The organism is Kribbella sp. NPDC104740, assembly GCF_055583505.1.
Window position 1 is genome coordinate 448,965 of the sequence record NZ_JBVJNV010000005.1, and the last position, 55,771, is coordinate 504,735.

At 70.1% G+C, this 55,771-nt stretch carries 54 protein-coding genes (2 of these 54 only partly in view); 31 read left to right on the top strand and 23 right to left on the bottom strand.

Annotated elements, in window-relative coordinates; genetic code table 11:
* The 6 genes in view from ACZ6Z4_RS27725 to ACZ6Z4_RS27750 are tightly spaced (at most 7 nt apart) and all read left to right on the top strand, a layout consistent with a single transcriptional unit that may run on beyond the window.
* Positions 1–738, top strand: partial view of an acyl-CoA dehydrogenase family protein gene (locus tag ACZ6Z4_RS27725; RefSeq protein WP_465570042.1) — the 3' portion only. The gene continues 492 nt to the left of window position 1, outside the view; the window shows 738 of its 1,230 coding nt (coding positions 493–1,230); its start codon lies off the left edge, out of view; it ends in the stop codon at positions 736–738.
* Positions 735–1,532 carry an SDR family NAD(P)-dependent oxidoreductase gene (locus ACZ6Z4_RS27730; RefSeq protein WP_465570044.1) on the top strand — a complete coding sequence of 266 codons (798 nt, stop codon included), beginning with the start codon at positions 735–737 and terminating at the stop codon, positions 1,530–1,532. Before ACZ6Z4_RS27725 ends, ACZ6Z4_RS27730 begins: the two co-directional genes overlap by 4 nt.
* On the top strand, positions 1,532–2,587 hold the full coding sequence (locus ACZ6Z4_RS27735) for a phosphotransferase family protein (protein WP_465570046.1): 1,056 nt from the start codon (positions 1,532–1,534) through the stop codon (positions 2,585–2,587). The genes ACZ6Z4_RS27730 and ACZ6Z4_RS27735 overlap by 1 nt, the downstream gene beginning before the upstream one ends.
* Before the next feature lie 3 nt (positions 2,588–2,590).
* A complete protein-coding gene (locus ACZ6Z4_RS27740; RefSeq protein ID WP_465570048.1) occupies positions 2,591–3,271 on the top strand; it encodes a histidine phosphatase family protein in 681 nt (226 codons plus the stop codon).
* Positions 3,272–3,278: 7 nt separating this feature from the next.
* Positions 3,279–4,025 carry an SDR family oxidoreductase gene (locus tag ACZ6Z4_RS27745; protein ID WP_465570051.1) on the top strand — a complete coding sequence of 249 codons (747 nt, stop codon included), beginning with the start codon at positions 3,279–3,281 and terminating at the stop codon, positions 4,023–4,025.
* A complete protein-coding gene (locus ACZ6Z4_RS27750; RefSeq protein WP_465570053.1) occupies positions 4,025–4,984 on the top strand; it encodes an LLM class F420-dependent oxidoreductase in 960 nt (319 codons plus the stop codon). Before ACZ6Z4_RS27745 ends, ACZ6Z4_RS27750 begins: the two co-directional genes overlap by 1 nt.
* Here ACZ6Z4_RS27750 and ACZ6Z4_RS27755 read toward each other — a convergent pair.
* From ACZ6Z4_RS27755 to ACZ6Z4_RS27765, 3 genes are read right to left on the bottom strand one after another with little or no spacing between them, the layout of a single operon-like run.
* Entirely contained in the window at positions 4,962–5,585 is a 624-nt protein-coding gene (locus tag ACZ6Z4_RS27755; RefSeq protein ID WP_465570055.1) for a hypothetical protein, read from the bottom strand. The two genes, ACZ6Z4_RS27750 and ACZ6Z4_RS27755, sit on opposite strands and share 23 nt — an antisense overlap.
* A gap of 41 nt (positions 5,586–5,626) precedes the next feature.
* Positions 5,627–7,483, bottom strand: coding sequence for a sensor histidine kinase (locus ACZ6Z4_RS27760; RefSeq protein WP_465570057.1), 1,857 nt, complete (start codon positions 7,481–7,483; stop codon positions 5,627–5,629).
* A complete protein-coding gene (locus ACZ6Z4_RS27765) occupies positions 7,473–8,186 on the bottom strand; it encodes a response regulator transcription factor (protein WP_465570059.1) in 714 nt (237 codons plus the stop codon). Before ACZ6Z4_RS27765 ends, ACZ6Z4_RS27760 begins: the two co-directional genes overlap by 11 nt.
* A gap of 112 nt (positions 8,187–8,298) precedes the next feature.
* Here ACZ6Z4_RS27765 and ACZ6Z4_RS27770 point away from each other — a divergent pair, with 112 nt between their 5' ends.
* From ACZ6Z4_RS27770 to ACZ6Z4_RS27785, 4 genes are read left to right on the top strand one after another with little or no spacing between them, the layout of a single operon-like run.
* Positions 8,299–9,354, top strand: a complete 1,056-nt coding sequence (locus ACZ6Z4_RS27770) for a hypothetical protein (protein WP_465570061.1) — start codon at positions 8,299–8,301, stop codon at positions 9,352–9,354.
* A complete protein-coding gene (locus tag ACZ6Z4_RS27775; RefSeq protein ID WP_465570063.1) occupies positions 9,351–10,649 on the top strand; it encodes a peptidoglycan-binding protein in 1,299 nt (432 codons plus the stop codon). Before ACZ6Z4_RS27770 ends, ACZ6Z4_RS27775 begins: the two co-directional genes overlap by 4 nt.
* Complete coding sequence (locus tag ACZ6Z4_RS27780) at positions 10,646–11,338, top strand: ABC transporter ATP-binding protein (protein WP_465570065.1); 693 nt, start codon at positions 10,646–10,648, stop codon at positions 11,336–11,338. The genes ACZ6Z4_RS27775 and ACZ6Z4_RS27780 overlap by 4 nt, the downstream gene beginning before the upstream one ends.
* The gene (locus ACZ6Z4_RS27785; RefSeq protein ID WP_465570068.1) at positions 11,335–12,660 is read left to right on the top strand and encodes an ABC transporter permease; all 1,326 of its coding nucleotides are present in this window, start codon (positions 11,335–11,337) and stop codon (positions 12,658–12,660) included. The genes ACZ6Z4_RS27780 and ACZ6Z4_RS27785 overlap by 4 nt, the downstream gene beginning before the upstream one ends.
* Here the strand turns inward: ACZ6Z4_RS27785 and ACZ6Z4_RS27790 are convergent.
* The 3 genes from ACZ6Z4_RS27790 to ACZ6Z4_RS27800 are packed head-to-tail and all read right to left on the bottom strand — an operon-like array spanning position 12,568 to position 15,587.
* Positions 12,568–13,905, bottom strand: coding sequence for an MFS transporter (locus ACZ6Z4_RS27790; RefSeq protein ID WP_465570069.1), 1,338 nt, complete (start codon positions 13,903–13,905; stop codon positions 12,568–12,570). The genes ACZ6Z4_RS27785 and ACZ6Z4_RS27790 overlap by 93 nt on opposite strands.
* A 15-nt stretch (positions 13,906–13,920) precedes the next feature.
* On the bottom strand, positions 13,921–14,610 hold the full coding sequence (locus ACZ6Z4_RS27795) for a DUF6348 family protein (protein WP_465570072.1): 690 nt from the start codon (positions 14,608–14,610) through the stop codon (positions 13,921–13,923).
* A 44-nt stretch (positions 14,611–14,654) separates the two neighbouring features.
* Entirely contained in the window at positions 14,655–15,587 is a 933-nt protein-coding gene (locus ACZ6Z4_RS27800; RefSeq protein WP_465570074.1) for an acyl-ACP desaturase, read from the bottom strand.
* A gap of 93 nt (positions 15,588–15,680) precedes the next feature.
* Here ACZ6Z4_RS27800 and ACZ6Z4_RS27805 point away from each other — a divergent pair, with 93 nt between their 5' ends.
* Positions 15,681–16,181, top strand: coding sequence for an acyl-CoA thioesterase (locus ACZ6Z4_RS27805; RefSeq protein ID WP_465570076.1), 501 nt, complete (start codon positions 15,681–15,683; stop codon positions 16,179–16,181).
* A complete protein-coding gene (locus ACZ6Z4_RS27810) occupies positions 16,178–17,284 on the top strand; it encodes a zinc-dependent alcohol dehydrogenase family protein (protein ID WP_465570078.1) in 1,107 nt (368 codons plus the stop codon). Before ACZ6Z4_RS27805 ends, ACZ6Z4_RS27810 begins: the two co-directional genes overlap by 4 nt.
* A 43-nt stretch (positions 17,285–17,327) precedes the next feature.
* On the opposite strand, the gene ACZ6Z4_RS27815 is transcribed toward ACZ6Z4_RS27810, so the two are convergent.
* A complete protein-coding gene (locus ACZ6Z4_RS27815) occupies positions 17,328–18,401 on the bottom strand; it encodes a glycoside hydrolase family 75 protein (RefSeq protein ID WP_465570080.1) in 1,074 nt (357 codons plus the stop codon).
* A gap of 269 nt (positions 18,402–18,670) precedes the next feature.
* Between ACZ6Z4_RS27815 and ACZ6Z4_RS27820 the strand changes: the two genes are divergently transcribed.
* The gene (locus ACZ6Z4_RS27820; RefSeq protein WP_465570083.1) at positions 18,671–20,125 is read left to right on the top strand and encodes a zinc-dependent metalloprotease family protein; all 1,455 of its coding nucleotides are present in this window, start codon (positions 18,671–18,673) and stop codon (positions 20,123–20,125) included.
* A 257-nt stretch (positions 20,126–20,382) separates the two neighbouring features.
* Here the strand turns inward: ACZ6Z4_RS27820 and ACZ6Z4_RS27825 are convergent, their stop codons facing one another.
* From ACZ6Z4_RS27825 to ACZ6Z4_RS27850, 6 genes are all read right to left on the bottom strand, one after another.
* The gene (locus ACZ6Z4_RS27825) at positions 20,383–21,306 is read right to left on the bottom strand and encodes a hypothetical protein (RefSeq protein ID WP_465570085.1); all 924 of its coding nucleotides are present in this window, start codon (positions 21,304–21,306) and stop codon (positions 20,383–20,385) included.
* Positions 21,303–21,473 (bottom strand): hypothetical protein, encoded by a 171-nt coding sequence (locus ACZ6Z4_RS27830; protein WP_363670387.1) that lies wholly within the window; start codon positions 21,471–21,473, stop codon positions 21,303–21,305. Before ACZ6Z4_RS27830 ends, ACZ6Z4_RS27825 begins: the two co-directional genes overlap by 4 nt.
* Before the next feature lie 90 nt (positions 21,474–21,563).
* Positions 21,564–22,001, bottom strand: coding sequence for a hypothetical protein (locus ACZ6Z4_RS27835; protein ID WP_363670385.1), 438 nt, complete (start codon positions 21,999–22,001; stop codon positions 21,564–21,566).
* Between the two features lie 82 nt (positions 22,002–22,083).
* Positions 22,084–22,914, bottom strand: a complete 831-nt coding sequence (locus ACZ6Z4_RS27840; protein WP_465570088.1) for a DUF72 domain-containing protein — start codon at positions 22,912–22,914, stop codon at positions 22,084–22,086.
* Between the two features lie 63 nt (positions 22,915–22,977).
* Positions 22,978–24,057, bottom strand: coding sequence for an inositol-3-phosphate synthase (locus ACZ6Z4_RS27845; protein ID WP_363670381.1), 1,080 nt, complete (start codon positions 24,055–24,057; stop codon positions 22,978–22,980).
* Between the two features lie 10 nt (positions 24,058–24,067).
* Positions 24,068–24,643, bottom strand: a complete 576-nt coding sequence (locus tag ACZ6Z4_RS27850; protein WP_363670379.1) for a PadR family transcriptional regulator — start codon at positions 24,641–24,643, stop codon at positions 24,068–24,070.
* A gap of 216 nt (positions 24,644–24,859) precedes the next feature.
* Here ACZ6Z4_RS27850 and ACZ6Z4_RS27855 point away from each other — a divergent pair, with 216 nt between their 5' ends.
* The 4 genes from ACZ6Z4_RS27855 (at position 24,860) to ACZ6Z4_RS27870 (ending at position 30,399) form a co-directional block, all read left to right on the top strand.
* The gene (locus tag ACZ6Z4_RS27855; protein WP_465570091.1) at positions 24,860–26,347 is read left to right on the top strand and encodes a short-chain fatty acid transporter; all 1,488 of its coding nucleotides are present in this window, start codon (positions 24,860–24,862) and stop codon (positions 26,345–26,347) included.
* Between the two features lie 88 nt (positions 26,348–26,435).
* On the top strand, positions 26,436–28,685 hold the full coding sequence (locus ACZ6Z4_RS27860; RefSeq protein ID WP_465570093.1) for a transglycosylase domain-containing protein: 2,250 nt from the start codon (positions 26,436–26,438) through the stop codon (positions 28,683–28,685).
* A 99-nt stretch (positions 28,686–28,784) separates the two neighbouring features.
* Positions 28,785–29,975: a mannosyltransferase family protein gene (locus ACZ6Z4_RS27865; protein WP_465570095.1), complete on the top strand. Its 1,191-nt coding sequence runs from the start codon at positions 28,785–28,787 to the stop codon at positions 29,973–29,975.
* Between the two features lie 25 nt (positions 29,976–30,000).
* Positions 30,001–30,399: a hypothetical protein gene (locus ACZ6Z4_RS27870; protein WP_465570097.1), complete on the top strand. Its 399-nt coding sequence runs from the start codon at positions 30,001–30,003 to the stop codon at positions 30,397–30,399.
* Here ACZ6Z4_RS27870 and ACZ6Z4_RS27875 read toward each other — a convergent pair.
* The 3 genes from ACZ6Z4_RS27875 to ACZ6Z4_RS27885 all read right to left on the bottom strand — a co-directional run bounded on the left by ACZ6Z4_RS27875 (position 30,369) and on the right by ACZ6Z4_RS27885 (position 37,132).
* The gene (locus ACZ6Z4_RS27875) at positions 30,369–31,742 is read right to left on the bottom strand and encodes a transglutaminase-like domain-containing protein (protein WP_465570099.1); all 1,374 of its coding nucleotides are present in this window, start codon (positions 31,740–31,742) and stop codon (positions 30,369–30,371) included. The genes ACZ6Z4_RS27870 and ACZ6Z4_RS27875 overlap by 31 nt on opposite strands.
* Before the next feature lie 220 nt (positions 31,743–31,962).
* On the bottom strand, positions 31,963–35,922 hold the full coding sequence (locus tag ACZ6Z4_RS27880) for a GH92 family glycosyl hydrolase (RefSeq protein ID WP_465570102.1): 3,960 nt from the start codon (positions 35,920–35,922) through the stop codon (positions 31,963–31,965).
* 322 nt (positions 35,923–36,244) lie between these two features.
* Entirely contained in the window at positions 36,245–37,132 is an 888-nt protein-coding gene (locus tag ACZ6Z4_RS27885; protein WP_465570105.1) for a LysR family transcriptional regulator, read from the bottom strand.
* A 118-nt stretch (positions 37,133–37,250) separates the two neighbouring features.
* Between ACZ6Z4_RS27885 and ACZ6Z4_RS27890 the strand changes: the two genes are divergently transcribed.
* On the top strand, positions 37,251–38,456 hold the full coding sequence (locus ACZ6Z4_RS27890) for an MFS transporter (protein ID WP_465570107.1): 1,206 nt from the start codon (positions 37,251–37,253) through the stop codon (positions 38,454–38,456).
* On the opposite strand, the gene ACZ6Z4_RS27895 is transcribed toward ACZ6Z4_RS27890, so the two are convergent.
* The 4 genes from ACZ6Z4_RS27895 to ACZ6Z4_RS27910 all read right to left on the bottom strand — a co-directional run bounded on the left by ACZ6Z4_RS27895 (position 38,446) and on the right by ACZ6Z4_RS27910 (position 42,765).
* The gene (locus ACZ6Z4_RS27895) at positions 38,446–39,177 is read right to left on the bottom strand and encodes a methyltransferase domain-containing protein (RefSeq protein WP_465570109.1); all 732 of its coding nucleotides are present in this window, start codon (positions 39,175–39,177) and stop codon (positions 38,446–38,448) included. The two genes, ACZ6Z4_RS27890 and ACZ6Z4_RS27895, sit on opposite strands and share 11 nt — an antisense overlap.
* Before the next feature lie 42 nt (positions 39,178–39,219).
* Positions 39,220–40,221 carry an alanine racemase gene (locus ACZ6Z4_RS27900; protein ID WP_363670359.1) on the bottom strand — a complete coding sequence of 334 codons (1,002 nt, stop codon included), beginning with the start codon at positions 40,219–40,221 and terminating at the stop codon, positions 39,220–39,222.
* 4 nt (positions 40,222–40,225) lie between these two features.
* Entirely contained in the window at positions 40,226–41,356 is a 1,131-nt protein-coding gene (locus ACZ6Z4_RS27905; RefSeq protein WP_465570111.1) for a lipid II:glycine glycyltransferase FemX, read from the bottom strand.
* An 86-nt stretch (positions 41,357–41,442) separates the two neighbouring features.
* A complete protein-coding gene (locus ACZ6Z4_RS27910) occupies positions 41,443–42,765 on the bottom strand; it encodes a glycoside hydrolase family 27 protein (protein WP_465570113.1) in 1,323 nt (440 codons plus the stop codon).
* Positions 42,766–42,841: 76 nt separating this feature from the next.
* Between ACZ6Z4_RS27910 and ACZ6Z4_RS27915 the strand changes: the two genes are divergently transcribed.
* Both ACZ6Z4_RS27915 and ACZ6Z4_RS27920 read left to right on the top strand, forming a co-directional pair.
* Positions 42,842–44,056 carry an MFS transporter gene (locus ACZ6Z4_RS27915; protein WP_465570117.1) on the top strand — a complete coding sequence of 405 codons (1,215 nt, stop codon included), beginning with the start codon at positions 42,842–42,844 and terminating at the stop codon, positions 44,054–44,056.
* Positions 44,057–44,078: 22 nt separating this feature from the next.
* Entirely contained in the window at positions 44,079–44,471 is a 393-nt protein-coding gene (locus tag ACZ6Z4_RS27920) for a hypothetical protein (protein WP_465570120.1), read from the top strand.
* On the opposite strand, the gene ACZ6Z4_RS27925 is transcribed toward ACZ6Z4_RS27920, so the two are convergent.
* A complete protein-coding gene (locus tag ACZ6Z4_RS27925; protein ID WP_363670349.1) occupies positions 44,468–45,271 on the bottom strand; it encodes a deoxyribonuclease IV in 804 nt (267 codons plus the stop codon). The two genes, ACZ6Z4_RS27920 and ACZ6Z4_RS27925, sit on opposite strands and share 4 nt — an antisense overlap.
* 257 nt (positions 45,272–45,528) lie before the next feature.
* Between ACZ6Z4_RS27925 and rpsF the strand changes: the two genes are divergently transcribed.
* From rpsF to rplI, 4 genes are all read left to right on the top strand, one after another.
* The gene (gene rpsF, locus ACZ6Z4_RS27930) at positions 45,529–45,819 is read left to right on the top strand and encodes a 30S ribosomal protein S6 (RefSeq protein WP_344177900.1); all 291 of its coding nucleotides are present in this window, start codon (positions 45,529–45,531) and stop codon (positions 45,817–45,819) included.
* Between the two features lie 92 nt (positions 45,820–45,911).
* A complete protein-coding gene (locus ACZ6Z4_RS27935; RefSeq protein ID WP_465570123.1) occupies positions 45,912–46,478 on the top strand; it encodes a single-stranded DNA-binding protein in 567 nt (188 codons plus the stop codon).
* Positions 46,479–46,553: 75 nt separating this feature from the next.
* Entirely contained in the window at positions 46,554–46,787 is a 234-nt protein-coding gene (gene rpsR, locus ACZ6Z4_RS27940; RefSeq protein ID WP_012924539.1) for a 30S ribosomal protein S18, read from the top strand.
* Between the two features lie 14 nt (positions 46,788–46,801).
* Positions 46,802–47,248 carry a 50S ribosomal protein L9 gene (gene rplI, locus ACZ6Z4_RS27945; RefSeq protein ID WP_465570126.1) on the top strand — a complete coding sequence of 149 codons (447 nt, stop codon included), beginning with the start codon at positions 46,802–46,804 and terminating at the stop codon, positions 47,246–47,248.
* Positions 47,249–47,309: 61 nt separating this feature from the next.
* Here rplI and ACZ6Z4_RS27950 read toward each other — a convergent pair whose 3' ends face one another.
* Together ACZ6Z4_RS27950 and ACZ6Z4_RS27955 are read right to left on the bottom strand one after the other, a co-directional pair.
* The gene (locus ACZ6Z4_RS27950; protein WP_465570128.1) at positions 47,310–47,555 is read right to left on the bottom strand and encodes a hypothetical protein; all 246 of its coding nucleotides are present in this window, start codon (positions 47,553–47,555) and stop codon (positions 47,310–47,312) included.
* Positions 47,552–48,952 (bottom strand): hypothetical protein, encoded by a 1,401-nt coding sequence (locus ACZ6Z4_RS27955; RefSeq protein ID WP_465570130.1) that lies wholly within the window; start codon positions 48,950–48,952, stop codon positions 47,552–47,554. Before ACZ6Z4_RS27955 ends, ACZ6Z4_RS27950 begins: the two co-directional genes overlap by 4 nt.
* 250 nt (positions 48,953–49,202) lie before the next feature.
* Between ACZ6Z4_RS27955 and ACZ6Z4_RS27960 the strand changes: the two genes are divergently transcribed.
* The 7 genes in view from ACZ6Z4_RS27960 to ACZ6Z4_RS27990 are tightly spaced (at most 50 nt apart) and all read left to right on the top strand, a layout consistent with a single transcriptional unit that may run on beyond the window.
* Positions 49,203–49,832, top strand: a complete 630-nt coding sequence (locus ACZ6Z4_RS27960) for a DUF6668 family protein (RefSeq protein ID WP_363670336.1) — start codon at positions 49,203–49,205, stop codon at positions 49,830–49,832.
* Between the two features lie 12 nt (positions 49,833–49,844).
* The gene (locus ACZ6Z4_RS27965) at positions 49,845–50,111 is read left to right on the top strand and encodes a TrbC/VirB2 family protein (RefSeq protein ID WP_363670333.1); all 267 of its coding nucleotides are present in this window, start codon (positions 49,845–49,847) and stop codon (positions 50,109–50,111) included.
* Positions 50,112–50,161: 50 nt separating this feature from the next.
* Positions 50,162–51,010, top strand: coding sequence for a DUF8175 domain-containg protein (locus ACZ6Z4_RS27970; RefSeq protein ID WP_465570134.1), 849 nt, complete (start codon positions 50,162–50,164; stop codon positions 51,008–51,010).
* Positions 51,010–51,930 (top strand): type IV secretion system protein, encoded by a 921-nt coding sequence (locus ACZ6Z4_RS27975; RefSeq protein WP_465570136.1) that lies wholly within the window; start codon positions 51,010–51,012, stop codon positions 51,928–51,930. The genes ACZ6Z4_RS27970 and ACZ6Z4_RS27975 overlap by 1 nt, the downstream gene beginning before the upstream one ends.
* Before the next feature lies 1 nt (position 51,931).
* Positions 51,932–53,473, top strand: a complete 1,542-nt coding sequence (locus ACZ6Z4_RS27980; RefSeq protein ID WP_465570138.1) for a hypothetical protein — start codon at positions 51,932–51,934, stop codon at positions 53,471–53,473.
* Positions 53,448–54,968 carry an SCO6880 family protein gene (locus ACZ6Z4_RS27985; RefSeq protein ID WP_465570140.1) on the top strand — a complete coding sequence of 507 codons (1,521 nt, stop codon included), beginning with the start codon at positions 53,448–53,450 and terminating at the stop codon, positions 54,966–54,968. The genes ACZ6Z4_RS27980 and ACZ6Z4_RS27985 overlap by 26 nt, the downstream gene beginning before the upstream one ends.
* Positions 54,969–54,984: 16 nt before the next feature.
* On the top strand, positions 54,985–55,771 hold the 5' end (the start) of the coding sequence (locus ACZ6Z4_RS27990) for an ATP/GTP-binding protein (RefSeq protein ID WP_363670322.1). Its footprint extends 827 nt past the window's final position; the window shows 787 of its 1,614 coding nt (coding positions 1–787); it begins with the start codon at positions 54,985–54,987; the stop codon falls past the right edge of the window.

Below are 55,771 nucleotides of genomic sequence, written 5' to 3' on the forward strand. Positions count from 1 at the left end.
GTGGTGATCAACGGCCGCAAGTGGTGGAGCACCGGCGTCGGTCACCCGAACTGCGAGCTGCTGATCTTCATGGGCCTGACCGACCCCGACGCGCACCGCTACGCCCGGCACACGATGGTCCTGGTCCCGCGCGACACCCCCGGCGTGAAGGTCGAGCGCCTGCTCCCCGCCATGCACCGGTACGACGAACCGCACGGCCACGGCGAGGTCTCGTTCAAGAACGTCCGGGTCCCGGCGGCGAACATCCTGGTCGGCACCGGCCGCGCGTTCGAGATCGCCCAGGGCCGGCTCGGCCCGGGGCGCGTGCACCACTGCATGCGCCTGATCGGTCTCGCCGAGCACTCGCTCGAGCTCGCCGTACGCCGGGGCCTGAGCCGGACCGCGTTCGGCAAGCCGCTGGTCAACCTCGGCGGCAACCGCGAGCGGATCGCCGACGCCCGGATCGCGATCAACCAGGCCCGGCTGCTGGTCCTGCAGACCGCTCACCTGCTCGACACCGAGGGCCTGGCCGGCGCGCTCAGCGAGGTCAGCCAGATCAAGGTGGCGGTGCCGCGGATGGCGCAGGACGTGATCGACATGGCGATCCAGCTGCACGGCGGCGGTGGCCTGTCCGACGACTTTCCGCTGGCCGCGGCCTGGACCGGGGCCCGCGCGCTGCGACTGGCGGACGGGCCCGACGAGGTGCACCGTGGTGTGGTCGCACGGATCGAGCTGGCGAAGTACAAGGAGTCCGAATGAGCAGGGTGCTGGTCACCGGTGGCGCGAGCGGGCTCGGGCTCGCCCTCGTCGAGCGGTTCGTTGCCGAGGGCCACCAGGTCCTGAGCACCGACGTAGCGGCCGGCCTGACGCCGCCGGCCGGTGCGACGTACCGGCAGCTGAACGTGCGCAGCGCGGAGGACTGGGACGCCGCGGTCGAGTGGGTCGAGCAGACCTGGGGCGGGCTGGACATCCTGGTGAACAACGCCGGGATCGCCACCGGCGGCCGGATCGACGTCGAGACGCTGGCCGAGTGGGACCGGGTCGTCGACATCAACCTGATGGGCGTGGTCCGCGGCTGCCGCGCGTTCACGCCGATGTTCAAGGCGCAGCGCTCCGGCCAGATCGTGAACACCGCGTCCGCGGCCGGCCTCGTGCACCCGCCGATGATGAGCTCGTACAACACCGTCAAGGCCGCCGTCGTCGCGCTGTCCGAGACGCTCTCGCACGAGCTGCACCCGTACGACGTGAACGTGTCGGTGGTCTGCCCGTCGTTCTTCAGGACCAACCTGGCCGACTCGATCCAGGGCGCCGACACCGCGATGGGCGAGTCCGCGCGCCGGCTGATCGAGAAGTCGCCGCGGACCGCGGACGACATCGCCGCGGTGGTGGTCGCGGGCGTGAAGAAGAAGCAGTTCCTGATCATCCCGGACCGGCCGGCGCTGCTGGCCTGGCGGACCAAGCGGTTCGCGCGCCCGCTGTACGACCGGCAGATGCGCAAGATCGCCGCCCGCGCCCGGCAGCGCGCGGAGGCGGCGACCGCAGGGGACAGGTGATGGAGACCGTCGAAGGCGCTCGCGCGGTGCGCGACGAGGACTCCTTCGACGTACCGGCCGTCGACCGCTGGCTGCGCACGCACACCGAGCTCCCCGACGGCCCGCCTGAGGTCCGCCAGTTCTCCGGCGGCGCGTCCAACCTCACCTACCTGCTCCGGTACGCCGGCCGCGACCTGATCCTGCGCCGCCCACCGGCCGGTACGAAGGCCAAGAGCGCGCACGACATGGGCCGCGAGTACCGGATCCAGGCCGGACTCGCGCCGGTCTTCCCGTACGTCCCGCGGATGGTTGCCCACTGCACCGACACCGGGTTGCTCGGCTCGGAGTTCTACGTGATGGAGCGGATCGCCGGGACGATCCCGCGCCGCTCCTCGTTGGGTGTCGACGTCACGCCCGAGCAGACCCGGCAGCTCGGGTTCACGCTGATCGACACGCTCGTCGCGCTGCACCAGGTCGACCCGGCGCAGGCCGGGCTCGCCGATCTCAGCCGTGGCGACGGGTACGTCGAGCGCCAGGTGCACGGCTGGTCCGAGCGCTACCGCAAGGCGAAGACCTGGAACGTCGGCGGCGCCGAGAAGGTGATGACCTGGCTGGAGGCGAACCGCCCGGCCGACGCCGGCTCCCGCGTGATCCACAACGACTTCCGGCTCGACAACGTCGTGCTCGACCCGGCCGACCCGCTGAAGGTGGTCGGCGTCCTGGACTGGGAGCTGGCCACGATCGGCGACCCGCTGATGGATCTCGGCAGCGGCCTGGCGTACTGGGTGCAGGCCGACGACGACTGGGCGTTCCGCCGGTTCCGGCTGCAGCCGTCGGACGCGCCGGGGATGATCACTCGCGACGAGATCGTGGACTACTACTGCGCGCAGACCGGTGTCGAGCGCGGGAACTGGGCCTTCTACGAGGTGTTCGGCCTGTTCCGGCTGGCCGTGATCGCGCAGCAGATCTACTACCGCTACCACCACAAGCAGACCCGGAACCCGCGCTTCAAGAACCTGTGGCTCCCGGTCAACCTGCTCGAACGCCGCTGCCGGCAGATCATCCGGCAGGCTTAGGGCATGGGCACCGTCTACCTGATCCGGCACGCGCAGGCGTCGTTCGGCAAGAGCGACTACGACCGGCTGTCTCCGCTCGGTGAGCGGCAGGCGGTCCGGCTCGGCGAGACGCTGGCCGAACGTGGGGTGAAACCCGATCTGGTCGTCACCGGTGCGATGCAGCGGCACGACCGGACGGCGTCGCTCGCGCTGACCGCGGCCGGGCTGCCGACCGAGGTCGAGGTCGACGAGGGGTTCAACGAGTTCGACCACGACCAGGTGATCGTCGCGCACAAGCCGGCGTACAAGCGACGGGCAGTGCTGCTCGCGGATCTGGCCCGGACCGGGCATCCGACGCGGGCGTTCCAGGAGATGTTCACCGCCGCGACCGAGCGCTGGACGCAGGGCGGCGACGGCTACACCGAGAGCTTCACCGACTTCTGCGACCGCTCCGAGTCCGCCGTACGACGGGTTGCCGCGCGCGCCGGCAAGGGGGAGACCGTGCTGGTCTTCACCTCGGGCGGGCCGATCGCGGCCGTGGTCGGCCGGCTCTGGTCCGGTGCCGACGACCTGTGGCTGCGGCTGAACCCGGTGACGATCAACACCGCGATCACGAAGGTGGTGTCCGGGCGCAGCGGGCTGACCGTGGTCAGCTACAACGAGCACGGGCACCTGGACGGTACCGACGAACTGACCTACAGATAGGGCCGCGATGCGACGCACGATCCTGATCACCGGTGCCAGCTCCGGCCTCGGCGCCGAGATGGCCCGGCAGTTCGCCGCGAAGGGCCGCGACCTGGCGCTGACCGCGCGCCGCGAGGATCGGCTGACCTCGCTGCGCGAGGAGCTGCTCGCCGCGCACCCCGGCATCACCGTGCTGATCCGCAAGCTCGACGTCACCGACCACGCCCAGGTCTTCGAGGGGTTCCGCGCGCTCGACGACGAGCTCGGCGGCCTCGACCGGATCATCGTGAACGCCGGCATCGGCAAGGGCACCCCGGTCGGCACCGGCCGGTTCGACGCGAACCTCGAGACCACGATGACCAACTACGTCGCCGCGCTGGCCCAGGCCGAGGCCGCGATGGAGCTGTTCCGGGCGCGGAACGCCGGCCATCTGGTCTTCATCACGTCGGTCGCCGGGGTGCGCGGGCTGCCGCGCTCGCTGACGGCGTACGGCGCGACCAAGGCGGCGATCAGCTCGCTGGCCGAGGGGCTGCGGATGGAGCTGCTCGGCAAGCCGATCAAGGTCAGCGCGATCTGCCCGGGCTACATCAAGTCCGAGCTGAACGACCACGTGGCGAAGACCCCGCTGATCGTCGAGACCGAGGTCGGGGTGCGGGCGATGGTGGCCGCGATCGAGGCCGAGAAGGGACGCGCGTACGTGCCGTCCTGGCCGTGGGAGCCGCTGGCCAGATTCATGAAGATCGCGCCGCTGCCGGTGCTGAGGAGACTGATCTGATGCGTTGGGGACTGACCGTTCCGCTCACCGGTGTGCCGCTGCGCGACCACAAGGCGCTGATCGGCGAGCTGGCCGACCTGGGCTACACCGACCTGTGGTCCGCGGAGGTGGCGGGCGCCGACGCGTTCACGCCGCTGGTGCTGGCGTCGGAGTGGGACGACCGGCTGCGGCTCGGGACGGCCGTCGTACCGGTGCACACGCGGGGTCCGGCGGCGCTGGCGATGAGCGCGGCCGCGCTGGCCGACCTCGCGCCCGGGCGGTTCGTGCTCGGGATCGGGGCGTCGTCGGAGACCATCGTGACCGGGTGGAACGGGATCGCGTACGACCCGCCGCTGGCCCGGACGCGCGACGTGCTGCGGTTCCTGCGGCAGGCGTTCGCCGGGGAGAAGGTGGACGGCGAGTTCGAGAGCTTCACGATCCAGCGGTTCCGGCTGGAGAAGGCGCCCGGTGTACCGCCCGCGATCATGCTGGCGGCGCTGCGGCCGCAGATGCTCAAGCTCGCCAAGCGTGAGGCCGACGGCGCGATCACGAACTGGCTGTCCGCGGCCGACGTGAAGCAGGTCCGCGCCGAGCTCGGCGACGACCAGGAGCTGGCGGCGAGGATCTTCGTCTGCGTCACCGAGGACGCCGAGATGGCCCGCAACATCGGGCGCTACCTGATCGCGACCTACCTGACCGTGCCCGGCTACTCGGCCTTCCACGACTGGCTCGGCCGGGCGGAGGCGCTCGGCCCGATGCGCGCGGCCTGGGCGGCCGGCGACCGGAACGCGGCGATGGCCGCCGTACCGGTGGACGTGATCGACGACCTGGTCGTGCACGGGTCGGCCGCCGACTGCCGGGCCAAGATCCAGGCGTACGTCGACAACGGGCTGGACACCCCGATCATCGCGACGCTCCCGACCGGGGACGACCTGCTGGAGACCGCGCGGGCGCTGGCTAGCCCGACGTCCCCACGTTGAGCACCTGGATGCACGGCGCCGCGGTCATGTTGACGATCACGACTCCGAACGCCGTCCTGCCCTTGGTCGTCCCACTGATCTGGTAGACGTACGACGGGTCGGAGCCGCTCAGCTCACCGACCACGAGCTTCGACGGCGGGCCGATCATCTGGCCGATCAGCTGCGGGACGAACTCCTTGGTCGCCCCGCAGGCCAGCGCGCCCGCGGCGTCGTTGCGGCCGGCGTTCAGGTGCGCGACGAAGGTCCGGGCCAGCAGCGCCGCGCGCTGCGGCTTGGAGAGCGGCGGCTTGGGGCTGACCACCGGAGGCTTCACCGTGGGCTTGGCGGTCGGCTTGGTGGCCGAGGGCTTCACCACGGAGGGCTTGGGCGGCGACGGCTTGACCGGTGTGGGCTGCTCAGGCGTCGCCCCGACCGGTGCGTCGGTTGCCTTCGGCTCGTTTCCGCGCCCGCTGGCCAGGTCGTACGCGATGTACCCGGCCGCTCCCACGCACACGACCACGACGCCGATCAGCAGCACGATGACCAGCCCGGCCCGGTTCTTCTTCGGCGGGCCGCCGTACGGTGCGTAGTTCAGCGGCGGCGGTGGCGGCGGATAGCTCACGGCTCAGTGTCGCAGTGCGTGACGGGTCAGCGGAAGATCCTTCAGCGGACGGGCAGGCGAATCGTGAACGTCGAGCCGTGGCCGGGGCGGCTGGTCGCGCTGATCGTGCCTTGGTGGGCTTCGACCAGGTGCTTGGTGATCGCCAGGCCGAGGCCGCTGCCGCCGGTGGCGCGGGAGCGGGAGTGCTCGACGCGGTAGAAGCGGTCGAAGAGGTGCGGGAGGTGCTCGGCGGCGATCCCGGTGCCGGTGTCGGTGACGGTGAGCAGGTAGTCGTCACCGGAGCGCCGTACGCCGACGACCACACGGCCGCCGTCGGGGGAGTAGCGGATCGCGTTGGACACCAGGTTGCCCAGCGCCTGCCGGACTCGGGCACTGTCGACGACCGCCGGGGCGGCGCCGTTGGTTGCCGCGGTCAACGTGATGCCCGCGGCCTCGGCGGCCGGGCGGTGCGCGGCGACGACCTGCCCGGCCAGCTCGGCGAGGTCGCGCGGCGCGGGGTGCATCCGGAGCATCCCGGCGTCGGCCAGGGCGAGGTCCTGCAGGTCGGCGACCAGGTGCTCGAGCAGGCTGGTCTCCTCCAGCAGCGAGGACACCAGCTCGCGGTCGAGCGGTACGACGCCGTCCTCGGAGGCGACCAGGTAGCCCTTGATGTTGGCCAGCGGGGTGCGCAGCTCGTGCGCGACGTCGCTGACCATCGCCTTGCGCTGGTGGTCGTGTTGCTGGATCGACGCGGCCATCGCGTTGAACGCGTGCCCGAGCCGGGCCACCTCGTCCTTACCGGAGACCGGGACGCGGGCGGCATGGTCGCCGTTCGTCATCCGCTGCGCGGCGCCGGTCAGCGCGAGGATCGGCCGGACCAGGCGGCGGCCGGTGAAGATCATCACCACGGCCGCGATCAGCAGCACACCGAGCGCGGTCGCGGCGGTCCGCAGCAGGCCCTCGGTGGAGAACACGTTGAACGTGCTCTTCGACCCGAGATACAGCTTCGCCTCCGGTGCGACGTACGGCGCGAGCGCCTCGGACCGCGCGGTGGTCGAGCAGTCGGCGAACTGCGTGGAGTACTCGCTGTCCGCGGGCGGGACGAGCGCGCCGAGGCCGTTCTGCGTGGTCAGTGTGTACGGCTCGCCGGTCGCCTGCAGGCAGCTCTCGGCGCGCTTGATCTCGTCGGCGTTGACCTGGACGGCCTTCGCGCTCGGTGCGTACAGCTCCGCCGGCAGGCAAGGGTCGGCCTCGCCGGACACGGTCGGGACGAACGTCGACATGCTGACGCCGTCCGGTGTCCGGCCGTTCTCGATCATCAGCTGCGGGGCCACCTCACCGCCACCGGTCACCGTCGCGTTCCGGCCCTGCGACCGGTAGCACTCGGCCGCCTGCTGGGCGAGCTGCTCGCGGTCACGCAGCTCCTGGTCGGTCAGCCCCCAGGACTTGTACGGTCCCACGCCGCCGCCGGCCGTCGCCATCACCGGTTTCGCGAAGGTGGTCCTGACCGAGACCCCGGCGACCGCCTGCGCGCGCAGCATCGCGACCCCGCCGCCCTGGTTCCGCGCGTCGATCGTTGCCGCCGGCACCGACGGGAGGTCCGGTGACGCTCCGAGCATCTTCGCCGAGTCGGCGATCGACGAGCCGTTGGCAGCGGTCAGCGCGACCCGGCGGCCGGTCTCGTCGGCGAGCTGGTGGACCAGCTTGTCCACGCCCTGCCAGGTCGCGTGGTCGGTCGCGTAGTCGCTGAGCTCGGCGTAGATCCGGGTGTCGACGTCCAGTTGCGAGATGTTGGTGTCGATCTCGCCCTGCAGCTGCTCGGACGTGCTGTACGTCGCGATCACCGCGGTCGCGATCACGGCGCCGAGCGCCACCGCCAGGGAGAGCCCGAGGAACCGGACCAGGACGCTACGACGCATCGGACGTCACCACCTTGTCGGCCAGCTTGTAGCCCACGCCGTACACGGTCTTCAGGTACTTCGGGGTGCCGGGCGCGGCCTCGATCTTCTTGCGCAGGTTCATCACGTGCACGTCGATGGTCCGGTCGAACACGTAGTGGTCGAAGCCGAACGCGTGCTCGAGCAGCTGCTGGCGGGAGAACGCGCGCCCGGGCGACGCCGCCAGGCAGGCCAGGATCTTGAACTCGGCCGGCGTCGCCTCGATCAGCTCGCCGGCCAGGCGCACCTCGTGCCGGACCGGGTCGATCTCCAGCTCGCCGACCCGGTAGACCTCGCCCTCGGACCGGATCCGGGTCCTGCGCAGGACGGTCCGGACCCGGGCCACCAGCTCGCGCGGGTTGTACGGCTTGGTCAGGTAGTCGTCGGCGCCGAGGTCGAGACCGAGCAGCAGGTCGTCCTCGGTCGAGCGCGCGGTGAGCATGATGATCGGTACGTCGGCACCGTCGCCGGTGTCGGCCCGGAGCACCCGGCAGACGTCGAGGCCGTCGACCTTCGGCATCATCACGTCGAGCACGAGCAGGTCGGGCCGCCGCCGGCGCGCCTCGTCGATGGCCGCCCGCCCGTCGTGCACCACGACCGTCAGGTGACCCTCGCGCTCGAGGTAGCGCCGGATCAGCTCCGCCTGCTTCCGGTCGTCCTCGGCGACAAGAATCCGGGCTGGCATGTCCTCGACGATGACTGATCTTCATGAGAATCCGATGAAGATCGGCTGAGAGCATCTCGTGCTGATCGGTCCTTCACAGGTTCTTCATCGCCGCCGGGCCACGCTCGCTGCCATGAAGAACTCACGCAAAGCACTCTCGCTGATCGCGGTCCTGGCGCTGGCCGGCTGCGGGGCCGTGAACAGCCCGGGCGCGGACAAGAAGCCGGTCGAGAGCGACGACAAGAGCCCGCTCGCGGAGTACATGGGCGAAGGGTTCAGCAGCATGGGCGGCGGCGCGGTCCGGGTCACCCGGGCCGGGGGCAACGAGTCGACCGAGGAGCAGAACGCCAAGCAGCGCAAGATGGAGGACCTGGTCGCGGCCTGTATGAAGACGGCCGGGTTCGAGTACGTCGCGGTGCCGCCGGAGGCGAACCCGAAGTCCAAGTTCAACGACGCCTTCAACCTGCCGCCGGACAAGTTCGCCGAGCAGTACGGCTACGGGATCAGCACCATCGACTGGGGCAAACCCGACGGCGACGCCGAGGACTCCGACCCGAACGCCAAGATCCGCAAGGCGCTCAGCCCGGCCGCGCAGAAGGCCTACGACAAGGCGCTGAACGGCGAGCTGGCGACCAGCGGCGGGACGATCCAGGCGCTGCCGGCCGACGGCAAGCGGCCCGACGCCAAGGACATGGGCTGCCGCGGCAAGGCCGGCGAGGAGGTCTTCGGCAGCGGCGAGGACAAGCTGGCCGACTTCAGCAAGTTCGACTCGCTGTTCAAGGACCTGGAGGCGCTGCGCAAACGGGTCGACAGCGACCAGCGCGTCGTCGACGCGACCGCCGCCTGGACCGACTGCATGGCCGACGCCGGCCACGCCGGCTTCAAGAAGATCGAGGACGCCCGCAACCAGGTCCAGACCAAGCTCAACGAGCTGACCGGGGCGAAGGACCAGCCCACCAAGGGCGGACCGGCGGTCGCGATCGCGATCCCGTCACTGGACAAGGTCGACGCGGCCAAGCTCGCGGACCTGCGCAAGTTCGAGATCGAGCTGGCCAAGGCCGACCAGGGCTGCAAGACCAAGGTGTACGACGCGGCGTACAAGGCGGCCTCGCAGGAGCACGAGAAGGAGTTCGTCGCGCAGCACAAGACCGAGCTCGAGCAGTACCGCGACACGATGGCCGAGCGGTGAGCGCGTCGCCCAAGTCGCGACGGCGGGTGCTGGTCGGGGTGTCCACGGTGGCGGCGATGTCGCTCGGGGTCGGCGTCGCCGCCGGGAGCCGGATCCAGTCGCCGGAGGACGCGGCCGCCAAGACCGCGCCGCCGAAGGCCTCCCAGATCACGGTGCCGGTGGAGAAGAAGGCGCTGTCGAGCAAGGTGGTCGGCCGCGGTGACACGTCGTTCGACGGCGCGGTGAACGTCCGCGTCGAGACCAGCGGGCTGAAGACGCCCGCCGTGGTGACCGGGAAGGTCCCGGCCGTCGGGTCGACGATCAAGGAGGGCAAGGTGCTGCTGGAGATCGCCGGGCGACCGGTGATCGGGCTGGCCGGCGTCCTGCCGATGTACCGGTCGCTGAGCCCGGGCAGCCGCGGTCCGGACGTGCTGCAGCTGGAGCAGACGCTGGACCGGCTCGGGTTCGACCCGGGGACCGTCGACTCGAAGTACGACCTGGGGACGGCGCACGCGATCGAGGAACTGTACGAGGCCGCCGGGTACGAGGCACCGGAGGCCGAGGAGCAGCTGACCCAGGCCGTCGACGGCGCCGACAAGGCGGTCGACCAGGCGAAGAACGCGCTCCGGCAGGCGAAGGCCGCGCTCAAGCAGGCCAAGGCGACACCGGGCAAGAAGGACTTCACCGTCGAGCAGGGCCAGGTCGACGACGCGACCGAGAACCTCGCCGACGCCCAGGACGACCTGGAGGAGGCGGAGTTCAAGGCCGGTACGCCGCTGCCGGTGTCCGAGATCGTGTTCGTGAAGTCGCTGCCGCGGCGCGTCGACGACGTGAAGGTCGAGCGCGGCGGCGTGGTGAACGGCGTGGTGATGTCGGTCAGCGGGGCCTCGCTGGTGGTGACGGTCAAGGTCGACGCGGCCACGAAGGAGCAGCTGAAAACCGGGATGGCCGCCAGCTTCGACCTCGGCGACGGCACGATCATCCAGGCGACGGTCCGGCGGATCAGCCGCAACGCCGACCAGCACGACGTGGTGGTGGCGCCGAAGTCGCTGACCGCCGCGCAGCTGGAACGGCTGCGGGAGGCGAACGTACGGGTGACGATCCCGGTGAAGAGCACGCAGGGCAAGGTGCTCGCCGTACCGGTCGCCGCACTGTCGGCGGGCTCGGACGGGTCGTCGCGGGTCGAGGTGCTGCGCGACGGGAAGATCGAGCTGGTACCGGTGAAGGTCGGGCTGTCGGCCGACGGGTTCGCCGAGGTCACCGCGACCGGCGACGCCAAGCTCGCCGAGGGCGACCAGGTGGTGGTGGGCAAATGACGGCCACCGCTGTTGCGTTGCCTGCTCCTGTGGTGGAGATGATCGGTGTCCGCCGCTTCTTTCCCGGACCACCGGAAGTCCGCGCCATCAAAGGCATCGACCTGACCGTCCGGGAGGGAGAGTACTTGTCGATCGTCGGCCCGTCCGGCTCCGGCAAGTCGACGCTGCTGCACCTGCTCGGTCTGCTCGACAACCCCAGCGACGGTGTCTACCGCCTCGACGGCGTCGACACCTCCAGCCTGCGCGAACGCCGTCGCGCCGTCCTGCGCGGCGAGCGGATCGGCTTCGTCTTCCAGTCCTTCCATCTCCTCGATCACCGCACGGTGCTGGAGAACGTCGCGCTCTCGATGGTGTACGTCGGCGTCCCGCGCCGCGAACGAATGGCCCGCGCCCGCGTCGCCCTCGAACGCGTCGGGCTCGCGCACCGGATGGAGTTCGGCCCGCGCACGCTGTCCGGTGGTGAACGCCAGCGCGTCGCGATCGCCCGCGCCCTGGTCGCCGAACCGAGCCTCCTGCTGGCCGACGAACCCACCGGCAACCTGGACACCGCGAACGCCGAAGCCATCCTCGAGGTCTTCGACGAGCTGCACGCCGAGGGGATGACACTCGCCGTCATCACCCACGACGACCACGTCAGCCGGCGCGCCCAGCGCCAGGTCCGCATCGTCGACGGGACCTTGCAGTGGTGACCCCCAGAACCGGCTCCCCGGATCCCGCCGGCGAGCCGTCCACGTCGCGGGCCTCCTCGCTCGCTCGCCGCCTCGCCCGTCTCCGCCCCGGCGCCTCGGCAGCTGCTCCAAGTCGGCGGAGGCGCCTCCCGCGCGGTCCCGCGCTGCGGGACCTCCTCGACGAGGCTCTCGCCGGTGTCTCCGCTCGCCCGACCCGACTCATCCTCACCACCCTGGGTACAGTCCTCGGTATCGCCGCACTCGTCGGCACCGTCGGCTTAGGACAAACTGCCGCCGGCCAGATCACCCAGCGCTTCGACCTGGCCGCAGCAACCCGCGTCGTCGTCCAGCCGGACGACAAAGCCGAAGGGGAAGCCGCCGCCCAGCTCCCCTGGGACGCCCCGCAGCGCATCAAACGCCTGAACGGCGTCGAAGCCGCCGGTACCTTCAGCATGCTGAACATCGGCGACGACCTCGTCCGCAGCGTCACCGGCATCGGCAAGGACGGCTACGCCCTCCAGGTCATGGCCGGCTCCGAAGGTCTCTTCGACGCCGTCCGCGCGCAGTTGCGCACCGGGCGCTTCTTCGACTCCGGGCACGACACCCGCGGCGACAAGGTCGTTGTCCTCGGCAAGCACGCCGCCGAGAAGCTCGGCATCAACCGGGTCGACTCCCAGCCCGCGGTGTTCATCGGCGACCAGGCCTACACCGTGATCGGCATCCTCGACGGCGTCTCCGGCCGCGCCGAGCTGCTCGACGGCATCGTGATGCCGAACGGCACCGCCAAGACGGCGTACGACCTGAAGGCGCCGGACGCGCTGGAGATCAAGACCCAGGTCGGCGCGGCTCAGCTGATCGCCGGTCAGGCGCCGGTCGCGATCGACCCGAACACGCCGAGCTCGCTCAAGGTCGACGCACCGCCGGTGCAGGGCGGCGTACGGAAGGGTGTCGAGTCCGATCTGAACGCGCTCTTCCTCCTGCTCGGCGCCGTCGCGCTGCTGGTCGGTGGCCTCGGGATCGCGAACGTCACGCTGCTCTCGGTCCTCGAACGCGTCTCCGAGATCGGCCTGCGCCGGGCCCTCGGCGCCGCCCGAAGACACGTGGCCGTGCAGTTCCTGGTCGAGAGCGTGATTGTCGGGTTCCTCGGCGGCCTGCTCGGTACGGCGGTCGGCGTACTGCTGACGATCGGCGTCTCGTGGTTCAAGGACTGGACGCCGATCCTCGACACCAGTCTGGCGTTCGGCTCGCCGCTACTCGGCGCGCTGATCGGCCTGCTCGCCGGCACTTACCCGGCCTGGAAGGCCTCCGCGATCGAGCCGATCACCGCGCTCCGCGGCGCTTGACCGGGCGTAGACCAGGGCCGTCACCAGGAACCCGAGCACGATGAAGGCGAGCACGGGGTAGGACTTCCCGTCGTCGGGCAGGATCAGCGCGCCGAGCGCGGCCGCGGACACCTGCCCGACGTTGAAGATCATGTCGTACAGCGAGAAGACGCGGCCGCGGTACACGTCGTCGACGTGGGTCTGGACGAGGGTGTCGACGCTGATCTTGACGCCCTGCGCGCAGAAGCCGGTGAGGAACCCGGCGACGACGATCGCGGGCTGCGTGTAGAGCCCGCCGGGGAACGCGGTCACCACCGCGGCCGCGACGAACAGCACCGTGATCCAGCGCCGCAGTGTCATCACGCGGGTCGCCCACGGCGTCACCAGCGCGGCCAGGAACAGCCCGGCGCCAACCGACCCGGTCGCGAGCGCGAGCGCGCCGAACGCCTCGTCGAGCTGGTCGGGGCCGTAGAACTCGTTGCGGTAGAGCAGGATCATCGCCACCGTGACGAGCCCGAAGAAGAAGCGCAGCGACCCGATCGCGGCCAGACCGAGCGCGGCCTGCCGGCGCTCGCGCAGGTGCCGGCCGCCGTCGACGAGCCCGTTGGCGATGCTCCGAACGGCTTCGAGTACGCCAGGTTCGTCGCCACTCAGCTCCGGCCCGAGCTGGCGGCGACCGAGGCGCAGCGCGAGCAGGGCCGCGACGAGGTAGACCGCGGACGTCGTACCGAGCACGGCCAGGTCGGAGTCGGCGAGCAGCTTCACGCCCGCTCCGGCGCCGCCGCCGATCAGGAAGAACGCCGTACCGGACGTCGGAGTGACCGCGTTGGCCATCACCAACTCGTCGGCGTCCACAACGTGCGGAAGACCGGCCGACAGCCCCGAGAGCAGGAACCGGTTGACCCCCAGCGTCAGCAGCACCGCCAGGTAGAACGGTGCACCCGCGTTGCCGATCGCGACGATCGCGCCCACGACCAGCACGAGCACAGCCCGCGTGACGTTCGCCCCGAACAGGATCTGCCGCCGCGACCAGCGGTCGAGCAGCACACCGGTGAACGGCCCGAGCACGGAGTACGGCAGCAGGGCCACCGCGAAAAGCCCCGCGATCGCCGCCGCGTCGGGCGCCCGCTCGGGCGAGAACAGCACGTACGACGCCAGCGCGACCTGGAACACCCCGTCGCCGAACTGCGAGCTGAGCCGAACGGCGAACAGCCGCCGGAAGTCACCCCGCCGCAACAACCTGCCCAGATCGCGGATGAACTGCACGCCTGCACTGTAGTTCTACTGCGTGTGCACCAGGAGAAGGTAGGTGCGGGCGTAGCTGAGGTCGTCCTGCGGCCGCGGCCAGTCCAGCTCGGCGATCGCGGCGCTCGCGGTCTCGTGGACCTCACCGTTGACCCGCACCTCGGCGGTCTCGGAGCCCGCGCGGCCGCCGAAGAAGACCTTGATGCCGATCAGCTGACCGCCGGTGAGCTCGAGGTCCTTGGCCAGCACCGGCGCGAGGGCCGGCGGGAGCAGGTGGTCGGCCGCCCACAGCTGGACGGCCTGGTGCTCGGCGCCGCTGCCCCAGCCGACGATGCCGCCGTGGATCAGGTGCCAGCCGGGGAAGCCGCGCGGGTCGTCGGCGGCGAAGTGACTCGCGAACGAGCCGTCCTGGACCAGGAGCTCGAAGACCGCGCTCCCCGTCGTCCCGAGCCAGGTGTCGATCGCCCGCTCGACGACCGCCTCGGGTGTATCGCCGTACCCGGTGACGCAGTCGGTGAGCGTGGTCGTGTCCGGCCGCTCCAGGTTGAGCACGAAGTTCAGGTCGAGGTGCGCCGGGTCGCCGGTGTGGTCCGCGCCGAGCGTGACGCCGACCGTGCCCGGCCCGCGCACGACGCCGCCCTCGACGCTCCACTCGCGCTTCGAGGCGGCCGCCAGCTTCCCGGCGAGCAGGTCGAGAATCACCGGGTCAGGCAGCCGCTCACTCATGCGGCGACCTTAGTACGTCGTACCCGAGCGTCAGTACGGCGTACTCAAGCGCCCGCGCGCGCCGACTGGCGGGCCCGCAGCCGGTCGCGCTGCTCGACGAACTTGGTCGCCTGCGCGTCCAGCCCGGCCATGAAGTCGCCGAGCTCGTCACGCGCCTTGGCGCCGTCGCCGCTCAGGTCGTCGCGGTCGAAGACCTTCCACATCCGCAGGATCGGCGCCACCACCTCGTCGTGGTGCAGGCGCAGGTCGTAGATGCCGGCCTTCGCGATCGTCACCGAGTTCCGCGCGAAGCCCTCCATGGTGGCGCCCGGCATCGAGAAGTCGGCCACCTCGTTGGTGACCGCGCGCATGGTCTCGTTCGGCGCGACCTCGAAGGCGGCGGCGACCAGGTTGCGGTAGAAGATCATGTGCAGGTTCTCGTCGGTCGCGATCCGGGCCAGCAACTGGTCCGCGATCGGGTCACCGGTCGCCTTGCCGGTGTTGCGGTGCGAGACGCGAGTGGCCAGCTCCTGGAAGCTGACGTACGCGATCGCCTCCAGCATGTTCTTGTCGACCTCGTGGCCCGCGGTCATGTGCGCCATCCGGGCCACCTCGAGCTCGACCGGGTCGACCCCGCGGGTCACCACCAGGTAGTCGCGCAACGCGATCCCGTGCCGGCCCTCCTCGGCGGTCCAGCGCCCGACCCACGTCCCCCAGGCCCCGTCCAGCCCGAACTGGGTCGCGATCTCGCGGTGGTACGACGGCAGGTTGTCCTCGGTGAGCAGGTTGGTGATCATCGCCACCTTCGCCACCGGGTCGAGGCGGGACTGCTCCGGATCCCAGTCCTCACCGCCGAGGAACGCGAAGTCGCGCCCCTCGCTCCACGGCACGTAGTCGTGCGGGTTCCAGTCCTTGGTGATCGCCAGGTGCCGCTCGAGGTTCTCCTCGACCACGGGTTCCAGCTCGTGCAGCAGGTTCGTCACCAGCTTGTCGGTCACCGAGGGCTTCCCTTCGTCGGCGGATCCCCCCACCCTACGGCACCGTAAGTTACGCCACCGTAGGTTGTGCGGTAGACCACTAGGGTGACTCCTGTGGACCGCAGCGCCTTCCCGCACTTCCACCAGATCACGACGCGGTGGAAGGACAACGACGTGTACGGGCACGTCAACAACGTCGAGTACTACAGCTTCTTCGACACCGTGATCAACGAGTTCCTGATCCGGGCCGGCGGGCTGGACATCCACGCCGGGCCGGTGATCGGCTTGTGCGTGGAGTCGCAGTGCACGTTCAAGGCGTCGCTGGCGTTTCCGGACACCGTCGACGCCGGTCTCCGGGTGGCGAAACTGGGGACGTCGAGCGTGACGTACGAGATCGGCCTGTTCCGCAGCAGCGGAGATCGTGCCGGCGGGAGCGGAGACCTTGCTGACGGCCGGCCCGCAGGGAGCGGAGACCGTGCTCGCGGCGAGTCCGCCGGGAGCGACGAGCCGGCCGCGGTCGGGCGGTTCGTACACGTGTTCGTCGACCGCAGCGACCGGCGGCCGACGCCGCTACCGGCCGAGCTGCGGAGTGCGTTGGAGGGGATCACCGGATGATCGTTCGCGGCGCCGTACTGCGCGAGATGGGCCTGCCCCAGCCGTACGCCGACTCGCGCCCACTGCAGGTCGAGGACGTCTCGCTGGCCGACCCCGGGCCGGGGGAGCTGCTCGTCCGGGTGCGCGCCGCGGGGTTGTGTCATTCGGACCTGTCGGTGATCGACGGCTCGCGCCCGCGGGTGATGCCGATGCTGCTCGGCCACGAGGCGACCGGCGAGGTGGTCCGGTCGGAGGCGGAGGGGTTCGCGCCGGGGGACACGGTCGGGTTCGCGTTCGTACCGGCGTGCGGGGTGTGTGGGCCGTGCGCCGAGGGGCGGGCGGCGCTGTGTGAACCGGGTGCCGTGGCGAACACCGCAGGGACTTTGCTCGGTGGGTCGCAGCGGCTGGACGGCGTCCATCATCATCTGGGGGTCTCGGGCTTCGCCGACCACGCGGTCGTCTCCGCGCGCTCGGCGGTGAAGATCGACCCTTCCCTCCCGCCCGAGATCGCGGCGCTGTTCGGCTGTGCGGTGATGACCGGGGTCGGTGCCGTCGTCAACACCGCGCGGGTGCAACCCGGCCAGAGCGCTGTCATCTTCGGGCTCGGCGGCGTCGGGCTCTCCGCGCTGCTCGGCGCAGTCCTGGCCGGAGCGCATCCGATCGTCGCGGTCGACGTCGTACCGGCGAAGCTCGAGCTCGCCCTGGAGCTGGGCGCCACCGCCGCGATCGATGCCCGAGGCAACGATGTGGTGGAGCAGGTGAAGGAGGCGACAGCCGGCGGCGCGCACTACGCCTTCGAGACCGTCGGCGGCGCCGCCGTCCTGACGCAGGCCTACAACGCGACCCGCCGCGGCGGCACCACGGTCACTGTCGGTCTCCCGCATCCTTCACAGCTGCTGAGCATCCCGGCCGTGTCGCTCGTCGCCGACGAGCGCACGCTCAAGGGCTCGTACCTCGGCTCGGCCGTACCCAGCCGGGACGTCCCGCGCTACATCGCGCTGTACCGAGCCGGTCGACTCCCGGTCGACCGGCTGCTCACCTCCACGGTGGGACTCGACCAGCTGAACGAAGCCTTCGATCAGCTGGCCGCCGGCACGTCGATCCGTCAGGTCCTGCTGCTCTAGGGGTCTCCCGATCCCGCCTGCTGCGCGAGACCGGGAAGCACCCCTAGTTGTTGTTGATGAACGTCCGCGCGAGCTCCTGGCCGCGGGTGACGGCGAGGTTGTGGTTCTCGATCGGGTTGATGGTGGAGTTCTTGAACACGATGTAGGTGACGCCGGAGTCGGTGCCGCCGTTGCTCGGGTCGGGGTTGATGCCGAGCTGCTGGGCGGCGGCGTACGAGGCTTCGCCGATGATCTCGGTCGGGCCGGTGTCGCCGACGACGGCGTAGCTGACCTGGTTGTTGTAGATCACCGCGACCACGCCGCCGCCGTCGATGCCGAAGTTGCGGTAGTCCCAGGTGCTGCTCGGGCTCGGGACCACGACGTACGGCAGCTGCGCCGCGTTCAGCGGCTGGTCGGTCGAGGTGTGGAAGGCGGTGTCGGGGAAGAAGCAGCAGTCGGTGTTCTCGTTGCACTGGGTGGTGCGGACGCCGTCGCAGTCGATGTCCATGTCGGCCTTCCAGAACACGGCGCCGTTCTTGCCGCAGACCGGGATGGTCGCGCCGAGCTCCTGGTCGGTCTTGTAGGTGCCGTTGGAGATCTGGCTGCAGCTGGTCACCTTGGCGAGCAGTTCGGCGGCGGTCGGTGCACCGCCGGTGCCGCCGCCGGCGTCGGTGACGGTCAGCGAGTCGAGGTTCGGGCCGCCGTTCGCGGTGGTGGCGGTGGTCTTGATCGTGTGCGTGCCGGCGGTGAGCGTGGTGTTGACGTTCGTGGTGGTCCAGTTCGTCCAGGCGCCGGTGCCGGGGAACTGCGGGGTGGCGACGGTGCGGCCGTCGACGGCGATCGTCATCGGCCGGTTCACCGCGGTGCCGTTGGCCGAGCGGAACGCCAGCGTGGCGTTGCCCGCCGTCCCGACGTTCACCGTGAGGGTGACCGACGAGCCGGTGACGTTGTCGTAGTTGACGAAGCCGGTGCCGGTGAACCCGGCGTGGTTGGACTCGACGACACCTTGGCTGCGGGTGCCGCTCTCGGCCTGGTACGTCGTGGTCGCGGCCGCGGCCGGCGACGACGTGGCCGCCGGCAGCCCGAGCCCGGCGGCCAGCAGTGCGAGGGCGAGCGCGAGGGGGCGGAATCTACGCATCATTCACCTCTCCAAATAGATAGGAAACCTTCCTAACCATCGAAGCGGGGTGCCTGGTCGTCAAGGGCCTGCCGGTTCCGGAACTTCCATCGGCGGCGAATGGAAGGCGGGGAAAGGGTTAAATCCGGGTCAGAACCGTGTACAGCGCGGCAACCGGTGCGGCAGGCTACCCACCGTGCGGAGACGCCCACCGCACGTGAGACAGGAACCGTCCGTGCGCCGCCCCCCTGCGCGCGACGGTCCCGAGGAGTCCCTGAGGAGGACCCCCCATGCAGAGCAGGATCCGTCGTACCGGCGCGCTCGTCGGCGCCGGAGCCGTCGTCTTCGGAGCACTGGCCGTCGTGGCCGGCAACCAGGCCGACGCCCAGCAGAAGGTCCCGGTCGTCCCCCTCGACCAGGTGATCGGTGAGCAGCTCCAGGGCAAGGCCGCGCTCGGTAAGCTCCAGCCGCGCCTGGCCGAGCTGGCCGAGCGGAACGGGATCGCCGAGCAGAAGCTCCAGCAGATCCTGGCCACCGACAAGACCAGCTGGCTGGACAAGACCGGCAAGCTCTTCTACCGCGAGCCCGCGGCGACCAAGGCCGAGCGGGTCGCGTCGGCCGTCTCGCCGCGCTGGGCCAAGAAGCCGGTCCGCTCCGCCGTCGCCGCCGGCCCGGCGTTCGAGCTGCACAGCAAGCCGGGCTCGAACCGCGTGGTGTACCTGGACTTCGACGGGCACACCATCACCGGCACCGCCTGGAACACCGGCGGGAAGCCGACCACGGTGAACGTCGCGGCGTACGACACCGACGGCAACACCAGCAACTGGAGCACCGCGGAGCAGGACGTCGTCCGTGACGTCTGGGCGCGGATCGCCGAGGACTACGCGCCGTTCGACGTCGACGTGACCACGCAGGCGCCGGCCGAGTCGGCGATCACGCGCTCCGGGACGTCCGACCAGCAGTACGGCACGCGCGTCGTGATCGACCCGGGCACCTGGTACCAGTCGGGTTGTGGCTGCGGCGGTGTCGCGTACGTCGGTGTGTACGACGAGGCGAGCCGGCACGCGTACTACCAGCCCGCGCTGGTCTTCACCAAGGGCGTCGGCACCGGCGCGAAGAACATCGCCGAAGCAGCGTCGCACGAGGCCGGCCACAACATCGGCCTGAGCCACGACGGGACCGCGTCGGTCGGTTACTACCAGGGCCACGGGGCCTGGGCCCCGATCATGGGCGTCGGCTACTCCAAGGCGATCAGCCAGTGGAGCAAGGGCGAGTACACCGGCGCGAACAACAAGGAAGACGACTTCGCCGTCGCCGGCCAGAACGGTCTCGCGCTGCGCGCCGACGACCACGGCAACGACACCGCCTCCGCGACCACGCTCGCGGTCGGCGCCACCGTCTCCGGCATCTACGCCAACGACAGCGACGTCGACGTCTTCCGCCTGAGCAACCTGGCGGCCGGCCGCTACACCTTCGCCGCGAACGCCGCCGCCAGCGGAGCCGACCTGGACATCAAGCTCCAGCTCCTCAACTCGACCGGCACCGTCGTCGCCACCGCCGACCCGGCCGCCGGCCAGACCAACGCCAGCACCCCCACCGGCCTGAGCGCCAGCCTCACCCAGCAGCTGGCCGCCGGCACCTACTACCTCCGCGTGGACAACACCGGCTACGCCAGCCCGCTCAACACCGGCTACTCGACCTACGGCAGCCGAGGCGCCTACACGGTCCGCGCCACCGCCGGCTGACCCGAGCAGGCTGTCCGGGTCGGGCCGGCCCGAGCAGGCCCGACCCGGTCGAGTTTGCCCGGCCCACCCCGGTCCAGCGGGCCTGGCCCATTCCTGTCGAGCTGGGCTGGACCTCCTCGGTCGAGCTGAGCCCAGCAGACTCACCCGGTCGGGCTGACCCGACCGGGGCACGCCCTGGCCGAGCCGTTCGACCGCCCAGCAGACCGACCCGGGGCGCCCCTCATCTGGTGAAGGGGCGCTCCGGGTTTCTCTGCGTCTCATCGCGTGCGCTCGAGGTCGGATGCGGAAGAGACCCGCTGCGGCGCAGGTCGAGCGAAGGCTGTCGCGAGACACTCCAACTCCTCGTCGAGTGCGGTGAGAGCCGCCTGAGCAGTGGCGAGCGAACGCTCGGCGGCGATCGCCTGCGGATGCACCTGCAGGATGTCGAGCGACTGGAACGCGGTCCGGAGCTGTGTCTCCAGCGCATCCCGGATCTCCGGCTCTTGTTGGTAGGGAACGAGTCTCGGCAGCGTTGTCGACCGGTAGAGCAGGTCAGTGACCAGCGGCCACTGCCCCTCCGTGGTGTTCCGGTTGAGCATGGCCAACGTGCTGCCGGGCGAGCTGTGGCGGCGTCGGTCCAGGTACGTCGTGAGCGCCAGCGTCGCCGGCACGTACGCCAGGTACGACGGCGACGTGCGCACCCGATCGATCCCCGGCGCATGATGCGGGATCGACAACGCATTCAGATACGCGTCCAGCTGCGCATGCGACCAAGCCTCCGCGACCCCCTCCTCCAGCGCCTTGGCGCCCGGGGTGACGAACGCCGCCCGCGCCGCCTCCTGCGTCGCGCCGTGCGGACCGAGGAAGTGCGACTGCTCGTGCAGCAGCGTGAGCAGCGCATCGCGATAGCGGGCGAGTGTGGTCGAAGGGCGCGCCGCACCGGCTCGCGCGTACAGGTCGTGCAGCGGCTCCAGGATGCACTCGCGGTCGAGGTGCAGCGTGCCGTCCCAGTGCGCCAGGCCGAGGATGCCGTCGGCGGCCTCGACGATCTGGCCGTTCCAGGCGGTGCGGTCGGCGCCGGACAGGTCGAGTGCCGCCTGCGCGTGCTGGGCCAGCAGCTCGGGCAGCGTGTGCGGCGTCGCGGTGCGCGTCGTCCGGCCGGTGTTGTGCCGGTACACGGCCGACGCGAGCGGGTCGGTCATGGGCGCAGCGCCGTCGCGACGCGGACCAGGGCGTCGGCCGAGCGGTGCAGGTTGCGGCGCTCGGCCGGGTCTTCGCAGCAGTCGGCGCGGCGCCGGAGCTCGGTGACCAGCCACTCGGTGCGGGCCAGGCGGTCGCCGTACGGTTCGGGGGTGAAGTCGGTCTCCATGGGGGTCCTTCCGGACGAGGTGAGGTCTCGTCAAGGAAGGTATGGAGAATCGCCCTCAGCTCAGGGGCGACTTCAGAACCTGTGGAGAAGTCAGCGCGAGTGCTCGAGCCCGTCGGCCAGCAGCGTCAGCGGCTCGGTCATCTTCAGCAGCGTGAACCGCTCGCCCGGGTCCTCGACCCGGTCCGCCAGGGTGCGGATCTTCTTGATCGCCCGCTGGGCCAGCCTGATCCGCTCGGTGACCGGGCCGTCGGCCGCGTTCGCCTCGGCGGTCAGCGCGGACGCCTCCTGGAACGCCTTCTCGTACGCCGGTGACGCGGGCGGTGTCGCGGTCCGCCGGGCGATCTCCACCAGGTCGGTCAGCGACGCCAGGTCGGACGCGGCGTCCTCGCGCTCGGACCGCAGCTCGACCTGCTCGGCCAGCACCGCGAGACGGCCGACCTCGGTGGCCAGGCCGTCCACGTCCAGCCGCGCGTCGAGGCACGCCTGCTGGACGGCGTCATACGCAGAGCGGAACTCGTCGTACCTCACAGTGAACAAACCTAGGGCACAACGGGCCTCCGCGGCGAGACACGAATGTCGCGCTGGTTGAACCTCTGGCGAAGAAAACCGGTCAGAACAGCGTCGGCGGCGCGGTCGGGACGGGTTCCGGCAGCGGTGCGAGCTCCGGGACCCGGGCCCGGACGTCGGCGTAGAAGCGTCGCGCGAGCTCCAGCGCGAGCACGTTGTCGGGGGTGTGGACGAAGATCGTCGGCGACCGCCCCTCGCGCAGCCACTCGGCGCTCAGGTCCGCCCAGCCCTGCCAGCCGGCCGCCGTCTCCTCGGGGGAGTCCCGCCCGATGTAGCGCACGATCGGCTGGTCGGTCAGCACCCTCGTACGCCGGGGCACACGCGGCTTGTTCATCCACGCCTCACGCTCGACCAGGCTGCCGGCCGGCTGCCCGAACAGCGTCATCGTGTCGAACGGCACCCACTCCGCGCCGCTGCGCCCGAGCACCTGCTCCAGCGACGCCGCGGCGCGCTCGTCGGTGAAGAAGTCGCGGTGCCGCACCTCCACGGCGTACCGGTGCTCGCGGGGCAGCTTGTGCATGAACATCGCCAGCGCGCCGAGATCGCCCGGGCCGAACGAGGCCGGGAGCTGGATCCAGAACGCGTGCGCCCGCGGGCCGAGCGGCTCCAGCGCGGACAGGAACGCGGTCAGCTCGGCGTCGGCGCCGCGCAGCCGGCGTTCGTGCGTGATGGTCTTGGGCAGCTTCACCACGAAGCGGAAGTCGGGCGGGGTCTGCGCCGCCCAGTTCTCCACGGAGCTGCGGGACGGCGTCGCGTAGAACGTCGTGTTGCCCTCGACGGCCGTGCACCAGGACGCGTACGTGCGCAGCCGGTCCTTGGAGCCGAGGTCCCAGGCCGCGTGCGTCCACATCGCGCAGCCCACATGAAGTCGCACGCCCCAAACCTAGCGGGCCCCCACGACAGTCGTGGGGGCCCAGCAAGAGTCAGTACGGCGTACTCAGCGCTCGACCTCGCCCTTGATGAACTTCTCCACCAGGTCACGGCAGACGTCGTCGGCGTACTGCTCCGGCGGCGACTTCATGAAGTACGACGACGCGGACAGGATCGGGCCGCCGATGCCGCGGTCCTTGGCGATCTTCACCGCGCGGATCGCGTCGATGATGATGCCGGCCGAGTTCGGCGAGTCCCAGACCTCGAGCTTGTACTCCAGCGACAGCGGGACGTCGCCGAAGTTGCGGCCCTCGAGCCGGATGAACGCCCACTTGCGGTCGTCCAGCCAGGCCACGTAGTCGGACGGGCCGATGTGCACGTTGCGCGGCTCGATGTCCTCGACCAGCTGCGAGGTGACGGACTGGGTCTTGCTGATCTTCTTGGACTCCAGCCGGTCGCGCTCCAGCATGTTCTTGAAGTCCATGTTGCCGCCGACGTTCAGCTGGTAGGTCCGGTCGACGGTGACGCCGCGGTCCTCGAACAGCTTGGCCAGCACCCGGTGGGTGATGGTGGCGCCGATCTGCGACTTGATGTCGTCGCCGACGATCGGGACACCGGCCGCGGTGAACTTGTCCGCCCACTCCTTGGTGCCGGCGATGAACACCGGGAGCGCGTTCACGAACGCGACCTTGGCGTCGATCGCGCACTGCGCGTAGAACTTGGCCGCCTGCTCGGAGCCGACCGGCAGGTAGCAGACCAGGACGTCGACCTGCGCGTCCTTCAGGGCCTGGACGACGTCGACCGGCGCCGCGTCGGACTCGGTGATCGTCTCGCGGTAGTACTTGCCGAGCCCGTCGAGGGTGTGGCCACGCTGCACGGTGACGCCGCTCGGCGGCACGTCGCAGATCTTGATCGTGTTGTTCTCGCTGGCGCCGATCGCGTCGGCGAGGTCGAGGCCGACCTTCTTGCCGTCCACGTCGAACGCGGCGACGAACTCGACGTCGCGGACGTGGTAGTCGCCGAACTGGACGTGCATCAGACCGGGGACGCGCTCGTCGGGCTTGGCGTCACGGTAGTAGTGCACGCCCTGGACGAGCGAGCTGGCGCAGTTGCCGACACCGACGATCGCTACGCGGATCGAAGTCATCTGGAACTCCTCAGGTAGGGGGTGTTGCAGGCGGTTGCTGGTCAGGGGGCCGCTGCTGGCGCCGTTCGCCGTCGATCAGCTCGTTCAGCCAGCGGACCTCGCGCTCGGCCGACTCCAGGCCGTGCCGTTGCAGCTCGAGGGTGTACGCGTCGACCCGCTCCGCGGTCCGGGTCATCGCGGCCCGGAAGTTGGCCAGCCGCTCCTCCATCCGGGCCCGGCGGCCCTCGAGGATGCGCAGCCGGGTGGCCGGGTCGGTCCGGCCGAAGAACGAGAACCGGACCCCGAACGTGTCGTCGTCCCAGGCCGACGGACCGGCGTCGTGCATGGCGTGCGCGAAGTGGTCCTTCCCGTCGGCGGTGATCGAGTAGACGATCTTGGGCCGGCGGCCGTCCGGCGTACCGGCTTCGGTCGCGATCAGGCCGGTGCGGAGCATCGCCTTCAGACACGGGTAGAGCGATCCGAACGAGAGCACCCGTCCCCACCCGAACTGGGCGTTGACGCGCTTGCGGAGCTCGTAGCCGTGCATCGGCGCTTCGTGCAGCAGACCGAGTACGGCGAGCTCCAGGACCCCACTGCGGTTTCCCATGACCCACCTCCCTCGGTCCAGTTTGTCATGACCTGATGTATCGGTTCGATACATCGCTCCGCCACTGTAAGCAGTTGGCTGACGGGACGACAACTCATGACAAAGTCGGCCTTTGTCACCTTCGTGCCGGACCCGCGCCGAGAAACCTGTTACGTCAGGCGGCGATCTGCGTTAATTCAGCTGACACACAGCGTCGTGGGTCGAGAGCGGAGGGTCATGACCGAGAGTCAGGGCAAGCACGCCAGGCACGAGACGGACGGTGAGGGGCCACTGGCCCGGATCGCCCTGCGGTTCACCGCGTTCACCGAGAAGTGGCTTCCGGACGCGTTCGGATTCGTCCTGGTCGGCACGTTCGTCGTGCTGCTGTTCGGCCTGGTCACCGGCGAGCCGCTGCTGAAACGGCCCGACGACCCGGCCGCGACGCACGGCTACGGCCTGGTTGACGCGTGGGGGCTGGGCTTCTGGAGCCTGATCACCTTCACGCTCCAGATGGCGATGATCATCATCGGCGGGTACGCCGTCGCGACCAGCGGGCCGGTGGCCCGGCTGATCACGCGGCTGGCCCGGATCCCGAAGACACCGCGCGGCGCGGTCGCGTTCGTCGCGGCGGTCGCGATGCTGGCGTCGTACCTGAACTGGGCGTTCAGCCTGATCTTCGCGGCGATCCTGGCCCGCGAGGTGGCCCGGAACGTGCCGAAGGCGGACTACCGCGCGCTCGGCGCGATGGCGTTCCTCGGGCTCGGCACGGTCTGGGCGCAGGGACTGTCCGGCTCGGCCGCGCTCCAGGTCGCCAGCCTGTCCAGCAGCCCGGCGCCGGTCCAGGAGGTGATCAAGGCGGCCGGCCACGCCAGCGGGGTGATCCCGCTGAGCGACACGATCTTCACCTGGCAGGCGATCGTGGCGACGATCTTCGTGTACGCCGTGGGCGTGACGATGGCGTGGTTCATCGCGCCCGGCGCGGACAACTCCAAGACCGCCGAGCACCTCGGGATCGAGCTCAAGCCGCTGATCGGGCGCGGTTCGGCGTACAACGGTCAGCGCGTGGAAGGCGAGACGCGCCGGCCGGGCGACTGGCTGGAGCACTCGCCGCTGTTCAGCCTGCTGGTGGTGCTGCTCGGCGCGGTCTACCTGGTCCGGTACTTCGACGGGAAGAGCTTCTTCAACGCGCTCGACCTGAACACGGTCAACCTGATCCTGTTCCTGCTCGCGATGCTGCTGCACTGGCGCCCGTGGCGAATGGCCCGCGCGGTCCGCGACGGCGCCCCGGCCGCCGCGGGCGTGCTGCTGCAGTTCCCGCTGTACGGCGGGATCTTCGGCATGATCGCGTACACGGGCATCTCCGCGCGGCTCGCCGGCTGGCTCGTGCAGGCGAGCACCCAGTTCTTCTTCCCGCCGCTGGTCGCGATCTACTCCTGCATCCTCGGCGTCTTCGTCCCCAGCGGCGGCAGCAAGTGGGTGATCGAGGCGCCGTACGTCCTCGAGGCCGCGAACCAGCTGAAGGTCGACGCCGGCTGGATGGTCGTGGTCTACGACCTCGGCGAGGCCAGCGCGAACCTGCTCCAGCCGTTCTGGATGCTGCCGACACTCGCCATCCTCGGGCTCAAAGCCCGCGACATCATGGGCTACACCTTCACGTTGTTCCTCGCCTGCTTCCCCGCGGCGTTGCTCGCTGTGACGCTACTGGCGCCACACGTCACCGGGTAGGTACTCTGCGTGCTCGTTTAGGGCGCGTTACCACATCCCCTCTAGTCTGGGGCCCAATGACTTCAGCGAGATCGTCGAGGACCGGACAGTGAGTGAAGCTCGTCGTAAGGCCGCCCCGTCCCGTGCACGCCGGAAGAAACACTGGGCGCTGCGGGTCCTCGGGTGGCTGCTGGCTCTGTTCTTCCTCGGCGTGATCGGGGCCGCGGCCACCTTTTTCATCGGGTACCAGACCACGGACATCCCGGATCCGAACAAGGCGTTCCAGACCAACACCACGACGGTGTACTACGCGGACAACAACACGGTCCTCGGCAGCTTCTTCGACCAGAACCGTAAGTCGGTACCGCTGAACCAGGTTCCGAAGACCGTCCAGGACGCCGTGATCGCGGCCGAGGACCGGACCTTCTGGACCAACCCTGGGGTCTCGCCGTCGGGCATGGCGCGCGCCGCGTTCAACATCGCGCGCGGCAAGCAGCTGCAGGGTGGTTCGACGATCACCCAGCAGTACGTGAAGATCATGTACCTGACGCAGGAGCGGACCTTCTCGCGGAAGTTCTCCGAGCTGTTCATCGCCACCAAGCTGAGCCGGCAGACGGACAAGAAGGAGATCCTCGAGGGGTACCTGAACACGATCTACTTCGGTGAGGGTGCCTACGGCATCAGCGCTGCGGGGGACGCGTACTTCAGCATCCCCGACCCGAAGAACCTCGGCCCGGAGCGAGCCGCGTTCCTGGCGACCGTGCTGAACAACCCGAGCTACTTCGACCCGGACAAGCCGGCGGCGCAGAAGCGGATCCTCGAGCGGTACCGGTACGTGCTGGACGGGATGCGGATCGGCGGCACGATCACCCAGGCGCAGTACGACCAGATGAGCAAGAAGGTCCCGCCGCTCAAGAAGAAGGAAAAGAGCACCCGCTTCGGGGGGACGAAGGGCTATCTGCTCGCGATGGCGCGTGAGGAGCTCGAGACCCTCGGCTACACGCCCGAGGAGATCAGCGGTGGTGGCCTGCGGGTGGTGACCACCTTCGAGATCGGCAAGCAGAACGAGGCGGTCCGCGCGGGGGTCAAGGAGCTCCCGAAGAAGAACGCGGGTCTGCACGTCGGGCTCGCGTCGGTGCGCCCGGGAACCGGCGAGCTGGTCGCCATGTACGGCGGTCCCGACTTCCTCAAGAGCGAGCTGAACTGGGCCCGGCTGCGCGCCCGCCCGGGCTCCTCGTTCAAGCCGTTCGCCGTCGCCGCCGCGCTGGAGGACGACCGCAGTCTGTACGACCGGTTCCAGGGGGACAGCCCGATCGAGGTCCAGGGCAAGGAACTGAACAACGAGTTCGACCGGGACTACGGCGACGTCGATCTGCTCAAGGCGACCAAGCTGTCGATCAACACCGCGTTCTACGACCTGGTCGACAAGCAGATGACCGACGGCCCGAACAAGGTGGTCGACGCTGCCGAGAAGGCCGGCATCCCGAAGACGGCCGCCCTCGAGCGCGGCCGGAACAACCCGTCGACGGTGCTCGGCCCGGACCCGTACGCCTCGCCGGTCGAGATGGCCAACGCGTACGCGACCTTCGCCGCCGGCGGCATGTACACGCCGGTGCACACGATCAAGACGGTGACCTCGCCGGGCAACGCGAAGAACTTCAACCAGAAGGACAAGTACAAGCCGGTCCGGCAGTTCGAGAAGCCGATCGCCGACTGGGTCAACTTCGCCCTGCAGAGCGTGACCGAGGACGGCGGCTCCGGCGAGCGCGCGCAGAAGCTCGACCGCCAGGTGGCCGGCAAGACCGGTACGGCGGGTGGTGTCGCGGTCGAGCACCGGGCCGAGAACGCCAAGTGCGACGGGTGCAAGGACGGCGACGACACGCTGACCTCCTGGTGGACGGGCTACACGCCCAACCTGTCGACCTCGGTGCTCTACCGCGCCGGCAAGACCGGTGAAGGCGACCTCGACCCGTTCAGCGACGACAAGGCGTTCTTCGGTGGCAACTGGCCGCTGCGGACCTGGCTCGCCTACATGGAGCCGGCCCTCGGCAGCTCCGACGAGCTGGAGTTCGACGAGCCGGACCCGGAGACGATGGAGAGCCCGACGCCGACGTTCACGCCGACGCCGACCGAGACGCCGACCAGTACGCCGACCTTCACGCCGTCCAAGCCGACGGAGACGCCGAAGCCGCCGACGGAGACGCCGGTCAGCCCGCCGACCGAGACGCCGGACGACCCGACGCCGACCAAACCGACCAAGCCGACCCGGCCGACGATCACCTTCCCGACCGGCCCGAACGATCCACCGGGTGGCGGGGAAGGCGGCGGCCAAGGCCCAGGCGGCGGGGACAAGGGCTGAACCAGGGACGGCACCTCTTCGGAGGTGCCGTCCCTGTTTTGTCCACAGGCCTGTGGACCGAGCTGAGCCGGTTCGGTGCCGATGGGGCACGATGGGGGTGTGTTCGAGCGGACAGCGGGGGAGCAGCCCAAGGGTGCGCGGAGGGCTCGGGAGACCGGGCTGGCCGGGCTGCGGCAGTGGTTGCCGGATCAGCTCGGACGGGAGGCGCTGGGTTGGTGGCTGATCACGCGGGCCGGGATCTTCCTGCTCGCGCTGTCCGCGCCGCTGCTGTTCAACCGCGGTGACAGCTACCCGAACGTCTGGCACGCCTGGTGGCAGTGGGACGTGTGGCACTTCAAGGCGATCGCGGAGTTCGGGTATGCGAACGGCGAGCCGTCCGGCGCGCCGCTCGCCGCGTTCTTCCCGGGCCTGCCGGTGCTGATGCGGGCGGCCAGCTGGCTCGGGATCGGGTACGTCGGGGGCGGCGTCCTGGTCTCGGCGATCGCCAGCGCGGTCGCCGGGGTCTGGCTGGCCAAGCTCGCGCGGTACGAGTTCCCCGAGCTGCGGGACTTCGGGCCGACGGCGGCGCTGGTCTGGTTCACGGCGCCGGTCGGCGTGTTCCTGGCAGCGCCGTACACGGAGGCCCTGTTCTGCGCGTTCGCGTTCCCGGCCTGGCTGGCGGCTCGGCAGGGGCGATGGGCCCGGGCGGCGATCCTGGTCGCGCTGGCCTCGACGGTGCGGGTCTCCGGGCTGTTCCTGATCTTCGCGCTGTGCGTCGAGTTCATCACCTCGAAGAAGCGGGACTGGCGGTCGCTGCCCTGGCTGGCGCTGCCCGCCGTACCGGTGCTCGGCTTCATGGCGTACCTGAAGCAGATCCACGGCTCCTGGTTCGCCTGGCAGGACGCGCAGGAGAAGGGCTGGGCACGCGAGTTCACCTGGCCGTGGACCTCGATCATCCACACGTTCGAGGCCGCGACGAAGGGCCACTTCCCGGCGGACCGGACCGACTGGACGTGGATGTTCCGCGCCGAGCTGGTGGCGCTGTTCGTCGGGCTGGTGCTGCTCGCCTGGTTGCTGTGGCGCCGGTCGTGGGGTGAGGCCGCATGGGTCGGGGCGACGGTGGCGGCGTTCGTCACGTCGTACTGGGTGTACTCGCTGACCCGGGCGACGCTGCTGTGGTGGCCGCTGTGGATCGGGCTCGCGGTGCTGCTGCATCGGAGACCCTGGTTGGGGCGGTTCTATCTCGGGATGGCGATACCACTGGCGGCGATCTGGGCCGCGGCGTTCTTCACCGGGCGCTGGTCCGGCTGACCGTGTGATGGCTTAGCGTGATCGGATGGGTACACGGCGGATTCTGCGGGTCTGGGCCGGGGCCGCGGCGGTCGCGGTGGTGGTCGGGCTCGTCGTCGGCATCGTCGTCGGGCGGCAGCCGACGGGCTGCCTGCCGGACGCGGACGACTGCCTGGCCGAGCTCAGGGGACTCTTCTTCGGGCTGATGACCGGCGTCGGTGTGCTGCCGGTCGTCGTGCTGATCTTCGCGTGGCGTGCGCGGCTCGCCTGGCCGCCGATGCTCGGCTCGGTCGGTGCCGTCGCGCTGCTCAACCTGGCCTGGATCAACCTCACGCGCGACGCGTGGGCCGCCGGGCTGGCGGTCGCCGCGGTGGTGCTGGCGCTGGTGACCTTGGCGGCGACGATTCGCCGGGGTCAGGAGGTCGAGCCTGATCTGACCAAGTAGGCGAAGCGCTGGCGGGCGGTCTCGCCGTACGACGTGCGGATGGTGACGGTCAGTTCGTGGTCGCCGGGGGTGAGGTCGAGGGGCCACTCGTCGGTGTCGATCGGGCCGGAGTCGAGGTGGAGGCGGATGCCGACGCCGTACGGGTGGTGGTGCTGGAAGCGGACGACCGGGCGCTGGGGTGTTCCGGTGAGGCCTGTGGTGAGGGCGGACAGACGCGGGTACGCCGGGCCGCTGTCGCGGACGAGGCGCGGGGTCTTGATCACGCGCGAGCCCTGGAAGACCGGCGCGAAGGTCGGGCCGGCCCAGGTGACGCCGGTGGTGCTCGCGGAGGCGAAGTAGCTGAACCAGGCGGCAGCCTGACCTGCGCTGGACGGCTCGACCGACCCGGCGCCGACCAGGCGGGGCTGGTCGGGCGTGTGTAGCTCCCGCGCCTGTGTGCCCAGTGCCTGGAGATCCCGCACGCCGAGTGGCGTTCCAGCGGCATCTGTCCAGAATGAGCCGTTCTGGCCGTCCAGCACCACCCAGCGGTCGAGGTCGTCGATCCAGGCCTCGCTGACGACGTGACCCCGGCCGACGCCCGTGTGGTGCGCGCCCTGCCTCAGGTCGACGCGCCGCGACGGGATCCGTACGGCGTTGAGCGCTTGGCTCAGCACGATCGAGTACTCGACACAGGCGAACCGCTCACCGGCCTCCACCCGCTCCAGCACGGTCAGCGCGTCCTCTGCGTCCACGTGGTCGTTCGCGTGCCGCCACAGCCCGTGCACCCACTCGAGCAGGCCCAGCGCCGTACCCCACGCTGAATCACCAGACGAAGGCAGCCGCTCCAGCAGCCCGGGCAGTCGCTCAGGAGCGATCGAATACGCCTCCAGCGGCAGTGCGGCCGCCGCCTCCGGCCAGTCGACCAGCTCCAGCTCCGGCGCCGGCAGGCTCAACTCAGCCCACCCGAGCACCCTCTCCAGCTCCCCGTCGAACAGCTCCGGCTGCCGGAACCCACCCGCCACAGCCTCCTCCAGCAGCTCCCGGGCACCCGCCGCTCCCACCCGAGCTGCAGCCAGCGCCGCCCCAGGAGCCCACAGATGAGTCCACCACTCAGCGTCAGCCCGCAGCTCAGGCACCAGCTCCAGCAGCCGCCGGTCGTCCCGGTCCCGCATCAGCTGCTCCGCCCTGAGCCGCAGCACAGCAAGCACCCGAGGCGCCGGCGTGGCCGGGGGATGGGGTGGTCGGTCGACGGAGGCCCGCGCAGCCCGCTCGGCGGGGGCCGGAGCCGCCTCCCGACCCCGCTCGGCGGCGGCCGGAGCCGCCTTCCGGCCCCGCCCGCGAGCGTCGCTCACCGGCTCAGCCACCCCGCCTCCCTCCGCCCGCGTCATCTCGGGATGTGGACTCAACAAGTCCTAGGCAACCTATCCGGCGCCTCGTTCGTCAGTACGGGTGGAAGGGGTGGCAGGCCGGGCGGGGTCGCCACCCCTCCCTTCTTCTCACGCAACGTCCGGCGGAACCTCTCAGGGGCAGGTTCCGCCGGGAAATCGGAAAGGGCGGGCCAGGTGGCCCGCCCTTCCGTCGTTCTCAGCCGAAGTTGCGCTCGATCGACGCGCTCGGCGTCGGGGTCGGCTTCGTCTCCGCGACCCGCTTCTCGCTCGGGTGCGTGCCGGCCTCGATGCCCTTCAGCGTGCCGAGCAGCTCCAGCTCCGACAGCGTCACCCCGGTGGCTCCCGCCGCCGGCGTCAGCACCAGCCGGTACTGCGTGTACGTCTTCGGCTGCGCCACGCTGAACGACCGCGTGTACGCCGGGAACGCCCAGCTCTGGCCCGACCGCTTGTCCACGGTCGTCCACTTGGTCCCGTCGTTGGAGCCCTCCAGCGTCCAGCCCGAAGGCGCGGCGCCGGTGGTCCCGCTGGTCAGCGTGTACATCGCCACCGGCCGGCCCTGCTGCAGCGTGACGGTCACCGTCGGGGTCGCCCCGGTCAGCGTGACCTGCTGCTTGGAGTCGTTGTCGGTCAGCGCGGACACGTCCACGCCGCCGGCCGCGGTGACCGCACCCTCGTCCTCGGTCGAGTCGCGCCAGGTCTTCGGGTCCTCACCGGGCTTGGTGATCGACGGCGGCGCGTCGTTGCGGCCGGTACCCCAGCTCGACGGCTTGTCGGTCATCTCGAACTCGATCTTGCCGCCGTGCGCGATCAGGTCGTGCGGCAGCGCGGTCGAGGACCACTTCTTGCCGTTCACCTTGACGCCCTTGACGTACACGTTCTTGGCGCTGTTCTTCGGCGCGCTGACCACCAGCTTCTTGCCGCCCGGCAGGTTCACGGTCGCCTTGGTGAACAACGGCGAGCCGATCGCGTACGACGGGGAGCCGACCTGCAGCGGGTAGAACCCGAGCATGCTGAACAGATACCAGGCCGACATCTCGCCGTTGTCCTCGTCACCCGGGTAGCCCTGGCCGATCTCCGAGCCGAGGTACAGCCGACTCAGCACCTCGCGGACCTTCTCCTGCGTCTTGGCCGGCTGCCCGGCGAAGTTGTACATGTACGCGATGTGGTGCGACGGCTGGTTCGAGTGCCCGTACTGGCCCATCCGGACGTCCCGCGCCTCGAGCATCTCGTGGATCGTGCCGCCGTAACCGCCGACGTGGGTGGCGTCCTCGGGCGTGGAGAAGAACTCGTCGAGCTTCTTCGCCAGGCCGTCGCGGCCGCCGTACAGGGCGGCCAGGCCGGCCCCGTCCTGCGGGGTCGAGAAGGCCATGTTCCAGGCGTTGGTCTCGGTGTAGTCGTGACCCCAGTCGCGCGGGTCGAACGTCGACGGCGAGTTGCCCCAGACACCGACCGCGTCCTTGCCCTGGAAGAAGCCCAGCGCCGGGTCGAACAGGGTCACGTAGTTGCGGGCCCGGTTCAGGTAGTAGTCGTAGTTGTCCTTGTACTCCTGCTTGCGCGGGTCGCTCTTCTTCGCCGCGTCGTACAGGGCCTTGGACATGTTCGCGATGCCGTAGTCGTTGATGTAGCCGTCCATCGACCAGCTGAAGCCCTCGGCCGTGGAGTTGGCCGTGTAGCCGTTGAAGGTCGAGCGGTCCAGGCCCTTGCGGCCGACGTTCTCCGTCGGCGGGCGGACCGCCGCGTTCTTCAGCGCCGCGTCGTACGCCGCCTGGACGTCGATTCCCTTGATGCCCTTCAGGTAGGCGTCGGCGAACGCGACGTCCGAGCTGGTGCCGACCATCAGGTTGGCGTAGCCCGGTGAGGACCAGCGCGAGATCCAGCCGCCGTCCTTGTACTGCTGGACGAACCCGTTCACCAGGTCGTCCGCGGTGTCCTGCGCGAACAGGCTGTACGCCGGCCAGACGGTCCGGTAGGTGTCCCAGAAGCCGTTGTTCACGTAGGTCTGCCCGGCGACCAGCTTGGAGCCGGTCGCGGTCGGGGTGTCGGCGCCGACCTTCGGCGAGACCGGCGACGCGTAGGTGATCACCGGCTTCTTCGCCGTACCGGTGTTCTCGGAGCCGTTGTTCGGGTAGAGGAACAGCCGGTACAGGTTCGAGTAGAGCGAGTGCAGCTGGTCGGCTGTCGCGCCCTCGACCTCGATGGTGTGCAGCTTGGCGTCCCAGAGCTTCTGCGCCGCCGACTTCACCTTGTCGAACTTGCTGTCCGCGCCGAGCTCGAGCTCCAGGTTCTTCTTCGCCTGCGCGGTGCCGATCAGCGAGGTGGCGATCCGGAGCTGGACGTGCTGGACGTCCTTGCCGAACGAGAAGTACCCGCCGACGTTCGCGCCGCCGCCGTCCGCGAGCTTGCCGGAGGCAACGACCTTCTGGTCGACGACGCCGTACACGAACAGCCGGCCGGCGCCGGTCGACAGCCCGCTCTTCACGTCGCTGAAACCGGTCACGATCCCGGTCTCCGGGTCCAGCGTCAGGCCGCCGTTGTTGTTGGCGTTGTCGAAGACCAGCGACGCGCTTCCCTTCGGGAAGCTGAACCGCAGCATCGCCGCGTGGTCGGTCGGGGCGACCTCGAGCGCGTTGCCGTTGTCGAAGGTGACGCCGTAGTAGTACGGGCGGGCGACCTCGTTGTCGTGGCTGAACGCCCAGGCCCGGGCCTCGCGGTCCGCGGTCGGGGTGGCCGCCGTCGACGGCATCACCTGGAAGGTCTGCCGGTCACCCATCCACGGGCTCGGCTCGTGGCTGATCGACAGCGCCTGGATCTCCGGCTTGTTCTCTTCGTTGTTGCCCTTGGCGTAGTCGTACAGCCAGGACGTCGAGCCGGCGTTCGTGACCGGCGTCCAGAAGTTGAAGCCGTGCGGTACGGCGGTCGCCGGGATGTTGTTGCCGCGCGAGAAACCACCGGTCGCGTTCGTGCCGCGGGTCGTGATCGCGAGCTCCGACGGGTGCTTCGCGGCCGTCTTCTGCGCGGCGCTGTCCGGGTTCTCCGCCTTGGCGATCCGGACGTCGTCGATCCAGCCGCGGAAGTCGGCCGGGCCCTCGGGCTTGTCGTAGCCGACCAGGATCCGCTTCACGGTCTTGCCGGCGGCGTACTTGCCGAGGTCGGCCTCGATGTTGTTCCACTGGTTGGTCGACAGGCCCTTGCCGTCGCCCTGGCCGCGCGGGCTGAGCCCGAAGCCGTGGTGGTCCTTGGCCTTCAGGTCGCTCAGGTAGGTGCCGTCGGAGAACGCCAGGTCGAGCGCGGCGTACGTGCTCGGGTAGCTGAGGTCGCCCTCGACGTGCTCGGGGAAGATCTTGTACGACAGCCGGGTGTCCTTGCCGACCTTCAGGTCGACGTCGGCGACCTTGTTCCAGGTGTAGCCGCGGCCCTCGGCGGTCTGGTGGCCGGCGTACCGGAAGGACTTGACGCCGGTGAAGCCGGTCCGGGCGCGGGCGTTGTAGGCGCTGGTCGGGCCGGAGTCGAGACGCGACTCGGCGACCTCGCCGGGCGGCGGCAGCGGGGCTCCGTTGGACAGGTACCAGTCGGCGAGCTGGACGATGTTCTCGCCGTGGTTGAGCGTGATGTCGAGCTTGAAGTACGTGTACGCCGTCTCGTTCGCGACGGTGTACTCCTTGGTCTGGAACCGGTTCTCGAACGACTCGCCGGTGCGGGTGTCGAGCGTGGTCCAGGTCTGGCCGTCGTTCGAGCCGGAGACGGTCCAGTTCTGCGGGTCGCGGCCGTCGGCGTCGTTGGCCGACGTCAGGGCGTACTTGCGCAGCGTCACCGGGGCGGAGGTCTGGTAGACCAGCCAGCCGGTCGGTTCGAAGACCAGCCACTTGGTGAACTTGTCCCCGTCGGCCACGTTGCTGGCGATCTCACCACCGCCGGTGTTCTCACCGTTGGCGGTCACCTGGGTGACCTTGTCCATCTCGCTGCCGCCGATCCCGGTCGGCGTCGGGCCCTCGACCCCGCCGGTGCGGGGTTTCCCGTCCGGACCGGTCTCGACCGTGTCGGTGTAGCCGGGCTGCGGCTGCCCCGGCTCGAAGGAGGTGAAGTAGGAAGCCCCACTCACAACCGGCTGCTGGTGCGCCTGGGAGGAGGTGGGAACGGAGGCGCTCGCTGACGTCATGGCAGACATTGTCACAACAAGCCCCAGAGACGTGACGAGCCCCAGTGGGCGGCGGAGTTTCATCTCGGCTCCTAGCACGGCAGAAAGTGCCCGCCGGACAGCGAGCACCCTGGTGGTCACGCGGCCCCGATGACAAGGTTGTCAGCCCGCGTCCGCAGTGATCCTCCCTACCGGCATCACCCCGGGTCAAGACTTCGTCGCACTCAGTCCTGCAAGTTACCCGTCAACAGCAGGCTTTCGCCGTACGACGGGCTGGCGTTTCACGGGCGCAGAGTGCATGCCTCGGGGGCGGGCGGGCACCCCACGTGGGGGGAACCGAGCGTCAGCGGCTGGCGAGGACGAGCTCGCGGAAGCGGCGGGCGGCGGGTGTCGCGGCGTGGCCCTGGGGGAGGACCAGGTCCAGGCGTCGGTGGGCCGTCAGGTCGGTGATGGGGATCTGCCGCGTGCGCGCGGCGACGTGGGGCGCCAGGTCGAAGCCCGTGGGCGTGAGGGTGACGCCGACGCCGGCGGCGACCAGGTCGAGGACCATCGTCCACTCGTTCACCTCGCACGCGACGCGGCGGGTCAGCCCCGCCTCGCGGAAGAGCCCGTCGACCATCGCGCGGATCGCCCACTGGGCGGGCGGTTCGACGAAGCGTTCGCCGTCGAGGTCGGCGAGGGTGATCGACTCGCGCTCGGCGAGTGGGTGCGTGAGCGGCGCGGTCAGCACGATCGGTTCGGAGTCGAGTGGGGTGACGTCCAGGCCGGGGATGTGGTCGGTGGTCGGGGAGACCAGGGCGCAGTCGAGGCGGCCGTCGGCGACCAGGTCGATCATCTGCATCCCGGGCAGCTGCTGCACCGAGATGTCGACCCCAGGATGCGCCAGCGCGAACTCAGCCAGCCACGAGGAGAACGGCAACCGGTGCCCGCTCGTCTGCAGCGCGCCGATCCTCAGCTGCCCAGCCAGTACGCCGTGTGCATCCTGCACCGCCTGCTGTGCCGCGGCCGCCGAGTCGAGCGTGTGCCGAGCCGCCGGCAGCAGCGCCAGCCCTTCAGCCGTCAGCCGCACCGGCCGCGTCCCGCGGACGAACAGCAGCGCCCCGACCTCCTTCTCCAGCGCCCGGATCGACGTCGACAGCCCGGACTGCACGATGTGCTCGCGCTGGGCGGCCCGCGTGAAGCTCCGCTCCTCGCCGAGCGCCACGAAGTGCCGCAGGTGCCGCAGCTCCACTGATATCTCCCACGCAGATGGAATTGATCTCTTCCAGTCCCAGTAAAGCTGAGATCACCCGGGAAACCCGAGCCGTTGGACCTCTGTGGACAACAACCAGCCACTCGAGAGGTTCCGCATGAGCACCACCACCGCGACCACGACCCGGCACCTGACCGGCTTCTGGTTCGTCGCCGCTGCCTTCTCCACCCTGATGGCGTTCGGCACCGCGCCGACGCCGCTCTGGCCGATCTACCAGGTCCGCGACCACTTCGGCGCGACCACCGTGACGGTCGCGTTCGCCGCGATGGTCGTCGGCGCGGCCACCAGCTTCCGGCTGCTCGGCCACCTGTCCGACCGGCTCGGCCGGCGCCGGATCATCGTGCCCGCCCTGCTCACCGGCATCGCGTCAGCGATCGTCCTCGCGGTCTGGCCGGCGCTTCCCGGCCTGATCATCGGCCGCGTCCTGACCGGTGTCGCCGTCGGCCTGATGGCCTCGACCGCCACCGCGTACCTGACCGACCTGTACCACGAGGCCCGCCCCGGCGACCCGTCCTCGCCGGTCCCGGCGCTGGTCGCCACCGCCGCCAACCTCGGCGGCCTCGCGCTCGGCCCGCTCGTCGCGGGCGCGCTGGCGCAGTGGGCGCCGGCACCCGTGCACACGGCGTACGTCGTGTTCGGTGTGCTGATGGTCGTGCTGCTCGGTCTGGTGCTGACCAACCCGGAGACCGTCGACACCGACCTGACCGAGCAGGACCGCCCGGTGCGGTTCGCGGTCCGGCCGGGACGGCGGACGGAGTTCGTCGCGGCCGCGGCGGTCGGGTTCTTCGCGTTCGCGCTGATGGGCCTGTTCTCGTCGCTCGGCGCGATCATCGTCCGCGGCCAGCTCGGCATCACGTCGTACTTCGTGGCGGGCCTGGCGCCGTTCACCGCGTTCGCGGCCTCGGCGATCGCGCAGCTCGCGCTCGGCAAGCAGTCGCAGCGGGCGGTGCTGGTCACCGGGACGCTGCTGTTCCCGATCGGCCTCGCGCTGACCGCGCTCTCGCTCTACCAGCCGTCCCTCGGGCTCATCCTCACCGCCGCTGCCCTGGCCGGTGCCGGCGCGGGCCTGCTGTTCAAGAGCGCCGTCACGCAGACCGCGATCGCGGCCCAGCCGGCGTCCCGGGCCGGCGTGCTCGCCGCGTTCTTCGTGATCGCGTACTTCGGGATGGGCCTCCCGTCGATCGCGTTCAGCCTGGTCATCCAGCACGTCGCGCTGCGCCCGTCGATGATCGGGTTCGCGGCGGTGCTGTCGGTCGGCACGGTGCTCGCGGTCGCGAGCTCCCGGCGTACGGTCAGCGCGTAGCGGAGACCAGCAGCGTCGGCAGTACGGCGAGGAACCGGTCGCGCCGGGCCCGGTCGGTCTGCTCGGCCAGCCAGCCGTCGGCGTCCTCGCGGGTGATCAGCGCCCGCTCGACCGCCGCGTCGGCGGCCAGCTCCAGCTGCCTGACCATCACGTCGTGGCCGGTCACGACCTGGTTGTGGACGACCACCTCCGGGTCGTGGAACCCGGTGTCGAGCAGCCAGTCCCGGAAGCTCCGGGCGGCGCGCGGCGCGACCGACCGGGACTCCAGCCCGAGCAGTACGACGTCAGTCAGGTCCTGATCGCTGCTGTCGACCAGCAGGAACCCGTAGTCCTGCCCGGCGAGCACAGCCCGCCCGCCGGGCCGCAGGACCCGGTACGCCTCGGCGAGCGTAGGCATCGGGTCCTCGAGCAGGTGGAACAGCCGGGCCGCCCGGTACCCGTCGACGGAGCCGTCGGCCAGCGGCAGCTCGTCGGAGCGTGCCACGTGAAACATCGCGCCCGGGATCCGGGCCTGCGCCACCGCGACGCAGGACGGGTCGCTGTCGATCCCGACCACCTTGACGCCGTCGGCGATCAGCTCGCCGGCCGCGTGCCCGCACCCGCACCCGACGTCGACCACCGTCTCGCCCGGCGCCACCCCGAGCAGCCGGTACGACGCCGCCCGCAGCTCCCCGGCCCCGGGCATCTGCTCGAGCCGGTCCAGAAACGTCTCGTCTGTCATGCGACCACGCTGCAACTTCAGGTGCACCTGAAGTCAAGCGGGTCAGTCCATCGACACCTTGTCGAAGATCGTCGTGGTGTACCGGACGTCGACGCCGACCTCGTCCCCGACCGCGGGCGGCGCGACCGACGACGGCAGGAACAGCATGCTGGCCTGCATGTGCGGCGGCTCGGCGAACCAGCGCTGCTTGCCCTCGATCGTGAACGGCGACAGCGCCATCCCGGCCGCGTCCAGGCTGCCCTTGGCGACGGCGATCGCCCGCTGGCGAACACTCGCCGCCGCGGTCGGTGCCTCCAGGCCGACGCCGTGCGCCGTACCGCCAGAGACGACCAGGATGTGGCCGTCACCGGTCACCCGGCGCTGCCGGTACCCGACGCGCTCGCCGCGGCGTACGGAGTGCACGTCGAGCACGGTCGCGCGGACCGTGAACGCGCCGCGGTCACCCAGCCACAGGCCGGTGCCCATCCGGAGCTTCACGTTGTCGCCGATGTCGGCGAGCTTCTGCGCCGGGACGTGCGACACCCACAACGGCCCGTTCCGGACGGCGCGCGCCTGCTTGCCGAGCTCGGCGGCCTCGCGGATGTTGGCCGACGTACCGCCGGCGCCCATCGGGAAGTGCAGCGACCAGCCCTCGAACTTGATCCGGTCGAGCGCGTTCAGCAGCATCGTGTGCCGCAGCTCGCGGGCGCCGATCCCGTGCCGGCGCATCGAGGTCTGCACCTCGATCAGCACCCGGCTGCCGGCCGGGATCGAGACCAGGTCGGCCAGCCGGCTGACCGTGTGGATCACGTTCTTGCCCTGCGGGACCTCCAGGAACGAACGCCACGGCGAGAGCACCACGACGTCGTCCTTGTAGTCCGGCGGGACCTCGGTGTAGGTGCCGACGGCGACCGTCTTCGCGCCGAGCGCCCGCGCCTCGGCCAGCAGCCGCGGGTTGCCCACGCCGTACCCGTTGCCCTTGGCCACCGGGATGATGTCGGCGTTCCACGTGGAACGGAGATGGTCGCGCCATCGATCGGAGTCGATGTGCAGGATCAGGGGCATGGTGTCAACGCCGTCTCATGTAGAGGTCGAATGCGGTGTAGAGCGCCTTGTTCAACGGCAGATCCCACTCACCGACGTACTCGACGGCCTCGCCGCCGGTGCCGACCTTGAACTGGATCAACCCGACGTGCGGGTCGTTCGGGTCCAAGGTGTCGGTGATGCCCCGTAGGTCGTACACGGTCGCGCCCGAGCTGAGCGCGTCCGACATCATCCGCCACTGGATCGCGTTCGATCCACGGACGTCCCGCTTGGCGGTCGAGCTGGCCCCGTAGGAGTACCAGGAGTGACCGCCGACCCGGACCCAGATCGTCGAGGCGACCAGGTCCCCCTCGTGGTAGGCGTTGTAGAGCCGGAAGTCGCAGACGTCGGCGGGCTGGTTGGCCATCGCCGCCTGCATCTTGACGAAGTACGGCAGCGGCCGCGGCGTGAAGTGGTCCCGCTCGGCGGTCTCGACGTACAGCTGGTGGAAGGCCTTCAGGTCCTCCGGCGTCCCGAGGGTGACCTCGACGCCGAGCTTGTCGGCCTTCTTGATGTTGCGCCGCCAGAGCTGGTTCATGCCCTTCAGCAGGTCCTCCTGGCTGCGGCCGCCGAGCGGCACCTGGAAGACGTACTGCGGCTGGCCGGCCGCGAAGCCCTCGCCGACCCGCGGCGCCTTCCAGCCGAGCGCGCGCAGCTGCGCGGCGACGGTCGCGCCGGACGGCTCGATCACGTCCGGGCGGACGTCGCCGAGCTTCGGCTGCTGACCGCCGGCGATCGCGTCCTTGATCGTCTTCGCGGTCCACCGCCGGGTCGGCACCGGCGGGCCCATCCGGAGCCCGAACGCGCCCATCTCCTGCGCGTGCGCGGCCAGCGGCTGCAGGTAGCGGCCGAGGTCGATCGCGTCCCAGTCGATCACCGGGCCCTCGGGCAGGTAGGCCAGGTAGCGCTTCACCTTCGGCATCTGGCGGTAGAGCACCAGTGCGGCGCCGACCAGCTCACCCGGGTTCGCCGGGTCGAACCAGCCGAGCGACTCGGCCTTCCACTCGCTCTTCACCGCCGCCCAGCCCGGGGTCTGCAGGAAGCTCGCCGACGGCTGGGCCGCCAGGTACGCCGCGTGCTCGTCGGCCGAGATGGTCCGGATGCTCAAGTCACTCACGGTCGGTCAGGTTACCGGGCGGGAGCGCAAGACCGTAGCCGACGGAGGAATCCGCCACTACTGACAGCGCTCCCACCCCTACGGAACTAACCGATGCGGATCAGTCGCGAGCCGTGCGCGGGCACGTCCTGGGCGGTCCAGCTGTCCCACGACCAGCCCAGGCTCTTCCGGGCCACCAGGTCCCGGACCGGGCGCAGGTGACCGGCGCCGACCGACTTGAAGTCGACCTTGATGTCGGCCGGCGTCGAGCCGAGGTTGTAGACCGCGACGTACGTCTTGCCGTGCACGACCTTCTTCCAGACCTGCAGGTCGCCGGCGGTGACGCGGGTCGGCAGCACCGCGGACTGGTCGAGGGCGATGACCTCGGGGTTGGTGAGGATCTCGACCGCCTGGTCGTCGATGTTCTGCAGGTCGCCGCCGACGTACAGGGGTGAGGAGGCCATCGACCAGAACGTGAACACGGACTGCCGCTCGACGTTGCTGATGCCGTCCTGCAGGCCGGTGCCGCTGTTGTTCACGATCGGCATCGAGTCGAGGTCACCGAGGTAGTTGGAGCGCAGGTGCGGCAGCCAGTTCGGCAGGTCCTCCCAGCGGTTGTCGACCGAGCTCTCCCAGGTCGCCGTGGTGTCGCAGTAGCACTCGACGTCGGTGTCGATCCGGACGCCGTTCACCGACGGCCGCAGCCCGTCGGCGGCCGCGATGTCCACCGGCCAGGCGCTGCCGCTCAGCCAGATCTTCCGGCCGGACTTGTCGATCGCCTTCGAGTACGCCGCCATCTCGGCGACGCTGGACGGCAGGATCCCGTCGATCTTCAGGAAGTCCACGCCCCAGGAGGCGAACTTCTTCACCACCGAGTCGATGTACTTCTGCGCGCACGGCTTGGTGTAGTCGATCATCCAGTTGTCGCCCCACTTGTTCGCCGTGGTCAGCGGCAGGACGGTGATCTGCTGGACGGTGCAGTTCGTGCCCGCGATCGGCACGTTCTGGTCGTAGATCTTCTTCTCGAGGCCGATCGCGCCGTAGATGCCGAGCTTGAGGCCCTTGCTGTGCACGTAGTCGGCGACCGGCTTGATGCCGTTCGGGAAGCGGACCGGGTCGGCGCTCGGGATGCCGTTCGCGTCGCTGTTGGCCTGCCAGTCGCCGCGGGTCTTGCTCCACTCGGCGTCGAGGTTGATGTAGCGGTAGCCGGCCGGCTTGAGCTTGGCCGCCATCGTGTCGGCGGTCTTCTTCACCCGGGCCTCGTCCATCCAGTCGCCGCCGTAGCCCGGCGCCTTGGTCGAACCGATGCTCCAGCTGCTCCAGCCCATGAACGGCTGTGGGTGCGGTGCCTTCGCCTCCGCCGGCGCCGTGACGGCGACGGCCAGCAGCGGGGCGATTGCTGCGCAAGTGACTACTTTTCGGAGGGTCATACAGCGAACCTATTGTCATTACTTAACTCTGGCAACAAATAGGGTTTCTGTCGGTGGCGAGTTCTAGCATCGCCGGATGCCGTCGCTGGGTGTGGATTTCCGTCGTCTCTGGCTCGCCTACACGGTGAGTGCCGCCGGGAGCGCGGTCGGGTTCGGCGCCTTGCCGCTGATCGCGGTGCTGGTGCTCGACGTGAGCACGTTCCAGGTCTCGTTGCTGGCCGCGCTGTCCGCGGTGGCGGGTGCGGCGCTGGCGCTGCCGATGGGTGACTTCATCGAGCAGCGGTACAAGCGGCCGGTGATGATCGCGGCGGACCTCGTCCGGTTCGCCGTCCTGCTCAGCGTTCCGGTGGCGGCGGCGCTCGGCCTGATGACGTACGCGCAGCTGTGCGTGGTCGGGATCCTGCACGCCGCGGCGCTGATCGCGTTCACCGCCGCCAGCGGCGCGCACCTCAAGGCGCTGGTCCCGGCCGAGCAGCTCGGCGCGGCCAACGCGCGGTTCGAGCAGACCGCGTGGATCACGCTCAGCGTCGGCCCGCCGGTCGGCGGCGCGCTGATCGGGCTGATCGGTGCGACGTTCACGCTGGCGCTCGACGCGGTCTCGTTCCTGCTGTCGGCGTTCGGGATCGGCCGGATCCGGCAGCCCGAGCCCGTACCGGTACGGCGTACTGAGAAGGCCGACATCACCGCGGGCTGGCGCTACATCTGGCGGCAGCGCGGGCTGCGGGTGCTGTTCATCAACTCGCAGCTCTTCGGCGGGCCGGTGATGATGACGTCGCCGTTGCTGTCGGTCTTCATGCTGCGCGACCTGGGGATGCCGCCGTGGCAGTACGGGCTGGTCTTCGGGCTGCCGTGCGCCGGCGGCGTGCTCGGTGCCTGGGTCGCGCCGCGGCTGACGAGCCGGCTGGGGCTGCACCGGATGCTGCTGCTGTTCGGCGTACTGCGGGCGCCGTGGGTGCTGCTGCTCCCGCTGGCGACGCCGGGAGTCGGTGGGTTGCTGGTGCTGATCGTGGCGGAAACGCTGATCATCACCGCGGCCGGTGCGTTCAACCCGTCGTTCGCGACGTACCGGATGCAGGTCACCGAGGACGGCTACATGGCGCGGGTCTTCACCGCGTGGTCGATCACCTCGCGGGCCGTGCAGCCGGCGTTCATGGCGGTCGGTGGCGTGCTTGCCGGGCTGATGGGGATCCGGGCGACGTTCCTGGTCGCGGGGATCTGCTGCCTGGCCAGCGCCTTCGTGCTGCCGTGGCGCAGCGCGGCGTACGCCGAGCCAGTACCGGAGGCGGCCTGAGCGTTGCGGTACGGTCCGGCGCATGGCGGATGCCGAACCGACGACCGACCGCACCAGCACGTTCTACTGGGTGTGCGCGGCGCTGTGCCTGGTGATCGCGCTGTTCCTGGCCGCTGACATCAGCAAGTCCAACAGCCAGTACGGCGCGGCCGCGTGGGCCGGTGCGGCGCTGGCCGCCGTACTGATGCTCGGGCTGACCGCCCTGTACGTCGCCTGCGCCACCGGCCGGCTGCAGCTGCGCCGCCCGGTGACCGGCACGCTGACGCTCTTCCACGTCTCGACGCTGTGCGTCGTGGCAGCAGTCGGCGCCGACATCCTCATCCCGGCGCGCGACACCGGCTCCCTGGCCCTGCTGCTGCCCTGGGGCATCACCTACTGGCTCTACAACCTCAAGCCGGCCGAACCCACCAGCTAGTTCAGGTGGGCCCGCAGGTAGTCCATGTCGGCCTTCTGCCCGTTGTCGGCGTTAGGCGTCTCGACCACCACCGGCGCCCCGGCGGCCTTCACCACCGCGACGATGTCGGCCGGGTCGATGTGCCCCTGCTCGAAGTTGCTGTGCCGGTCGGCGCCCGACCCGAACTCGTCGCGGGAGCCGTTCGCGTGCACGAGGTCGATCCGTCCGGTGATCGCGAGCACCTTCTCCACGATCGTCGGCAGCTCCTCGCCGGCCGCGTGGAAGTGGCAGGTGTCCAGGCAGAACCCGACGTTCTCCAGCCGGTCGTTGCCCGACGCCTGGACCGCCTCCCAGAGCCGCTCGATCCGCTCCAGCTGGCGCGCCATCGCGTTCTCGCCGCCCGCGGTGTTCTCGATCAGCAGCGGCACCGGCAGCTCGGCCCGCTCGATGCACTTGCGCCAGTTGTCGAAGCCGGCCTCCGGGTCGTCCTCGTCGCCGACGTGCCCACCGTGCACGATCACGCCCTTGACGCCGATCTCGGCCGACTTGTCCAGCGTCTGCTGCAGCAGCTTGCGGCTCGGGATCCGGATCCGGTTGTTCGTGTTCGCCACGTTCAGCCGGTACGGCGCATGCACGTACAGCGCGACGCCGGCGGCCTCGGCGCGCTCCTTCAGCGCTTCCTCGCCGTCGGCGTAGGCCAGCTTCGGCGCCTTGTAGTCCTGGGGGTTGCCCAGGAAGAACTGCACCAGGTCGGCTCCCCGGTCGGCCGCCTCGGCCAGCGGGTCTTCCTGATCGACGTGCGCCCCAAGCTGAAAACTCATGAACCCACCCTAGAACCACCCACCGACAGCCCGCCGCCGAGGCCGGACGGTGACGGAGTGCTGACCCGGAGTTGTCAACAGGCCCCCGGAGGTGGTCAGGAGACGGTCCGGCCGCTGGTATTCTTCTGGTGTGGCCCGGTCCAGCGACCGGGCTGCTTGCTTGGTTTCGGCGGCAATTGCCGGAGCCGGGTGTTCGCATCGCCCTCCTGCCACGGAGAGACCGTGGCCGCCAAGTCCGAAGGAGGTGGAGTTCGCGCATGCGTCGTTACGAAGTCATGGTGATCCTCGACCCGGAGCTCGAAGAGCGCACCGTTGAGCCGTCGCTCGACACGTACCTGAACATCGTCCGCAAGGAAGGTGGAACGGTCGAGAAGCTCGACATCTGGGGTCGTCGCAAGCTCGCCTACGACGTCAAGAAGAAGGCCGAAGGCATCTACGCCGTCATCGACCTGACCGCCGAGCCGGCTGTGGTGAAGGAGCTCGACCGTCAGCTCACGCTGAACGAGTCGATCCTGCGCACCAAGGTCATCCGGCCGGACCAGCACTGAACCCTGGGGTCGTCAGCAGCATCGGTACTGTCGGCGCCAGCCGCTACTGATAGCTGTGGACACAGACACACCCGAATGCAGGAGGAACGGTAATGGCAGGCGAAACCGTCGTCACACTGGTCGGCAATCTTGTCGACGACCCCGAACTGCGGTTCACCCCGTCCGGTGCCGCCGTCGCGAACTTCCGGATCGCGTCGACCCCACGGACGTACGACCGGCAGTCCGGTGAGTGGAAGGACGGCGAGTCGCTGTTCCTGAGCTGCTCCGTCTGGCGGCAGGCTGCCGAGAACGTGGCCGAGTCGCTGCAGCGCGGGATGCGCGTGATCGTGCAGGGCCGGCTCAAGTCGCGTTCGTACGACGACCGTGAGGGCAACAAGCGCACGGTCTTCGAGATCGACGTCGACGAGGTCGGTCCGAGCCTGCGCAGCGCCACCGCCAAGGTCACCCGGGCCTCGCGCTCGGGCGGCGAGGGCGGCGGCGGCAACTTCGGTGGTGGCGGCAACTCCGGGGGAGGGTTCGGCGGTGGCGGCAACCAGGCCCCGCAGAACGACCCCTGGGCGTCCCCGCAGGGTGGAGGCGGCGGCGGTCAGTCGCCGGCTCCGCAGAACGACCCCTGGGCGAGCCAGGGCGGCGGTTCCATGGAGGAGCCCCCGTTCTGATCCGTCGCAGGATCTCACTGTCACTCTGACCATTCCGGCACCCGTGCCGGGCTCTGCTAGGAGGAGAGCACCACAATGGCCAAAATCATCCGGAAGCCGAAGAAGAAGGTCTGCGGCTTCTGCAAGGACAAGGCGACGTACGTCGACTACAAGGACACCGCGCTGCTGCGCAAGTTCATCTCGGACCGCGGCAAGATCCGCGCCCGCCGGGTGACCGGGAACTGCGTGCAGCACCAGCGCGACGTCGCCACCGCCATCAAGAACGCTCGTGAGGTGGCCCTGCTGCCGTACACGAGCACGGCTCGCTGAGGGAGGTCCGAACCATGAAGCTCATCCTTGCGCAGGAGGTCGAGGGCCTCGGTAACCCCGGCGACATCGTCGAGGTGAAGGACGGCTACGGCCGCAACTACCTGGTTCCGCGTGGGCTGGCCATCGGCTGGACCCGCGGCGCCGAGAAGCAGATCCAGTCGATCAAGCGGGCGCGCGACGCCCGGGCGATCCAGGGCAAGGAGCACGCGAGCGAGGTCAAGAACCAGCTCGAGCAGCTCGGCGTCACGCTGGACGTGAAGGCCGGCGAGACCGGTCGCCTGTTCGGCTCGGTCACCCCGGCCGACGTCGCCGGTGCGATCAAGTCCGCCGGTGGCCCGCTGGTCGAGAAGCGCGCGATCACGATCGGCTCGCCGATCAAGACCACGGGCAAGCACCAGGTCTCGATCCAGCTGCACCCCGACGTGGCCGCCACGGTCCGCCTCGAGGTCGTCGCGGTCTGACGCTCCACCTGTAGTACTGACAAGGCCCGGACTCCTCAGGGAGTCCGGGCCCTGTGTCATGTCATTCCTTCTTCGCCGTCGGCCAGCTCGCCGGGCGCGGGTCGCTGCCCTGTGCGTTCGCGGGTTTCTTCACCGTCGGCAGACTCACCGGCCGCGGGTCCGACGAGTTGATCGACCCACTCGGCTTGTCGACGGTCGGCCAGCTGCTCGGCCGCGGCTCGTCCTCCAACCCGGCCGCTCCGGCCGACACAGGTGCCAGCACCAGAAGCACCGACGCGCCGACCAGCGCCCAGCGTCCGGCCTTCACTTCTTGTCCAAGGCGTACAGAACGGTGCCGTGGACAACGATCGCGCGGTTGCCCGCGATCCCCCACGGCCGCGCCGCGTTCTTCGGCAGCTCGGTCAGCTTCCCGCCACCGGGCACGATCGACGACAGCTTCCCGCCCGAGTTCGCGTAGATCGTCGTACCGGTGACCGACAACGGGTCGAAATCTTCGCGAAGAGTCGTCTTCCGCCCGATGAAGTCGATGATGCACTCGCCGTACGCCGCGACCTTGCCGCTCGGGTCCGGCACCCACTTCCAGCTCGACACCCGGCGCGGATCCACCGCCTGGCAGGCTGCCGCGACCGACCCGTCGGCGGTCGAGCTCACCGTCGGGATCACCGCGTCCGGATTCTTCGTGTTCCAGATGACCAGCGCGCGCCCCGGGCTCGCCATCGCGATGTGGTTGATTCCCGTCGCGCCCGCCGGCGGCTTCAAGGTCAGTTGCTGCAGGTCTTTCCCGGTCTGGCTCCAGTAGAGCGGCCCGGCGTACCGCGCGATCAGCGCCTTGTCGCCCTCGGCCAGCAGTACGGTCGAGAAGCGCGGCTGGTTCTCCACCGTGTGCAGTTCGCCGTTGCTGACGACGCTCGCGCTGGTGTCCCCGAACGTGATCAGCGGCGACGTCCCGAAGAACTGCACGTCGGCGCCGTCCGGCAGCTCGATCGACGTCGGCTCGACGCCGTCGCCGGGGTAGTAGCGCAGCTCCTTCGGCGTCGCGATCGCGAGCACCGGCTTGGAGTCGATGGTGGTGTAGACCGGATCGCTCGCGTTCTTCGGGAGCTCGTCCTGGTAGAGCACCTTCCCGTTGCTGTCCAGGACGACGAGCTTCTGCTCCTCGGTCAGCACGGCGACCTCGCTGCCGTCCGGCGACACCACGGGCGCGGACCCGTCGGCGATGTCGACCGTCCAGCTCGCGTTGCCGGTCCACCCGGGAGGCGCCGGCCGCCCGATGAACTGGTCCGGCACGATCCGCGGCAACGGCAGCTCGGGCAGCATCTTCACCGCCGACGGCTTCGGCTTGGCGGGGGTGCGCCCGACCAGCAGGTACGCCGTCGTCCCACCGACCAGTACGACGGCCAGCCCGGCCGCGGCGACGATCGGCCAGATCGGCTTGCGTTTCGGGGCCACCTCGATCGCGTCGACCTGGCCGTCGGGGTGGATCACCAGCGGCCACGACGACCCGTCGGAGTCGATCGCGGTCGCCTTCACCGGGCGGCCGAGCTGCCCGGCCCGCTCGGCGATCAGCGCGATCGCGGCCTGCCGCGGGTCGTGGTGGTTGACCGGGTGGCTGCGCCCGGCGATCTTCACCTCGGCGTTGTGGTCGTCGTACAGCCGAATCGTGACCTTCGGCCAGGACGGGATGCCCTTGTCAGCCACGGTCACCACTCATCCAGGCCACGGAACTCCCTCGATCGTCGGCTTCACGGGGTCTCGTTCTAGCATGGCGACCGCCTGCAACACCTACCGAACACATGCTGCCGCCCAGGCATGCCAAGCCCCGAGCCGGCAGGCTCGGCTGACCCCGACAAGGGGGTAGAAACATCCTCGCCTGTGGATGGGTCACGCCCGTGTACCCCGTTAGCGAGACAATACTGTGGGCGACAGCCCGTGACACGCCGCGAGAGGAGGGGTCATGACGCAACCGCAGCACAACCCGTGGACGACGCAGCAGCCGCTGCCACCCGGGCCGCAGCAGTCCGCGGCCGGCCCCGGCCCCGAGGCGGGTCCACGGGGGCCGTCGGCGCCGCAGCACGGCGTACCGGCGCCTGCTGAGGACCAGCGGCTGCCCAAGTTCGCGATCCCCGCGGCCGACACCCTGTGGTGGGTCGGCGTGCACGGCGGGGCGGGCGAGTCGACGATGTCGCAGCTGCTGCCCGGTACGCGCGCGGCCGGGCACCGCTGGCCGATCCCGCCGCCACCGGTGCCGACTCCCGTCGTCCTGGTCGCGCGCACGCACGGGTCGGGTTTGCGGGCCGCGCAGCGCGCGGCGATCGAATGGGCTTCCGGGGTGGTCCAGGGTGTCGCCGTGCTGGGGCTGGTGCTGATCGCGGACGCTCCCGGCCGGCTGCCGCGGGTGCTCGACGACTTCGCCGACATCGTCGGCGGCGGTGTTCCCCGAGTGTGGGACATCCCCTGGATCGAGGAGTGGCGAAGGGGGGAGGATCCCACGCCGGACAACACCCCTGACGAGGTTTTCGAAGTTCTCGAATCCATCTACGCTCTTCGCGCGTCAAATCCAGCGGACTACCCCGCCCCGTACTGAAAGGCTCTGTTCATGTTGGCAAAGACCATCCACCTGCTCGTCCCGCTCGTCGAAGACCTGCCCGACGACGTCACCGACAAGGTCGACACGGTGGTCAGCTGGGTGACGACGATCGCGATCGCGGTCTGCGTCCTCGGTGTCATCGTCGCCGGCGCCATGATGGCGATCGGCCAGCGCCGTGGTGAGGGCGGCGAGCACGCGGCCCGGCTCGGCTGGGTCCTCGCGGGCTGCATCGTGATCGGTACGGCCTCGGCGCTGGTCAACACCATCGTCGGATGACGACCCCGCCGCGCACCGCCCTGCACGGTTCGTCCAGGGGCTGATCCACGATGGCCTGGTTCAGTGGACGCGACTCTTCCGGTTCCGGAGACGACGGCAACGACGCCTCGGTCTGGGAGAGTCGCGGCTTCGTCGCGTCGGCGATCGTCATCGGGGCGGTCGTCGTGTGTCTCGTCGTCTGGCTGGTCGCGGGCGGCGCCCGGTCCGGTACGCCGGACAGCCGGCAGAGCCCGTCGGTCACGCCCACCCAGGTGGGGCCGACCGACGACTCGTCCGACGACCCCACCGAACCACCGGCCACCCCCGACCCGCCCAGCTCGACACCGTCGGTGCCCGCCACCCCGAACGGTACCGGGGGCTGCCGCGCGAAGAACCCGCCGCAGCGGATCCCGCGCGAGGCGCCGGGAGCGGTCAGCTGGCAGTTCGAGACGAACATGCTGATTCCCCTGCAGGCGCAGGGCGGACCGGCTGTGCAGGACGCCAAGGGGCTGCGCTCCTGCTTCGCGCACTCGCCGACCGGCGCCGTACTGGCCGCGATGGTGACGCTCGGCCAGATCCGCAACCCGCAGCTCACCGAGGCCGTCCTGCGGACCCGGATCGCGCCCGGTGACGGGCGGACCCTGGCGCTGAAGGCGGTCCGCACCTCCCCGACCCCGCGCAACACCGGGCAGACCTCCCAGTTCACCGGCTTCAAGGTGATCGACTACCTGCCGAACCGGACGATCATCTCGATCGCGGTCCGGCTGGACAGCCAGAAGGTGGCCGGCCTGCCGGTCACGCTGCTCTGGCAGGACAACGACTGGAAGCTGGTCCTGCAGCCGGACGGCAGTTTCAACGGCGCGGTCGCGCCGGACGTCCTGCAGTCGCTCGAGGGTTACGTCCGGTTCGGGGGCGCCTGATGATCTCGCTGGGCTGTTCCTGGGCGCCGTGGGACTGGGGCGACTGCATCTCGGAGAAGCTGGGCGACGCGCTGGAGTGGGCGATCGGCAGCCTGTTCGACCTGATCTTCGACGCGATCAAGGCGGTGGTGATCAAGGCCGTCGAGATGGTGATGGAGGCGGTCGGCACGCTCTGGATCGACATCGACACCCCGCAGTTCGGCAACAACAGCGCGGTCGCCTTCGTCCAGGAGCGGACGCTGTGGCTGCTGGTGCTGGCGGCAACGATCGCGATGATCGTCGGCGGCGTCCGGATGGCCCTCGCGCAGCGCGGCGAGGCGGTCCGCGACATCGTCAAGAGCCTGCTCACGATGGTGATCGTCTCGGCCGGCGCGGTGGCCTTCGCCAGTGCGCTGATCCAGGTCGCGGACAGCTTCTCGGAGTGGATCGTCGACGCGGCGATCAAGGCCGGTCCGCCGCCGGAGCCGATCCCGGGCAAGCCGACGCCGGAGGTGTCGACGTTCGCCACCCGGATCGGCGAGATCCTGGTGAACCCGCTGAAGACCGAGGGCGTCGGGCTGATGCTGGTGATCGTGATGGGCATCCTGATGGTGGTCACCTCGATCATCCAGCTGGCCCTGATGGTGATCCGGTACGGGATGCTGATCCTGCTGGTCGGGATCCTGCCGCTGACCGCGGCGGCGACCAACACCGAGGTCGGGATGATGTGGTTCAAGCGGTCGGTCTCGTGGCTGGCCGGGTTCATCCTCTACAAACCGATAGCGGCGATCATCTACGCGGCCGCGATCACGCTGATCGGTACGCCGCAAGGCGCGACGGACGAGACGCTGGCCGTGATCACCGGCGTCGCCATGATGATGCTCGCCGTCGTCGCCCTGCCGGCCATCCTGCGTTTCGTCTCGCCGAAGACCGGAGGCTGACGTGCTGGCACTCCTGTGCGACGACGGCTGGGACGCCTGTATCCGGGACTTCCTGCTGGATGCCCTCACCCCCGCAGTCGAGGCGTTGATTAAGTTGATCTTCGATCCGATTCTCAGTGAGCTGGCCGAGGCCGTCGGCAGTGTGATGGGGACCATCGGGACCTTCTGGGTCTTCATCGAGACGCCCGCCGTCGGTGACACGCAGGGACGGCCGGACAGCGCGACGGTCGGCTGGCTGTGGGAGCACACCGCCTGGCTGGCGATCTTCGCGGCGATCATCGGCGTGATCGTCGGCGGCGCCCAGATGGCCTGGTCGCACCGCGGCGACGCCGCCCGTGACGTCCTCAAGTCCCTGTTCACGCTGGCGGTCGCCTCCACCCTCGCGATCGGCCTCGCGCAGCTGCTGATCAGCATCGGCGACACCTTCTCCAAGTGCATCGTCTCCACCGCGCTGAACACCGACGCGACCACCGGGTGGACCTGCACGATCGGCGCGGGCAGCCAGCAGGCGTTCGGCGACGCGATGATCGTGCTGTTCGGGCTGTCGGTCGCCCAGGGCGGTCTGCTCGGTCCGGGGCTGATGATCGCGATCGCGATCCTGACGCTGCTGGCCTCGGTGATCCAGGTCGTGCTGATGGTGGTCCGGTACGCGATGCTGATCCTGCTGCTCGGCGTACTGCCGGTCGCGGCGGCCGCGACCAACACCGAGATGGGCCGGAACTGGTTCAAGCGGATCCTCGGCTGGCTGGTCGCCTTCATCCTGTACAAACCGGTCGCGGCGCTGGTTTACGCGACCGCGATCAAGCTGACCGGGGCCGCCTTCGAGGAGGGCGAGCGCAACGGCCCGCTGGCGTTCACGGCACAGGACCCGGGGACCGCGATCATGAACATGATCACCGGCGTGACGATGCTGGTGCTCGCGCTGTTCGCGATGCCGGCGCTGATGCGGTTCGTGGCGCCGATGGTCGCCGCGACCGCCGGTGCCGCGGGGGCCGGTGGCCTGGCGGCCAAGATGGTCGGCGCCGACAAGCTCGCGGACGGCGCCAGCAAGAGCACCTCGAGCGAGAGCGACGGCCCGTCCGGCTCCCGCAACGTCGGGCGCTCCAGCAGCAGCAACTCCTCCCCGCCGAGTTCCGGCCCGCGCGGCTCGCAGAACTCCGGCCAAGCCAGCGGCAGTAGCGGCGGCGGTGGTGGTGGCGGTGGAGGAGGCGGCGGCGGTGGAGGCGGCGGCGCTGGTGGTGGCGCAGGCGGTGGCGCCGGAGGCGGCGCAGGCGCAGGCGCAGGTGCCGGAGCCGGCGGTGGTGCCGGTGCTGGTGCCGGCGCAGGAGCAGCAGGCGGTGGCGCAGCGGCCGGTGGTGCCGCAGGCGGTGCGGCGGCCGGCGGTGCGGCAGCCGGTGCGGGTGCGGCGGCCGGCCCGGTCGGCATCGCGGTGGTGGCCACCGCGGCGGTCGTCAAGAAGGGCATCGACACCGCCAAGGACGTGAGCAGCGAGGCAATCGGCGACGACAGCGCGATGGATGAGGGACCAAGTGGCAGCGGCTGACAGCGTACGAACGGCGCCCAGGACATACGGCAACTGGCGCGCGCCCGCCTCCGCGGGCATCGCCGGGATGGGCACTCTCGGCACCGCGATCATGATGTTCGGCCTGGTGATCACGATGATCGCCACCCTGGCCAGCGGGATCGGCGGTGCGCTGGTGTCGCTGCTGATCGTCGGTACGGCGCTGCTGCTGCTGATGACCAAGGACAAGCACGGGCACTCCGCCCTGCAGAGGCTCTCGACCCGAATTGGATGGCAGCGAGCGAAGATGGCCAGGCACAACGTCTACCGATCCGGACCCCTCGGCCGTACGGCGTGGGGCAAGTTCCAGCTCCCCGGTCTCGCCGCGGCCTCCCAGCTCAGCGAGTACCAGGACTCCTACGGCCGGCCGTTCGCGCTGCTGTTCTACCCGAGCACCCGGCACTTCACCGTGGTGATCAACGCCGAGCCCGACGGCGCCTCGCTGGTCGACGAGGACCAGGTCGACGTCTGGGTGGCGCACTGGGGGCAGTGGCTGGCCTCGCTCGGGCACGAGCCGGGCATCGTCGCCGCCTCGGTCACAGTCGAGACCGCGCCCGACACCGGGATCCGGTTGCGCCGTGAGGTCTCGCAGAACATGCAGGACGGTACGCCGGCGATCGCCCGCGCGATGCTCGCCGAGGTGATCCAGACCTACCCGGAGGGTTCGGCGCTGGTGTCGGCCCGGGTGGCGCTGACCTTCAAGGGCACCGACCGGAACGGGAAGCGGCGCAAGGAGGACGACATGGGCCGCGAGCTCGCGTCCCGGTTGCCGGCCCTGACCCAGAGCCTGAACTCGACCGGCGCGGGCGCGGCCCGGCCGGTCACCGCGCAGGAGCTGTGCGAGACGATCCGGATCGCCTACGACCCAGCGGCCGCCGTACTGATCGACGAGGCGCGCGGGCAGGGCATCGCGCCGGAGCTGCAGTGGACCGACGTCGGCCCGGCCGGTGCGCAGTCGTTCTGGGACAAGTACCGGCACGACAGCGCCTGGTCGATCACCTGGCAGATGACGCAGGCGCCGCGCGGTGAGGTGTTCTCCTCGGTGCTGTCCCAGCTGGTCGGGCCGCACCCGGACATCGACCGCAAGCGGGTCACCCTGCTCTACCGGCCGCTGGACGCCGCGACCGCGGCCCGGATGGTCGAGGCCGACAAGCGCAACGCGTCCTTCCGCGCGACCGCGTCCTCGCGGCCGTCGGCGCGTTCGATGGCCGAGGCCCGGGCTGCCGACCGGACGGCGCAGGAGGAGGCCCGCGGCGCCGGCCTGGTGAACTTCGGCATGGTCGTGACCGGCACGGTGATGACCGCCGAGCAGCTGCCGGACATGGTCGCCGCGATCGACAACCTCGGCGCCACCGCCCGGGTGCTGCTGCGTCCGGCGTACGGGTCGCAGGACTCCGCGTTCGTCGCCGGGCTGCCGCTCGGTGTCGTGATGCAGAGCCACCTGTCGGTGCCGGCGGGTCTGCGGGAAGCGCTGTGAGCCGACGGGAGAGCTCGTGAGCAAGAAGCCGAAGAAGCCGGTCGACCCGAGCCGCGGCGGCCGCCGCCCGATGCCGCGCGGCTGGCCGGGGATGGGCGGCGGCTACTCGACGTACCTGCAGGCCCCGGCGGAGTGGCGCGGGACCACCGTGCAGGTCTGCGGGATGTGGCCGTTCGCGGCCGGCACCGGCAGCCCGATGGTCGGGGTGCCGATCGGCCGCAACATCATCTCCGGCGCGACCATGTGCTGCGACCCGATCAGCTGGTTCATGCGGGCCAAGCTGATCTCGAACCCGTCGATGTTCGTGCTCGGCAAACCCGGTCTGGGCAAGTCCACGATCACCCGCCGGATGGCGCTCGGCCTGGCCGGGTACGGCGTGATGCCGCTGGTGCTCGGCGACCTGAAACCCGACTACAAGGACCTGATCGAGGCGCTCGGTGGCCAGGTCATCCAGCTCGGCCGCGGCCGCGGCCACTTGAACGTGCTCGACCCGGGCGAGTCCCGGCAGGCCGCGCTGCGGCTGACCGGCTCGGCCCGGCAGGCGATCGAGGCCGACGCGCACGGCCGCCGGCAGACGATGGTCTCGGCGCTGATCTCGATCATGCGGTCGGCCCCGCCGACCGACCGCGAGGAGACCATCATCGACGAGGCCCTCAAGGTGCTCGACGAGCGCCACGAGGGCACGCCGGTGCTGCGCGACCTGCTCAAGGTCGTCCAGGACGCGCCGGACCGGGTCCGCAACGTCACCCTCGACCGCGGCAGCCTGGACCGGTACCGGCAGATCACCGAGGGCCTGGAGGCGT

Coding starts and splice junctions, on each gene's coding strand:
- ACZ6Z4_RS27810 (WP_465570078.1), top strand. CDS start 16,178: ATGATCGTTCGCGGCGCCGTACTGCGCGAGATGGGCCTGCCCCAGCCG.
- ACZ6Z4_RS27895 (WP_465570109.1), bottom strand. CDS start 39,177: ATGACAGACGAGACGTTTCTGGACCGGCTCGAGCAGATGCCCGGGGCC.
- ACZ6Z4_RS27780 (WP_465570065.1), top strand. CDS start 10,646: ATGACGGCCACCGCTGTTGCGTTGCCTGCTCCTGTGGTGGAGATGATC.
- rplI (WP_465570126.1), top strand. CDS start 46,802: ATGAAGCTCATCCTTGCGCAGGAGGTCGAGGGCCTCGGTAACCCCGGC.
- ACZ6Z4_RS27925 (WP_363670349.1), bottom strand. CDS start 45,271: ATGAGTTTTCAGCTTGGGGCGCACGTCGATCAGGAAGACCCGCTGGCC.
- ACZ6Z4_RS27740 (WP_465570048.1), top strand. CDS start 2,591: ATGGGCACCGTCTACCTGATCCGGCACGCGCAGGCGTCGTTCGGCAAG.
- ACZ6Z4_RS27900 (WP_363670359.1), bottom strand. CDS start 40,221: ATGCCCCTGATCCTGCACATCGACTCCGATCGATGGCGCGACCATCTC.
- ACZ6Z4_RS27970 (WP_465570134.1), top strand. CDS start 50,162: ATGGCCTGGTTCAGTGGACGCGACTCTTCCGGTTCCGGAGACGACGGC.
- ACZ6Z4_RS27815 (WP_465570080.1), bottom strand. CDS start 18,401: ATGCGTAGATTCCGCCCCCTCGCGCTCGCCCTCGCACTGCTGGCCGCC.
- ACZ6Z4_RS27830 (WP_363670387.1), bottom strand. CDS start 21,473: ATGGAGACCGACTTCACCCCCGAACCGTACGGCGACCGCCTGGCCCGC.
- ACZ6Z4_RS27965 (WP_363670333.1), top strand. CDS start 49,845: ATGTTGGCAAAGACCATCCACCTGCTCGTCCCGCTCGTCGAAGACCTG.
- ACZ6Z4_RS27760 (WP_465570057.1), bottom strand. CDS start 7,483: ATGCGTCGTAGCGTCCTGGTCCGGTTCCTCGGGCTCTCCCTGGCGGTG.
- ACZ6Z4_RS27750 (WP_465570053.1), top strand. CDS start 4,025: ATGCGTTGGGGACTGACCGTTCCGCTCACCGGTGTGCCGCTGCGCGAC.
- ACZ6Z4_RS27770 (WP_465570061.1), top strand. CDS start 8,299: ATGAAGAACTCACGCAAAGCACTCTCGCTGATCGCGGTCCTGGCGCTG.
- ACZ6Z4_RS27915 (WP_465570117.1), top strand. CDS start 42,842: ATGCCGTCGCTGGGTGTGGATTTCCGTCGTCTCTGGCTCGCCTACACG.
- ACZ6Z4_RS27935 (WP_465570123.1), top strand. CDS start 45,912: ATGGCAGGCGAAACCGTCGTCACACTGGTCGGCAATCTTGTCGACGAC.
- ACZ6Z4_RS27960 (WP_363670336.1), top strand. CDS start 49,203: ATGACGCAACCGCAGCACAACCCGTGGACGACGCAGCAGCCGCTGCCA.
- ACZ6Z4_RS27845 (WP_363670381.1), bottom strand. CDS start 24,057: ATGACTTCGATCCGCGTAGCGATCGTCGGTGTCGGCAACTGCGCCAGC.
- ACZ6Z4_RS27735 (WP_465570046.1), top strand. CDS start 1,532: ATGGAGACCGTCGAAGGCGCTCGCGCGGTGCGCGACGAGGACTCCTTC.
- ACZ6Z4_RS27975 (WP_465570136.1), top strand. CDS start 51,010: ATGATCTCGCTGGGCTGTTCCTGGGCGCCGTGGGACTGGGGCGACTGC.
- ACZ6Z4_RS27795 (WP_465570072.1), bottom strand. CDS start 14,610: ATGAGTGAGCGGCTGCCTGACCCGGTGATTCTCGACCTGCTCGCCGGG.
- rpsR (WP_012924539.1), top strand. CDS start 46,554: ATGGCCAAAATCATCCGGAAGCCGAAGAAGAAGGTCTGCGGCTTCTGC.
- ACZ6Z4_RS27880 (WP_465570102.1), bottom strand. CDS start 35,922: ATGACGTCAGCGAGCGCCTCCGTTCCCACCTCCTCCCAGGCGCACCAG.
- ACZ6Z4_RS27985 (WP_465570140.1), top strand. CDS start 53,448: ATGAGGGACCAAGTGGCAGCGGCTGACAGCGTACGAACGGCGCCCAGG.
- ACZ6Z4_RS27730 (WP_465570044.1), top strand. CDS start 735: ATGAGCAGGGTGCTGGTCACCGGTGGCGCGAGCGGGCTCGGGCTCGCC.
- ACZ6Z4_RS27820 (WP_465570083.1), top strand. CDS start 18,671: ATGCAGAGCAGGATCCGTCGTACCGGCGCGCTCGTCGGCGCCGGAGCC.
- ACZ6Z4_RS27870 (WP_465570097.1), top strand. CDS start 30,001: ATGGGTACACGGCGGATTCTGCGGGTCTGGGCCGGGGCCGCGGCGGTC.
- rpsF (WP_344177900.1), top strand. CDS start 45,529: ATGCGTCGTTACGAAGTCATGGTGATCCTCGACCCGGAGCTCGAAGAG.
- ACZ6Z4_RS27890 (WP_465570107.1), top strand. CDS start 37,251: ATGAGCACCACCACCGCGACCACGACCCGGCACCTGACCGGCTTCTGG.
- ACZ6Z4_RS27825 (WP_465570085.1), bottom strand. CDS start 21,306: ATGACCGACCCGCTCGCGTCGGCCGTGTACCGGCACAACACCGGCCGG.
- ACZ6Z4_RS27745 (WP_465570051.1), top strand. CDS start 3,279: ATGCGACGCACGATCCTGATCACCGGTGCCAGCTCCGGCCTCGGCGCC.
- ACZ6Z4_RS27850 (WP_363670379.1), bottom strand. CDS start 24,643: ATGGGAAACCGCAGTGGGGTCCTGGAGCTCGCCGTACTCGGTCTGCTG.
- ACZ6Z4_RS27910 (WP_465570113.1), bottom strand. CDS start 42,765: ATGACCCTCCGAAAAGTAGTCACTTGCGCAGCAATCGCCCCGCTGCTG.
- ACZ6Z4_RS27855 (WP_465570091.1), top strand. CDS start 24,860: ATGACCGAGAGTCAGGGCAAGCACGCCAGGCACGAGACGGACGGTGAG.
- ACZ6Z4_RS27765 (WP_465570059.1), bottom strand. CDS start 8,186: ATGCCAGCCCGGATTCTTGTCGCCGAGGACGACCGGAAGCAGGCGGAG.
- ACZ6Z4_RS27920 (WP_465570120.1), top strand. CDS start 44,079: ATGGCGGATGCCGAACCGACGACCGACCGCACCAGCACGTTCTACTGG.